The following is a 57,671-nucleotide window of genomic DNA, read 5'->3' on the forward strand; positions in this document are numbered from 1 at the left end:
AAATGTAGAAGGCGGCACATACGAATATACCTTCCTTGTGAAGAAGAAAGACGAAGTAACTGTTGAAATAACCGATCCCAAAAATACGACCAATGGCAAATCAGTCATTACGTATCGGAAGCCGGTCGTAACGATGACGACATCGGTTCATCCAGCTGCAATTTCGTATAATGAAAGCGCGGTGCTCAAATTACAGGCATCAGCATCAGAAGAAGTCACATTTTCTGAAGGGTATATGGATTTAACGGCAGTAGGTGGATTAGCTAAAGTGCCTTTCGACACCAAGCTGTTTGCACAAACGATTGCCGTGAAAGATACGGTTACAGCGGGAGTAAAAGAAATACCCGTTACACTCATTGATGAGTACGGCAACAAGCACACGCATACAGCCACAATAACGGTAAAAGCAAGAACCTTTGCTGGCAATCTCGACTTTGATTGGGATGAGGCACGTATCTATTTCGCGCTAACTGATCGGTTTGCGGATGGGGATTCGAGCAATAATGCAGATGTAGATAAAGATCACCTTGAAGCTTATCACGGCGGCGATTTCCAAGGCATGATCGACAAGCTGGATTATTTGCAGGAGCTGGGCATTAATACGCTGTGGATCACTCCGATTGTCGATAATATCGATTTCAACAAAGGCGTAGATTTTAACACCAAGCAGTACGGCTATCATGGCTACTGGGCAAAAGATTTCACGAAGCTAGATGAGCATCTTGGTGATATGGATACGTTTAAGGAACTAATTAACAAAGCTCACGACAAGGGCATCAAGATTATGGTCGACGTGGTGCTTAACCATACCGGCTACGGCTTAAAAGCTGAGGATAACCGTCCAGGCATTACGCCGGAGGACAAAGCTCGCTTTGAAGGGATGCTCAGAACAAATGGCGTTCAAGCCAGCACCAATCCAATTGAAGGAGAACTGGATGGTTTGCCGGACTTCAAGACAGAGGACCCTGCCGTCCGTGAGAAAATGATCGAATGGCAAGCAGGCTGGCTGGAGCGCGCTAGAACGGATCGCGGCGACACGATTGATTTCTTCCGCGTGGATACAGTGAAGCATGTAGAGAGTACAACGTGGAAAGCGTTCAAAAATGCTTTGACGACTATCGATCCAAGCTTCAAGCTGATCGGTGAAAATTTTGGCGCTTCAATCGACGGTGACGGCGGCATGCTGCGCAGCGGCCAAATGGACAGCTTGCTCGATTTTAGCTTTAATGACAGAGCCAAAGATTTTACAGATGGGAAGATTGATGCTGTCGATGCATATCTGGCAGACCGGGAAACGAAGCTGGACAACACAGCAATGATGGGGCAGTTCCTAAGCAGCCACGATGAGGATGGTTTCCTGTCTGAGTTTGTGAAAGGAGACAAAGGCAAGCTGAAAATCGCAGCAGCTCTTCAAATCACGGCGAAAGGCCAGCCCGTCATTTATTATGGAGAGGAGCTTGGCCGCTCAGGTCCTAATGCTCGCGACATGAGCGCAGGATTGTTTAGCGAAAATCGTTCAGATATGCCATGGGATCAGTTGACGGCAGAACAAGCGCTGCATGATCATTACGAGAAGCTGCTCAATATTCGGGCGAAGTTCTCGAAGGTTTATTCCAAAGGCTTGCGCACCAAGCTTGCTGGATCGGATACACTAGCCTATTTAGCATTTAATAAACAATTTAACGGCGTAAATATTGTAACGATCATTAACACAGCCGTGGAGAGCAAGCAGGTTACGCTGGAAGTTCCTTTCGCAGCTGGAGCTAAGGCAAAGGATGAGTACAGTGGAACACTTTACACGGTGAAGGATAATGGACAGGTGACGGTTGAAGTGCCGGGCAGAAACGAAGGCGGAACGGTTATTTTGAGTGAGGTTGTGAATAATGTTCCAACCCCTACGACGCCGAGTACACCTCAGCCAGCAGACGTCCAAGTGATTGATAATGACACCTTGCGCAGCGGCAAGGATGGTAAAGTATCGGTGCAAATAACCGATGGAAAACATTCGGTACAATTGCCGCTTGATGCAGCAGCAGTGCTGGCAGGCAATAGCTTGGAGCTGAAGGCAGCTGGCATTACAATGACGCTGTCAAATGAACTATTGGCTTCTATTAAAGGACTTGTGTCTGTGAGTGAAGCGGATGGGGCTCGTATCATATTTGAGGCAAAACCGTTGAAGACAGCAGATGCGGACGCTTTGGTTGGTCGAACCCCGGATGATCAAGCTAAGCTGAAAGCGGGATCTCTGGTTTATGATTTCAACTTAAGCATCGTAACGAAGGCTGGAAAAGTGATTCCGATTACGAAGTTTGCGAAGCCGATCCTACTCAGCTTCCAGCTCAACCCGAACGCAAACCAAGACATCATTGGTATCTATTATGTGAGTGATGCTGGCAAGCTGGAATACATCGGTGGCACGCTTAAGGGCGAGATGATTACGGCGGAGGTATTCCATTTCAGCAAATATGCGGTTCTTGAGTATGATAAATCATTTACGGATGTGCCAGCGAGTCACTGGGCTAACGCAGCGATTAAATCACTGGCTGCGAAGCACATTGTTTCGGGCATTAATGAGAAGCAATTTGCACCGCAAGCTAACGTAACGAGAGCAGAATTTGCAGCTATGCTTATCCGTGCTCTTGGAGTGAAAGTAGAAGGCACGGCAAGCTATAGCGATGTAGAAGCGGGCAAATGGTATTCCGCTTATGTGGCGACAGCGAGCAAGCTGGGCATTATAAAAGGCCGCAGTACTTCGGCGTTTGCGCCAAATGAAACGATAAGCCGCGAGGAAATGGCTGTCATGATCATGCGAGCGTATGAGGTTAGAAAGGGAGCGGCTGCAGCTTCGGCGGCAGAGGAAACAACATTCACAGACCGCAGCCAAATTAGCAAATGGGCGGAAGCATCGGTTGCGGCGGCTGCTAAGCTAGGGCTGATTCAAGGCAGAGCAAACGAAACATTTGTGCCTAAGGGGAAAATGACACGTGCAGAAAGTGCACAGGTCATCTATAAGCTTTTAGGGAAATGAGCATTTCTTCAATATAAGGGTTAGAAAGTTGGCAAATCATTATGTCTAACATGATGCAGTTGCTGAAACAGACAAAAGCCGGGTTTCTCCTTCTGGAGACCCGGCTTTTTTTGGCGTTGTTGTATTGCCGAGTTGAGCAATCAATATCTTTACATCACGACTTGTATTACAGTATACTGTAACTAATACAGCGAACTGTAAGTGGTTTGGTTGTCGATAATGAAAAAAGAGGTGAGACGATGGACACATTCACAGCGAAACAAGTTGCGGAAATTCTCCAGCAGGAAGATCCTGAGATGAATTTGAGAACCGTTAGGTATTATACCCAGATCGGGATCGTTCCCCCGTTAGAGCTTGTGGGGAACAAAAGAGTTTATACGAGCAACCATGTTAGTTACTTTCGTGCGATTCTCACGTTAATCCATAGCGGAGAAACGCTGGCTGCTATCCAAGAAAAGCTGAAGGAGCTATCTATAGATGAGATTACAAAAATAGGCGAGAATCTTCAGCTGTATCGCTCCAAAAAAATGCTAACCAACGATACCCATGTCATTAATGAAGACGTCATTCTTTCGATAAGTCCACGTATATCGGCGGAACTCCGAGTGAAAATGGTAGAGACGATCTCTCAAATGCTGAAGGGAGAAGTGAAGTGATGATCAAAACAAGATTCACAAAATCCGTTATGGAAAATGAAGAAGGCATGAACCATCTATGGCTTCAGCTTTCTCCAATTAGTAATACGGATGATGTTCGTGTGCAGCTTACGCTGCCAAGCGGCATTCATCGGCTGCACAATTTGAGTGGATATGAGGAGACGGATATTCAGGAGATCGTCGTATCCAATCCGATGATAATAAATAACATGTTCGTTGAACTATTTACGACAAGCCCAGTAACATGCGGAGAGAAGACTATCATTGTTGCTATCACCTATAGAGAAAAAGAAAAGCCTATTCGAATTGAACATGAAGTGCCATTAAGGATCGTATCTGAGGATGAAATGGACGGCTTGGTCGTTGATGAAGAAGCCGCAGCGTTTATGAAAGAACATCTGGCTCTGAAAAAATCTAATGAACAATCGGAATATGAATTTATTGATCATTCCCAAACAAAAATCATTAGGATCGAATCGAGTGAATATGCGGATTGGGAGAAAAAATACCGAATTGAAGGGCTTTCACCACGTTAAGCATCCAAAATAATTAATGAGATAAGCATTAATTGATCATACGTGTTCTGCCGAGCCAATACGGTTTCTTCAGCTCCGCCTTGTTCAGCTTCCCGACAGAGGTTCTTGGGAGAGAAGCAACGATTTCCAATCGCGTTGGAATTTTAAATGGAGCAATCTGCTCATGGCAAAATATTTTTAGATCAGTTAAAGTCAGCTCTGCATCGCCCTTAAGGGACACCACCGCAGTTACTTCTTCGCCATCCACTAATAAGGGCGTTCCAACTACAGCAACCTCACGAATTGACGGATGCTTGCTAAGTGCCTCCTCTACTTCTGAGCAGTAAACATTTGCACCGTCAATAATAATAATATCTTTCTTTCAATCCATGAGATACAAATAACCGTCCTCATCAAACCTGCCTAAGTCACCCGTATAGAGCCACCCGTCCTGCAGGGCATGGTTTGTTTCCACTGGATTATTCCAGTAGCCAAGCATGATTTGCTCTCCTTTGCATATAATTTCGCCAGTTTCTCCTTGTTTAACATCTTGGCCATGCTCGTTAATAATACGAATTTGAAATGCTTGTTGCCCCCAATATGGCATGTTGGCTGGATTGCCAACGGATACTAATCGATTTAGCTTTCCTTCATGGAAACATTGGTTTATGTTTAAAAAACTAATAAATTGTCCGCTTTCTGTTTGGGAATAGACTTCGGTAATTTGTGCATTCGGAAAAATAGTTAACGCTTGATGAAATACATTTTCGCTGATGGGAGCGCCGCCGCAAGAGATGCCTTCGACGGATTGCAGGCTGCGGGATTTGATATTTTCCATAAGGACAATATCTCGAAATAATAGCCCTACAGTACCCAAAAACCTAATTTGCTCTCGTTCTATGATATCTACGATTTCTTCAGCTCGAACGGGATACTCATTCGGATAAATAAGGCAGCCGCCTTCAAATAAGGTCGTCCACAAAACAAACTGGCCGGTTAAATGGGCTTGATTCATCACGATCGATTTTTTAGAGGTGTTATGCCCGCCGCCCCTCTCAAGGTTCATAAAGGACCAATTGCGAATATGGCGATGAGAATGCATGACGCCCTTGGATCGTCCTGTCGTACCGCCTGTATAAATAATAAGCGCCACGTCATCTGGTGCAGCTTCATGCCAATCCACGAGAGCGGGACAATGAACCATAAAAGATTGCAATGATAGGGGGGACTGATCTAAGGTGCATGAAATGAAATACGCAATTGGCAGTGAAGATAAGGATTCTAATAGCTGAGATTGTTCGGAGCTGTAGACGAGTGCAATGGGAGCGGCATCTTGTACAATGTTTTTGATTTCATTTGCGGCTAACCCGGGAAAAATCGTTAAAGGAATGGCGCCAATGGCAACCGCAGCAAGTTCGGCAATAGCGAGGTACGGTGATGGGGAACTAATTAGTGCAATTCGGTCACCTGGCTTGATTGCAAGATCATGAAATCCTTGAGCGACACGGTTAACCTTATTAAATAACTGATCATAAGTAAGGGTTCCATTCTTATCCCTCATTGCATTTTTTGTTGGGTGCATCTGAGCAGTCTTCGGCAATATTTTGGAAAGCAGCATATGATAACCTCCCTAATTAAAATAAGAGCAATAAAACCTATGAATTTACTGTACTATTCAACCGTAACAGGAAGAAGCTGGGGCAGCAAATTGATTTTCCTTATGGAAAAATAATGTTTTTTTTATAAAATGGCCAACCGATTGATTCGTGCAGCTACTTATATACCATACGACTGCCAAAGGAGGTGCCGCATGACAGCAAATAACCTGATCGATGAATCGCTTCTGCAAAGCTATTCGAGAAAGATATTCGGCTTTGCTCTCTCGAAAACGGGACATGAACAAAATGCAAAGGATTTGTCCCAAGAAATATGGTTAGGGCTCTATCGCTCGCTTCACACAGGCAAGCAGGTGGACAACATGGACGCATGGGTTCACACGATCTGCTGCTACACATGGAGCAATTATTTGGCGAAGGAAAAACGGCATTGGAACCATGCAAATATCGATTATATGTCTTTCCTAGAGAACGGAAACAGAGAGCTTTTTGCGGCGGATATGGAAGAGCTGCTGGAAAATATGCGGCTTGAAATCGCTTATTTGTCTCGTCTCCATCGTGACATTACGATTCAATATTATTATGAGAGGCAGAGTGTCGAGCAGATCGCGAAGCATTTGCAGATTGCGGCAGGGACGGTGAAGTGGCATCTCTTTGAAGTGCGTAAAAAGCTGAAGGAGGCAATAAAAATGGAGCAAGCTGCTGATCGATTAAGCTATAAACCGGTGAGGATGATGGTTGGCCACTGTGGAACACCAGGTCCAAATAATGAGCCCAATTGTTATTTCAACGCCATGCTAACATCGAATATCTGTGTTTCAATTTATGAAAAACCTTTGACCATTGAAGAGATCGCGCGCAAAGTTGGGGCTGCCAGTGCCTATGTCGAAGATGAGCTTCAGAAGCTGGAGAAATCGGATTTAGTGCGGCAAGTAGGCAAAGGGAAGTACCAGACGAACTTTATTATTGAGACGATGAGAAGCTTGTCTGCGGAAACAAGTTATTTTAAATCGAAAGCCGAAGAGCTGGCGGAAGAAATTTACGCATGTGTAGCGGGAAAACTGGAAGAAATACGCACTTTAAATTTTCATGGGACGCATTTGAACGAAACATTCCTTCTTTGGGCTTTAATCCCTTATGCTATTTGGACGCAGTATTATCAAGTGAAAGATGAAGCCTATTATGTGCAATATCAGCCGGATGAAAGAAAAGATGGCGGGAAATATATTGTGACTGCTTCTATTCATTATAGCGATGAGGAGTATCGGCGCAGTTTGCCTAACTATGAGATTATACGCAAATATGCAACGAACGGCATTAAAACGCGCAACAGCCATTACCATGGCGGGCTTCAGATGGAATCATGGTGGTCGGGTATGACGTGGAGAGACTTTAACGCGCCTGATCTGGATGACTTATCAAGGGTCGTAGAGCTTATAGAATGCGGAGCTTTACACTCGGAATATGATCGGATCTTAATTAGCAGACTCGTCGAAAAGGGTTTTGTATCCATGGAGAGCGGCAAGCTTGAATGTTTGGTTCCATACTTTAATGCCTCCCAGCATGAAGCGCTGAATCGTATATTGGATCAAGCATTTCATGAGAACAACTTCAAAAAGAAAGTAGATCAAATCTATGAGGATATGATATCCGTATGCAGAAAGGATGCGCCATCATTTATATCGGATAAAGAGATTGTGTACAAAGCAATGAATGATGGGATGACGCTTGTTTTTGCGGTAATGGAATATTTGGAGCGTAAACATATTTTGGCAGTGCCTGCCGATACCGAGAAAAAACGACTTACTACAATGATTTGGCAATTTCCTTCCAGCAACCAGTAGTTGAGTAAAACAAAAGAGGCTGTTCCAAAAGTAGAGTATTCTACTTTTGGAACAGCCTTTTGTTAAGACGGATAATAAATGACCATACTGATTCTCACAATACAATCACCTGAATTGTGATAGACATGGGGCGTATCTGCTGTAAAACGTATGGAATCGCCCGTTTTCACTGTATATTCTTCATTATTTACACGAACGGTAAGCTCGCCATTAAACACGGTTAAAAACTCCTGTGTACCTTCTCTATGTGATTCAGAACTCAAATAAGCGCCTATTTCCATATCAACGGAATACATTTCAAATCGTCTGCCTTCTTCAAAGGGAAAAAATGGATAAAGTAGAAATCTACCGTTATCTTCTGTTAGTGTTTGTATTTCATTTTTGCGAACGATGACTGTATCGGATTGCGGCTCGTTAATGAGGGAAGTGAATGAAACTTTTAAACCATTAGCTATTTTCCAAACGGTTCCAATAGTAGGGTTGGATTCGCCGCGTTCGATTTGTCCTAACATCGTTTTGCTGACCCCTGTCATTTCTGCTACCTTATCAAGACTAAGCTTTTGTAGCTCCCGCAGGTGTTTTAGGTTATTGGCAAGTACATAATTGATGTCTTCCAAAATAATTAGCCTCCTCGATTGTGCGATATAGCGTCCATAATGTATAATCATAACGTACATGCGTTAAAGAGTACATCTTGTTCAAGTATAGCACACGAGAGGCGGATTTAAATCATGGCTTTAGCTCCTTTTTTGATTTATGTTATTGTGAATACATTTACGCCAGGGCCAAATAACATCATGGCGATGTCTAATGCGAGCCGATATGGAATGAAGAAGTCTATTCGTTTTCTGTTTGGTGTAGCAACTGGTTTCTTACTATTAATGCTCTTATGTTGTTATTTCAATCTGCTATTATATAGCTTCGTTCCTAAAATGAAATTTGTCATGAATATCTTAGGAAGCCTGTATATGACTTATCTTGCATTTAAAATAATGAAGAGTAAACCACGCCGTAGTGATGGAGATAATCATGATCATGGGAAGCTGAATTCATTCTTATCGGGCATGCTGCTGCAGTTCGTTAATTTTAAGGTGATATTATACGGGATTACAGCGATTTCGACGTTCATCATGCCATTTTACAAATCAAATATAAGCTTATTATTGTTTTCGATGTTCCTTGCCTTTGTAGGACTGGTAGCCACATCCTGCTGGGCTGTTTTTGGTGCATTATTTCAAAAATTTCTCTCTACACATGAGAAAAAGTTCAATATATTCATGGGATTATTATTGATTTATAGTGCAATTACCATGCATTTATAGGGGATTGTTCAGAAAGAAGGGCAGGATAGTTGAGCTGAAAAAGGAGCTGTTTGGCTTTGGAAGCAAGCTTTCCTATGGTTAAGTTAACGGAGCACTACAGCTTAATAAAACAGCGGCAGTCAGGACTTATTTTCTCGTCCAGATCTGCCGCTGTTTGTATTATGAGGATCTGATCTATTTTTAAAATTCGATAATTGCTGCAGCTCTTAGTTTCTACTCCTTGCCATGACGTATGAATAGCCACACGCCGAACAAGATAAGTACGCCGGCTGCCATTTGATAAGCCGTCAATGCTTCCTTTAATAGAGCCCAAGCGAGCAAGGAGGCGATAACGGGTTCACCCAGTACAGCCATGGATACGGCTGCGGCGCTCATATGCTTCAGCAGCCAATTGAACAAGTAATGCCCGAACAGCGTCGGTACGATCGCGAGCAGCAAGAAAATGCCCCATTCCTGCGGACTGTAGCCTGTAAAGGAATTGCCGCGAACGAGATTGTAGACGGCGAGTGAAGTCGCAGCAAGCGCGAATACCCAGAAATTATAAGTAAATGCACTCATATCCTTACGCAATTCCTTGCCGATCATCATATGAACAGCAACAGCAGCTGCACCTAGAAAGGACAGAACGTCGCCGATCAACGCATCCCTTGAGAGGGAAAAGTCTCCCGATGCAATAACGATGGAGCCGATCAGCGCGATCCCCATCCCCCACATCATCATGCGATTTGCTTTAATATGGAACAGCCAGTAGGAGCCGAGCATAACCATAACAGGCTCCAATGTCAAAATAACGGTAGAGCTTGCGACCGTGGTCAGCCGCAGAGAAGCCATCCATAATAAGAAGTGCAGCCCAAGCATGACGCCGGAGAGGGTGAGCAGCCTCCACTGCTTGGCACTGAGCTGGAACATTTCCGTGCGGTATTTAAAGACGAGCGGCAGCATGATCAGGTTAGTTAGATAAAGCCTGTACATGGCGATGACGGCAACGTCAGCATTTGACCAACGAACGAAAATGGAAGAAAAGGATATAGCGATAATACCAATGATGTATAACAATTCATAAGTGGCTAAAGACTTGGTGCTGCGGTTCATCGTTGTAATTTCTCCCATACTTATAAACCCCCTGAGTCCAATTGCAGCATCTGCAATGGAAGGATCAGGGGGCTTTATTATATTTATGATCAAACGTAACAGCTCTTGCGGCTATCCGGCTTGTCCAGCTGAAGTTTTCCCAGCCTTCTCGAGTTCTGCGTCAAAATACTGCTGAAGCTCCGTCACTTTTCTTACATCCTCGAATGAGGCTTTGCCTGCTAAATAACGTTCCGCGAACACTTCCCACTGTGGAACGATTTTTTGCGCGTTCATAGAGCGAATCGCGTTTTTAACCATTCTGCGTTCCTTTGCATTCGTGTACATATCCTTGAACTGCTGCTTAAGCTCGAAATCCAGCTCGCCAAAAATTTTGCGGAATACCTCAGCCGTCATACGAGCATCGTCGAGTGCCCGGTGCGCTGAGCCTTCAGCTGTGATTTCAAGATCAATGAGCGCAGCTTCGACGCTGACATCGTTCGTTACGTTCTTATAGCGAATGTAACCCTTCAAGAGGTCGAAATAATCGGCAGCCATCCAGAAGCTGTCATCGAGCTTATGCATGCGCGTATCATAGACGATTCTCTTCAAATCCTCGCCGCCCCAAGTGAACAGCAGGAAGGAGTCGCTTTTTTTGAGCCATGCGGTGAAATCCCCGATTACTTTCGGGAAACGGCTTGCTACGTCGATGTCTTCCTGTGGAATGCCTGTTTTTTTCTTAATGAAACTGTTCAGCTTGGAGAAATAAATCGGTTTTATCAATGCGGAAAATTCATCTACCTGTTCAAGTGAACTATTGAGACGAACCGCGCCAATTTCAATAACCTCCATAGGTAATTCGCTTGCAAATTTTCGTCCGTTAAATTCAATATCCAATATAATGTAGTCCAAAATCTTAACCTCCGATAGATAGCCTGTGTTATTCATTCTATCAGAAAAAGTTATCCAGATGGAAACTACAATATGGTAGAACGCCGCAGCAGGTTTATTTTTTTGATTTCATTACATAAAAGACAATCGTACCAATAAGAATGACGAGGATCAAAGGAAGCAGCCATACGCCAAGCGAAGAGACGCCTCCGGATGCATATTGAATAACCGCCCATTGCACATAAGTGAATAATGCTACAATTTCAAGCTTGATCCAGCTTAGCAGAAGGATGGAGGTTTTGTATTGGTATGGAGCATTTTGCTCCGTAATCGTGGTCATGTAATTGAATTGATGAGGGATTTTGCGTAAAAGCGCAAGCCCAGCAAATAATAGGAATGAGATTATCGGTAAAATGACGAGTGCTGCTTTGCTTCCCCATCCGTCAGCCTCACCGCTCCCGTTAAAATGAATGGCAATCGTTTGTGGAAGATCAGGCCATTTTACAATTAAATAGATGACGGACGAGAGCAGGAGTAGAACCGATATTCCATCATGCCATCTTTCAAGATTTGATTTTGCAATCGTAAGCTTAGGTAAATTCGCCATAGTGGCAGCACCACCTTATCTCTTGTCATGTGCATACTCATTAATTATAGCGTATGGCTTTGCGGATAGTAACCTTTTTTACAGTAATTTTCCAAATGAGAAACTCCAGCCTAGGCCGGGGGAGGGCTAAGGCTGGAGTGGCTCGATCACTTATTTGTTTAAATATAAGAATTTATAAGTTTGATATTTATAGAAGGCTTATATTTCTGCGTCAAAGCTGCTTCAGCTTCCAAAGGACGCCGAAGGCGTTTTAGCTTGAGCCGCTTAGTTTTTAAGAGCGTTTCATACGGCGGGAATTCAGCCAAAGCGGGATACGGAACACTAAGTTGATCAGCAGGACAACGAATACGAGCACGGCTGCCGCTTTTTGAGCAATCTCCTGAGCGTCGCCAACGATGGCTTCGGATTGTACATACCACAGATGAACGGCAAGAGTAGCACCTGGCGAGAAGAGACTGAAATCCCACATTTCACCGGATGTCGTAACACCAGCAGTTAGGATGATTACGGCGCTTTCGCCGAATGCGCGACCAGCAACTAGGCAGATCCCTGTAATGATACCGTTAAGCGCAGCCGGAATAAGTGCGCGAGTAATAGTCTGCAAATGCGTACCGCCAAGTGCAAAGGAAGCGCTTTTCAGCTCTTTCGGTACAGCGCGAATGGACTCCTCTGTTACGCGGGTTAGTACAGGCAAGTTAAGAAAAGCTAGACTGACTGCACCGCCAAGGATGGTCAAGCCAATCTCGAAATATTCAACGAATAGAGCGATACCGAATAAGCCGAAAATGATAGAAGGCACGGAAGCGAGTCCTTCCACGCAAATGCGTACGAAGCCGATCAGCTTATTGTCAGGTGCAAATTCGGCCAAATAAATGCCAGCTGCCATTCCGAGCGGAATAGAGATGAGCAAAGAGATAAATAAGATGTAGAAGGAGTTAAGCAGAGTAGGGCCGATACCGCCGCCTTCTTCAATTTCGCTCGGCAAGCCGAATATGAAATCCCATGTTATTTTTGGAAGACCGTCCTGAAGAATTAGAAAAAGAAGGCCAAAAATAAAAGCGATGATTAAAATGCCTAACGACCAAACAACACCTGTAAACAGACGGTCTTTAAAACGGTTAAGTCCTTTTTTGCTGCTAAAGGGGTTTGCTAATGGGTTCATATCTAAAGCTTGTTTCATACTTGCGACCCCTTTCTTTGAAGCCAGCGAATGGCAACGATCATAAGCAGCGAAATAACGAGGAGCAAGAAGCCCATTAAGTAGAGCGCATAGTTCCAAGTTGAATCAAAAGGAACATTCGAAATTTGCATAACGATGTTGCTCGTAAGAACAGAGGTAGGCTTGAGCAAGCTATCTGCCAGTTGAGGCGTATTGCCAATAACCATAACGACAGCCATCGTCTCGCCGACTGCACGCGCCATACCGAGAATGACGGCGTACATGATACCGCTTTTGGCCGAAGGAAGCAGTACTCTCCATACGGTTTGAAAACGAGTAGCGCCTAACGCATAGGAAGCATCGCTGAATTTGGCTGGTACGGCGCTAATTGCGTCATCACTTATACGGCTTACGGTAGGCAGAACCATAATTGTAAGCACGAGTGCTGCCGCAAGCAGTCCATCGCCCATTCCGCTTCCGGTAACATTTCGAATCAGAGGAATAAGTACGGTCAAGCCCAAATAGCCATAAACGACGGACGGAATTCCGACGAGCAGGTCAAGAACCGGACGGAGCATGTTTTTAAGCCACGGCGGTACAAAGACAGACAGAAATACTGCAATGATTAAGGAAATAGGGACGCAGATCAACAGCGTCAAAGCGGTCAGGGCAAAGGTGCCGAATATGAAAATAAGTGCGCCGTATTGCTCATTTTCGGGATTCCATTCCGTGGAAAAGAAAAAATCTGCTAGTGAAATGTTGCCGAATGTCAAAACGCCGGTACGGAACATAAGCAGCAAAATGAGTAAGAGGATGAGGCAAACAAAACCGGCTGCTGCTATGCACAAGTAACGAAACATACGATTCGTGAAAAACAAGCGCGATCTCCGGTCAAACGGCTTGCTGCTGCCAGTCAAGATCGCGCTGCCGAGCTCAGAAGAGAGACGCGGCTGCCTTGCAGCATGAGTGGACTCCAACATAAATTATAGGCTCCTCTGTGCGAAACCCGCCCTAGCTGTTTCGCAATAAAATATAAATGGGGATAACGATTCATGCGGTTAAAGAAAAGAACGATCGACTTAAGCGCTCTTGTGCGCAAGCCGACCGCTCCTCTTGTTTTTAACTATTTAATAGCTGAGATCGGAATGAATTTAAGCTTTTTAAGCGAACCATTTTGGAATTTTGTGCTTTGTACGTATTTAATAAATTCCTTTGTAGCGCCAGTTGGCTCGCCTTTTGTCATATAGTAGCCATAGCCCCATACATTGTATTTCCCGTTAATAACGTTAGCTTCAGTTGGTTCGATGTTGTTGATTTTTACAGCAGTCATTTTGTCTGTTACATAAGCAAGGTCCATGTAACCAATAGCGTTTGGTGTTGTTTCAATTGCGGACTTCATGTCGCCGCTTGTTTTTACTTCTTTGTAGTTGTCGCCTTTGCTCATGAAATCTGTTCCATCAAGCGCTTTGTCTTGGAAGTTAACACGAGTACCGGAACCGAAAGTACGGTTTACAACGATGATATCAGCATCCTTGCCGCCAACTTCTTTCCAGTTTTTGATTTTACCGGAGAAGATGCCTTGCAAGTCTTTAGTCGTTAGGTTTGTTGCAGTTACGTTTTTGTTAACAACAGCTGCGAAAGGAATGATAGCTACTTTATGTGCAACTTGGCCTTCGAATTTTTTGAAGCCTGGAACATCTTTGGATGCATCCCAGTCAACTGCTCCGATGTCTGCGATGCCTTTGCGTACAGCTTGCGGTCCAGTAATCGATCCAGCTGCGGAAGCTGAGATTTTTACTTTTGGATTCAATTTTTTGAACTCGCTTGATGCTTGAAGTGTCAATGGCAGAAGGGCAGAGGAGCCGTTGATGACAATTTTGCCGCTAAGCTTGCTAGCTGCGGTAGCCGTAGGTGTTGATGCAGGAACGGAACTGAAGCCGATAACAGCGATAAGCGCTGCGATTGTTAATTGTTTAAACCATTTCATTAGGAATGACCTCCATTAATTAGTTTGTGATGTTTTTCCATTTGCCTTGAACGGATACTGCCAATTGACCATCAATAAGTGCTGCGAAATCGGAGCTGTCCGATACGACTAATTCTGTTGCGCTGTCCGATACGGTTTGCACAAGTTTGTTCGTACCTGTAGCACTGTCAATCTCGTAGATTGCGTTAGTGCTGTTTCCGTCAGCTGTAAGCAGATAGAGCTTGCTTCCGCCTTGAACTAATTGGTAAACGTCTTTGTCAGCGAAGAGAGGCGTGCTTGCTTTGCCTGTATTGTCCACCGTTACGAGCTGACCAACGCTTGCTTCGTCTGAACTTACGCTAACATAGCTTACTTTGGAGCCGTCTGCTGCCAGCTTAAGGAAAACTTTATCCGTAGCTTCTTTTGTAAGCTGTACAGGTTTATTATCACCAACTGTAGAATTATAGAAGTAGATTTGCGGCTCAGTGCCTGTTGCATCGATAGCAACATCATCAAGCTCAACGTCTTTGCTGCTGTCTGCCGTTACTTTCGGCTGCTTGAAGACGTAGAAAGCGAATTTAGTGCCGTCTGCAGATACTTCAAGGTTTGCCTTGTAATCTACTTTATCTTCCAATACTTTGGATACTTTGCCGTCAGCTATAGCAAGCTTAGCGATGACAGAGCTTTTGTCGCCTTGTAAGAAGAAGATGGAAGAACCGTCTTTCGACCATTGAAGCTCATTTTTGATCGAGTTGTCCGTACTTACTTGTTTCGCTTGTTTTGTGCTCAGATCGATGGTGAATACCGCACCGTTTGCATCGGAGTAAGCTACACTTTTGCCATCAGGAGACAAAATAAGATCGGAAGTGTCAGAGGATGCTAGAAGCAGCTCATATTTTCCAGTAACAGCATCAACTAAGAAATCTTCGCGGCCTTCGCCAGCCGTGTTCGATACGATAAGCTGTTTGGAGTTAACCCAGATTGCATGCTCAGCGCTATCAAGCAATTGAACCGTATGTATGTTGTTGTCTTCGTAAGTGCCGCCAAGTGCCTCAACGAATGCAGTAGGCTCGATGAAAGTGGAGTAAGCCACTTCAATAGCTGGATGCTGAAGTGCAGTTGCAACACCGTTTATGTTAATTGTTTTTGCAGCGATTTTTAGCTTCAGCGTTTTGTCGCCAAATTTTACAACTACCGTATGATCGCTGTTGATGTGAAGAGTCGCGCCGATCGCGATTGTCATGTCCCGAACAGAAGCGAGTGTAACGCCGCCGTCTACAACGGTACGAACGGTTACTGGATTAGCATTTACTAGAAAGCTTGCTGTGCTAATTTGTGCAGCTTGCTTTACTGAAGCGGTTTGTGCGAATACCGGAGTAACTGCTGAAGCGCTAATTGCTGCTGCGATCATCGAGATTGCCATTGCTTTTTTCATTTGCATGGAATTGGGTCACCTTTCTCAAATGGGTATTTTTTTTTATTAATACAATCCAAGGCATACTCGGTCAGTATATACGGTTGGCTTGATCCCTCCCAGGCAGCGCTAGATCAATACATTTTGTAACGAATCGTTTATTTCTACCTGATCATAACAATCAATTATCATCCCAATATTTAGAAATTGTATCGAATTTGTAAAGATAGGCAAATTACCACCTAAATCCAATTCTCCTTCTTTTAAGAAGGAAATAGTAGAAATTTACCCCACTATAAGAAGAAAGTGCACCATGGTCTTTTTTGAACGAGGTTTATAATGGGGGTATGCTCGCAAATCTATTCATTTATAGGAGGACCAATCAATGAACATTTCAATCGGAGGTTATTCATTCAACAACACGTATTTAGAAGGAAAAATGGATATTTTCGGATATTTGGAAACGGTAAAATTCCGGTATCGGATGGATGTGGTCGATTTGTGGAATGGCTTTTTTATAGATCGCAGCAGCAAGCCTATTATGAAGCTGGCCGAGGAAAGCTATATTCGCAAAATACGTGAGGCGCTCGATGAAAAAGAAATGCGGGTCGTTAATTTTGCAATCGACGGTGCTCATTTATGGGACCCAGACAAGGAAATGAGACAGCTTTTGTATGATAATGCTCTCCTTCATTTGAAAGCTTCCGTTATTTTAGGTGCGGAAACCGTCCGTATTGATACGGGAGGCAGCTATGAGGACTGGGAAGCAATGAGCGACGAGCAATTTGAATATACGGTAAAAAGATACCAGGAGTTTTCTGAGTATGCGGCTGACCATGGCTTTCTAATCGGACCAGAGAACCATATGGGTGCGTCATTAAATCCGAATGAGATGAAGCGTCTCGCAGAGGCGGTTGATCATCCTGCCTTTGGTTTTCTTGTTCATTTAGGCCGGTGGAAGGAGAATCAACCAGAAGGAGACAGCATCGTTGCGCCTTGGGCGTACCATACCCATTTTGACGAAGAAACTGCTGACGGTACTCATGCTTTGGAGACGATCCATATGCTGCAAGAATCAGGGTACAAGGGATATTGGGGAGTAGAATATAATGCGGCAAAAAATCAATACGTAGAGACAGAGCTGCTTATTACGAAGGTGAAGAAGCTTCTGATCGAGGCAGACCAACAATCAGGCAGAGGGGCTCAGCACTATGAATAAAATACGAATTGGCATTATAGGCGTAGGACAAATTGGAAAAATGCATATCGAAAAATATAAAAATATCGCTGGCGCTGAGCTTGTTGCTGTATGCGACTTAAATGAAGCGGAAGCTAAACGAGTTGCCGAGCATTATGATATACCTCATGCCTACTCTGATTTTAGAGAGCTGCTGAAGCGTGATGATTTGGACGCGGTCGACGTGTGCCTGCACAACAATTTCCATGCACCGGTAACGATCGCAGCGCTGCAGGCGGGCCTGCATGTCTATTGTGAGAAGCCGATTGCAGGAACCTATTCCGATGGCAAGGCTATGGTCGATGCTGCGAAGTTATGTGGAAAACAATTGCATGTGCAGCTCTACACGTTATATGGTAAAGATACGAAAGCTGCCAAAACATTAATTGATGGCGGCATGCTAGGCAAGCTTTACCATGCCCGCTCGTCAGGCTTTCGCCGAAGAAATCGACCGTTTGTTGATGGTTATGGCACGCCTTATTTTACACGCAAGGAAACAGCGGCAGGCGGCGCGCTTCTCGACATGGGCGTCTATCACATTGCACAGCTGCTCTATTTATTAGGCAACCCGCAGGTTGAAAGAATTTCAGGGAAAGTTTATCAAGAGACGGATATGCTGCAAGAGAGAAGGGAACAAAGCGGCTTTGATGTAGAGGAGCTGGCTACAGGCTTGATTCGGTTCAGCGGTGGTTTGACGCTTGATATCGTAGAGGCGTGGGCTGTTCATCTTGGCGGCTTCGAGGGCAGCAGTATCGCCGGTTCCAAGGGTGGCGTACGCTTGCCGAACGAGCAGACAGGACCAGGGGCTCAGTCCTTCAGCTTCCATAACACGGTTTGTGATATGGATATGGACAGTACGCTGGACCTTGATATGATGGACCTGCGCAGGAATCGCTTGTATGAGAATGAGGATGCCTACAGTTCATCTCAGCATCACTGGATCGCAGCTCTGCAAGGCAGAGTGCCACTACTGCCAACAGCGGAAATCGCGCTGAATACGATGCTCATTAGCGAAGGCATTTATATGTCAGAGGAGCTTGGACGTGAGGTTAGCGCGGACGAAGTTATTATACGCGCACGTACTTCTGCTGTAGAGCTTTAAAGAAGTGCTAAGCTAAAGAGCAAGACGAGGGACTTGGATATGAATCAGAATCAGAATCGTACTTTTCATTTAATTAAAGCGTTTAACTTTTTTGTATATGGCGCGATTGCCGTATACAGTACGTTTTTTGTTGTTTATTTGCAATCCATTGGAATGTCTACGCTTGAGATTGGTGCGTTAATGGCCGGCGGCCCGATTGTTTCGATCATCGCGAACCCGCTATGGGGTTATTTGAGCGATCGATTCCGCAATGTCAGGCTAATTCTGATCGTGATGCTTATTGGCAGCATGCTTGTCATGCAGCTCGTCTTTTTATATCAATCGTATACGATCATTTATGCCTGTATGCTGTTCTTTTTCTTTTTTCAAATGCCTTTATTTTCACAGAGCAACAGTCTCATTCTTAACAGCATTGAAGGAACGAACCATAAATTCGGCGCTTTTCGCTTGTTCGGCTCGCTCGGCTGGGCGTTTATCGCTTTGGTGGCTGGACCTGTGATCGGGCAAATTGGCATTGATCGTCTCTGGATTATTTATTCGGTCATGATGCTTATCTCGCTTGCTTTTGCGTTTACGCTGCCAAAGGGCGAGGCGAAGGGTGCAGCCCCTGCCGGCAAAGTGAATTACCGTTCGATGTTCGTAAACCGTTCCTTCTTGTTGTTCTTAATCATAGGTTTAGTGATCTCCATTCCTAACTCTATGAATACGACATTTATCCCGCTGTATATTAAGGAATTGGGCGGAGAGGCTTCCTTAATCGGTTGGTCTGCCTTCTGGTCATCCATATTTGAAATTCCAGTCTTTTTGCTGCTTGATCGGTATTTGAAAAAAAATACAAAAACGATGGTATTATGCCTCGTTGTCATCAGTATCCTATTCGCCTTGCGCTGGTTCCTGATGTCAAACGCAGACACTGCTCAGCAAATTATTTATATCCAAGTGCTGCACTGCTTAACATTTGGCGGCTACTATTATATTGGCACGCAGCTGGCCGTACAGCTTGTGCCTGCTGAATTCAGAGCATCGGGACAAGCGCTTTATGCCCTGACTTGGGGAGGCTTGTCAGGCATTGCGGCGGGTTTTCTCGGAGGCTGGGTGTTTGAGCAAATGGGTCCGCAGGCGATGTATCAATTATGCAGCGTCATGGCTGCGCTCGGGATTGTTGGCTTCTTCTTGTTGTTTGCGCGGCTGCGCAGAGAAGTGGGCACGAGCAGCAAAATAAGCTCTCATGCTGGATAACTGCAACCTTTCTTGTCTTATGGTCGTTCGAATAAGAGAATGGACATCATGTTATAGGAGAGGTGAACGACTATGAGGAAACGACGGAGTTTAGCCATAACAGCAGTCGCGGTCATGCTTTCTACATCTATTGCAGCACAAGCCTTCGCGGCGGCTCCATTTGGCGATATCGCAAACATAGGCAGCAAAGCAAAGATTGAAGCTTTGCAGCAGCAAGGAATTATTAAAGGAGTGAGCGATACGGCATTTCATCCAGAGGATCATTTGACGGCAGCACAAGGCATTTCTTTGATCGTGAGAACGACGCAAATTAGCCTAGCCGCCATTGATTTTTCTAGTGCGCCTACCGCTGGTGGTTTCTATACGAAGGTGAAAAACGATGCGTGGTACGCGGAGGATTTCATCATTGCACACTACAACGGCTTGGACATCCCGGCTGATATTGATCCGCAAGCGCCACTTACGAAAGAGCAGTTCACGCATTATCTTGTTCAAGCGTTAGAGCTTACCGGTCAATATCCGACGATCAAGATGTTTATTAATATCCAGGACGAAAAGGATATTACGACGGCGTATCAAGGAACCATTCAGCGTTCACTGCTATATAAGATTGCGTCTCTAGATGAGAAGGGCAACTTTGATCCAGCGCATGTTTTAACCCGTGCTGAAGCGGCAGGAATGCTGTATGATACACAAAGCTTTATTGAGGCGCATAAGGAAAAGGCGGAACCCGAGCAGGGAGCAGCTGAATAAAAAATGAAATAGGGAAAGGCAGTTAATTGAGGGTTATTTCAGCCTCGTTAACTGCCTTTTTATTTTAAAATTATTTTTCCTAGCAACACGATAATTCCAAGCGGAGTAATAAGATATAAAAGGGTAAACTTTATTTATATCACATTTTATTTTGAAAAATCAATAAAAAATGTAAAAAAACCTTGAAATTAATTCAAGGCTGTAGTATCTTCTGTATAGGAAACTTTTGGGAGGTGAACGGTAATGGAAAAGATGGCAATGCAAATGATGATGAACATGTGCATGGATGAAATGATGTGCAAGATGAAATCCATGAAGATGATGATGGAAATGAAAATGATGGACAGCATGGATATGAACATGATGATGATGAAGATGCAGGAATGTGACGAAATGTCCACGATGATGATGCAAATGATGCGTGACATGGAGCAAGTATCGATGTAATCATCTATGAATCTGACCATTCATAGAGGTTAGTATAATCGGCAGAGCTGTTCGCGGCATGCCGTCGTATATCGTTTTTTCCTACATAGCTAAGCAGAGCAGCCAACTGCATGCAGGCTTTTTTTTATTTCTAGACCTTCACAATTGCGCCTCGAACCTTCGCCTTATAACGCATAGTGGGCTTTCAGCTTGCTGGCAATCATAACCCGTTGAAGCTTAAACTCCCAAACCTTTTCTCTTAGCTGAATCTGCTGCTCCGAATTATGTGCATTCCGAAGCTGCTCGTAAATATCAAGCATTTTACGATTGATTTGATCGAAGCGAAGCCATAGATCGACACGAATGCCATGCTCGATTTCAAGGCGGATATGGTTATCTTTGGCGCGTAGGTTTTGAAGGATTTGTTGCTGCCACTCTGCATCTCCGATCATTACAGCGAAGTTATAAAGATCCAAATAATCATCAACCCATTTTGCTGCAATTTGTTTCTCGGAATAAGTCATGCTGGTCAGCTCCAATCTCCGTTTTGTTTATATACCTAGTATTATACTAGGAATTAAAGGGATTGCAAGCAATTTGTAATTATTGTGTTTTTGTCCCATTCAGTTCGAAATTGGATTTACGTTTAAATGCTGCAAAAACAGCGAAGCCATTATTTTTATATACGCAGTCGGAATGATTAAAACCAGCCTCGCTCAGCCATCTAAGCTGATCCTCTACAGTGGCATTAATGTCGACGCTTCGGCGCTGGATGGCCGCTTCGATTGCGCCTGTGGTTAAGCCGCTTTGCTGGATGGCTGTTATCCATTGCGACATATAATATTGATCCCAATAAGCGGTTGTACCCGCTGCTTGATCAGCATTAACGAAGCTGCCGCCTTCTTTTAGAAGCTGATGAACGGTATGAAATAAGTCGCGTTTTGCTGGATGCGATAAGTGATGGATGGACAAGGAGGAGATGATGGCATCGTAATTTTCTGTGTAAGGATAGCTTGAGTAATCAGCAGCTATATAGCTGACTGATGGGTCATCTCCGAAGCGAGAATGCGCCTCCTTTAGCATTTCTTCGCTCAAATCGATAAGAGTAAGATTGGCATTTGGGTATTTGTTGCGAATCATAGATGAGAAAAGTCCTGTTCCGGCACCTAAGTCGAGTATACGCGGGGCATCGCTATCACAGTGAACCAAGTCGGTTGCTATGCTGTAAAAATCATCAAAGCAGGGGATCAGTTGGCGGCGCTGACGATCATATTCAGGCGCGACAGCATCAAACTGTTTTTTCACATTTTCATTCACAATAATGCCTCCTCGAATATTGGGCTGCGTGCTGATTTGTCATTTTCACTTGAGTTAAACAGTATATTATAGATGATTGTTTCATAATGGAAATATATAATATAAATATACTTTATAGTTTTAAACTATGAATAAATCGATTTTAATCCGTTAAAAAATGGGTATTGCGTATCCGAGTTTTTGATGGTACGATTGGTAAAATTTTAAGATCACTGATGAACACATATGGCAAGTTAAATAGCTTTTACATTCGATGACGAGAAAGAGTACGTTATGGGCCTGATCGAACAGAGAGTTGGGGCAGCTGAAAACCAACGTTCGGGTACTAGCGGAAAGCCATCTCCGAGAAGCAGGCTGAACGAGAGTAAGCTCTGCCGCATTTCCAGCGTTAACGGGAACATGTATTGCTAGATACATGAGCAGAGTGTCGCGCTTTTGGCGTGAAACTAGGGTGGTAACACGGGTAGAGACTCGTCCCTTTATTGGGATGGGTCTCTTTTTTTGTTTTTTATCCATATTTTAGGAGGAAAAGTAATGGAGACATGGTCAATGAGCAAAATGATATCACCAATGGTGCAGCAAATTCCGCCTTCGGGCATTCGTAAATTTTTTAGCTTGGCTGAAGGCAATAAGGATATTATTTCGCTTGGCGTCGGAGAGCCTGACTTCGTTACGCCTGAGCATGTAAGAGCGGCTTGCGTCCGTGCGCTAGAGCAGGGCAAAACCTCCTACACCTCAAATGCAGGGCTTATTGAGCTTAGAGAAGAGATTGCCAACTATTTATACAATGGGTTCCAAGTGAAATACGAACCATCGAATGAAGTGCTTGTTACCGTTGGAGGCAGTGAAGCCATTGATCTTGCACTGCGGGCGTTAATATCGCCAGAGGATGAAATTATTGTTCCTGTTCCTAGCTATATTGCCTACGCGCCGATCGCCCAGTTAAATGGCGGCAAGGTCATTGAGGTTGAAACGTTCGCTGAGGATCATTTCAAACTAACGGCAGAAGCCTTGAAATCCGTCATTACTCCGCACTCGAAGGTGCTTATTTTAAATTATCCGAACAACCCGACAGGGGCTATCATGACCTATGAAGAGTGGCTTCCTGTTGCTAAGGTCGTGGAAGAAAATAATCTAATCGTTATATCTGATGAAATTTATGCGGAGCTGACCTACGATGCGAAACATGTGAGCTTCGCTTCGCTGCCAGGCATGCGGGACAGAACGCTGCTTATAAGCGGCTTCTCCAAAGCTTTTGCAATGACAGGGTGGAGAATCGGTTATGCTTGCGGTCATCCGGAGCTGATCGCAGCGATGCTCAAAATTCATCAGTATACCGTCATGTGCGCACCAATTATTGGGCAGGTTGCGGCGATAGAATCACTTCGCAATGGATTAGATGAAAAGGATAGGATGATTGAGGCTTATGCGCAGCGCAGACGGATGTTTGTTAAGGGCCTAAGGGAAATTGGTCTGCCCTGCCATGAGCCGCTGGGCGCGTTTTATGCTTTCCCTTCTATTGCGCATACGGGACTTACTTCCGATGCATTTGCGCAAAAGCTATTGTTTGATGCCAGTGTTGCTACTGTGCCTGGGCATGTGTTCGGCCTTGGAGGAGAGGGCTTCATTCGCTGCTCCTACGCATCCTCTGTATCAAGGCTTAACGAAGCGCTTGAGCGTATGGATCGCTGCTTGAGGACACCCGGTATGTCCGAGAAATAAAGAAGGGAGCCAGCATAGGCTCCCTCATGGCTCGAACGAGTGGATCAATCGCTTGGAAAATAAATACTAATCGAGGTGCCTTCATCAATCGCAGAGCGCACCTCGATTCGTCCTTGATGTGCTTCTACGATCATTTTGGCGATGCTCATGCCAAGGCCAGTACCGCTGCTTGATTCTTCCGTATTCGTTCCGCGGTAATATCTTTCGAACAGCTTGTTGACAGTGGCCTCGTCCATGCCTCTCCCGTTGTCGGAGACACGGATGTAGGCATCATCATTCAGCATGCCGCAGGTTACCGTAACGGTTATACCCGTAGGATTATGTTTCACGGCGTTCGAAAGCAGATTCTCCATTAGCCGCTGCATCCACTTTGGATTGCCATATAGGCTGACAGGCAGCTCGTCTCCTTCATAAAGGAAGTCTACCTCGGCAAGCGTAGCATCGTTCACATATTTGAGTACTGAGCGTCTAACCAGCTCGCCGAGCTCAAATTCATGTCGATCCATATGGACGGTTCCATGCTTTATTTGATAAATATGCGAGAAGTCATTCATAAGCTCCAGCATATAGCTGCTTTTTTCACGAATCATTTTGCCCATGTCCTGAAGCTCTTCATCACTCCACTGCGCAGGGGAGCTTTCCAATAAATAGCCGTAGCCTTGAATGGTAGAGAGCGGCGTGCGCAAATCATGCGAAATGCCACTCATCCATTCCTCTCTCGTTTTCTCAAGCTGGCGCCGATCCTTCTCCGTTTGTGCGAGCCGCTCGGCCATTTGGTAGAAAGCCGCAATCACTTCCCGGTAAAGGCGGTAGCGAATACGCAGCTTACCGCTGCGGCGGAATACTTTTTTGCGATCCTTTGGTGTAAGCACCTCATCATACCGTCCATTGCCCATCCGCTCGAACCAACCGGCGAATAGGATGAGCGGCTGACCATATCGATAGCCATGCCAAATGGAGATAGCAAGGGAGAGTAAGAGCAGCGAGCCGCCTATCCAAATGAAGATACGTATGGCTTCCGATAAGATGGGCTGCTTCGTATACGTTATTTGTTCATTTGGCGTGTGCAAAATCCAAGTCAAATCACTATTTTCAGGCTGATACACAAAGATGTTCGTATCATAATCACCAGGCTTTTGCTGCATAGTCAGCACTTCCAGCGGCTCATATACATCGATAGCTGAAGTCTGATCTCCAATCGTTTGAACACTTTTGCCTTCTTTGTCTACGATTAGCAAATAGCTGTTCGTTTTCCTTAGCTCAGAGAGCAGGTCATTCTTATATGCCTCATTTACTAGACCATTCTGCTGGTATGCCATATACCATGCAGTCAGTTTCTCTTGCTGCGGATTTTTGTAGCCAAGAAGAAAGAGCAGCGGAGTAGAATACGTCAGATCAAGCTCGTTATCGACGGTATAGATACCTGATTTTTCGGATTGCTGGATGGCTAAAAGCTGCGTAATCGAATAAGAAGTCGGCTGCTCTTTCGGCGAATGAACGGAATAAATAACTTGCCCTTTGGAGTTCACGACTTGCAGCCACATATCACGCTCTTCAATGAGCTCCTTCCAGTGCGTCGACATCTTAATCTCTTTTTTCGAATAGTCGGTTTCCGCGACAATGGAACTAAGCGCGCCGGCGGGAAAGTTCCGTTTGAGATCCTCGTTCGTAATTTTATTAATAAGGACAAGAAACAGCACGATCATCGCAACGAATATGAGAATCGAATAAACGACGAGCTGATATGTAAAATGAAAGGCCATTCGGCGTTGAACCTTCATAGGCTTACAGGCTCCTTAACTAATTTGTAGCCGAGACCACGAACGGTAAGCAGATGCGTCGGCATACTGGGATCATATTCAATCCTCTCGCGAATTCGCCTGATGTGAACCATAACCGTGTTGTCGTCGCCTAATCCGTCAATGCCCCATACCGCTTCATAAAGCTGACCTTTCGAGAAGACGATACCGGGGTTTTTGCAGAAATACAGCAGCAGCTGAAAAACCTGTGCAGGGCATGATACCGGCTGATTATCTACTAATAATTCCCCAGCTGCTTCATTTAACTGAAAACGGCCATAACGGTAGGTTGGATGAGGGGCAGAGGCAGCGGATATTGACGTAGAAAATGTGGAATACGGTGGAGGTGACTCCGCCTCTTCCATGCGGCGCAGCCTTGCTTTAATGCGAGCTGCAATCTCCAATGGATTAAATGGTTTTGTAATATAGTCATCGCCGCCCATCGCAAATCCGGTCAGTACATCGAGATCGGATGCTTTGGCGGTTAGAAATAAGATATGCGGATTGCCCAGCTGTCTAATTTTTGAGCAAAGCTCAAATCCGCTGCCGTCGGGCAGCATCACATCCAGCAGCACGATATCGGCACCGTAGCGAGCGATCGTATCGAGAGCCTCTTGGCAGGTTCCTGCCGTATAGATATGCTGGAAGCCTTCCTTTTGGAGCACCAGCTGCAGCATTTTTACAATAGAAGGTTCATCTTCCACTATGACAATTTTGTTCATATTCATCACCCCGTTTTATGCTAGCACACAAACCTTAACATCTGTTGAACAAAATTGAAAAAAATTAAGCTGCTGTTATGATTCCGTTTGTTCGCTGTTCAATTGGAATCCTTATGATTGGGTAAGAGGTGATAGGAATGATAAATCAAAATGAAACGGGACAGCGAATTCGCGTTATTGATGCGATTAGAGGGTTCTGCTTGCTTGGCATACTGCTGGCGAACATGCTTATTTTTCAATATGGCATTTATGGGAAAGAGGAAATGCAGCTATTTCATCCTACTCCTACAGATGAAGTAACGCATCAAGTTCTCAAGGTAGCGGTGGAAGGCAGCTTTATGCCTATCTTTATGTTTTTGTTCGGCTACAGCCTCTTTAAGCTGCGCGAAGGACTAGTCGCCAAGGGGCTTAAGCCAGCGAGGTATATGGTACGGCGCTTTTTTATGCTAATAGGGCTTGGGCTTATGCATAGCATGCTCCTTTGGGAGGGCGATATTCTACTTGCATATGGGATCGCCGGTTTTTGCTTATTGTTGTTTATCAAACGGAAGCCAAAGACGCTTATGATATGGGGAGTAATTTTGAGTGTCTTAATGGCTGGCATAAGCTTCGGAATGGAGAAGGATAAACCAGAAGAGAAAGCTCGCATGCAGGAATATGTGGTAGAATCCAAAATGGTGTACGGGGAAGGAACCTATCAAGAAATTATGAACTTCCGCCAAGATGAGGATCCATTAGAAATACCTGCGGCAGTCATGGCGGTGCTGGTAGTTATGATGCCATTTATGCTGTTGCCAATGTTTTTGTTTGGAATTGCAGCTGCGAATAAGCAATGGTTCCATAATCCGAAGCGAGAGAGACGCAGATATGCGTGGATCGGCGGTATTTTGCTGCCGCTGGGTCTATTATCGAAAGGCGTGGCAGTGCTTCAACCAGAGTGGGCTTGGAGCGGCGTGTTATTGAGTTTGGGCGGACAATTGCTGGCCTTTGGGTATATTTTTGGTCTTGCGTTCGTCATGTCGTTTTTATCTAAACGATCCTATATCATTATGGCATTTGAATCGGTAGGACGAATGTCTATGACCAACTATTTAATGCAGACGGTGATTTGTACCACTATATTTTATGGATATGCGTTGGGATGGTTTGGAGAAATCGGTGTGCTTAACGGCGTACTGCTTGGCATAGCCATTTATGCCGTTCAAGCCGTTGTGTCCAGCTTCATCCTGTTCTGGTTCAAAAATGGTCCATTTGAGCGTCTGCTTCGCATTGCAACATATTGGTCGTTTAGCGGAAAAGCTCGGGTTTCGAAAATAGCAGCAGATGCACAGGCTTCGGATCATACTTATTTTAGCGCTATGAAATGAATATCATGCGAGAGGGAGCTGCCTGCAGCGAATGTGAGCAGCTTTTGGCCTTCTTCCACTAAAGCATCATGATCTGCTGCGCTTAACTTCTCAAATGATTGAATGAGGAGTGCAGCGGTTTCCTTGTTTTGTTCTATTTTCCAAGTGCCGCGTACGAATCCGTCTATTAAAAACGTAGAGCGAATAATGCCGTTAATCGTGAACACGAGCGGTTTATACTTTTCATCCAAAATGCGGCTGCGGTCAGAGTAGGAGAGCAGCATATTATCGAACTCGGATAGAAAGCGCGGCGGTGCTGTCGTGTCGCCGGGCGGCAAGGGAGCATCCGGCAAATCAAACAGCTCATTGCCCTTCTCATCGGAGAAGGTACGCAGGCTTGGGCGCAGCTGTTCGATAGTCTCGCGGAGCGTGCTTAGCCCAGACCATACTTGCATATCCTTAATGGTTGCGGGGCCAAAGGCGCCAAGGTAACGCAGCAGCATCGTCTCGAGGGAAGGAGAGTTCGCAAGCGATTGTCCAAGCCAAGCTTCCGCAGATGTATGTGTTGCTTGACCACTAAGTCCCCATACACCGCGAGGCGGGATTTGGACGAGCGGGACGAGAGTACGAATGGCAGCGCTAAGGGCAGAGGGGTCAACATTAGGCCACTCTAACGAGAGTAGATTGCCTAGTTCGTTGAACGTGCGCGGCTGCTCCTCCACTAAAGCGCGACCTGCTTCACGAATAGCCTCGAGGTTTACGTTTTGCAGCATTTTTCCGTATGTACTAAACAAGCCTTTTTCTAAAGCAGATTGAAGCAAGGGCCGCAATTCCAAGCAGTCACGCGCACTGACCAGATGAATCGTAGAGCGCATGAGAGCAATGCGCACGACTTGACGCTCCGTGATGAGCCTAGAGAGCTGCTCCTGTCGGAAGTTCTCAAGCCGTGTCCATAACGCAAAATAGGGCGGGTTAGGCGCTTGTGACTGAATGGCAACCAAATGCTGAATGGCTTCCAACACGGATATATCTGATCTTCGCAGCAGCATTTGCCGCTCAAGCAAAGCTCTATTTAATTGGCGTGTTCCTAAAATAGGTGCTGCTGCATTCTTTGTTCGCTTAGATGAAGCCATGCAATGAATCCCCTCCCTATTTACGATTCGGTTATTTTTCATTGTTCACTCTTTATTATACAAAAAATCCCCCTCGACCGGTGCGAATGAAGCCTCGGCAAGGGGGATTTTCTTTTAGATTAGTTCACTTTAGTAAAGCGGCCTTCAATTTTTGCCGAGATAGTACCGGCTGTGGATTTCGCATTAATATATGTGATCGTAGCGTCAAGATCTACAGGACCAGCCTCACGGTTTGTTCCTTTCAAGAGCACCGTGTAGCCGTCGCCGCCTGTTGCCATAAAATCGTTCACGACAATCGTATAGGCTGCTGCGTCATCTAGAACAGTGCCATCGGCTTTCTTAATTTCAACAATCTTTTGGCCGTCTGGCTTGCTATCGTCATACTTATATGTGAAACCGGAAATTTGGCCAATCTTCGGGCTTGTTCCTGCCCATTGCTGATTCATCAGCTCTTTCATTTGCGCGCCAGTCAGCGTCATCTTAATGAGTACGTTGCCGAAGGGCTGTACGGAGAACATGTTTCCATAAGTGACATTTCCTTGTGGAAGATCATTACGGATTCCGCCCGAATTCATGAATGCAAAGTCCGCTTTCATTACTTCGCGCATGCCATCGGCAATTAGGTTTCCTAGCGCTGATTCGCCGGAAGCGTTAGTTGTACGTGTAATGGCAGCATCCGTTTTAGTAACCGGTGCGTTCATAACTGGAGCGTTCTGCTCTTGGTACGATTTGATCATTTGTGCAATTTCTGCATCCGGCGTAATGCCTTCGCGTTTCACTTCAACGACTTCGCCTTTAGCGGAAATAACGTTATGCGTTGCACGATCGATAACTAGATCCACATCAGAGAAAGCCGTTCCATAAGAGAAGGCTTCAATGACTAGCTTGCCGTCGATCATTTTGTTCAGACCGCCATGGTTGTGGCCTGCGAAGATAACGTCTACATCATCATCAACGTTGTTAGCCAGATCGACAACTTCGCCAGTTGGAGCGTCGGCTTTGCCATCAAATGGATCATGCGCCAAAATAACGATGGTGTGCACGCCTTTCGCTTGCAGCTCCTTCACTGCTTTGTTAACCGCTGGAGCTTGCTCGATAAAGTTAAGACCTTTAATGCTTTCAGCTTTTACGACAGAAGGCGTAATATTCGTTACGACCCCGATAAAACCGACTTTAACTCCGCCAACCTCAAGTACTTTGTAGGCGTCAAGCAGCGGTTTGCCGTTTGCATCCACTACGTTTGCAGCGACATACGGGAAGTTTGCACCTGCGAAATCCTTGCCCGTTTTCGGGTTTTTGCCTCCGTTGATTAAGCGGAGTGCTTCAGCAGCGCCAGCGTCAAACTCATGGTTGCCGAGTGTGCCGATATCGAAGCCGAGGCGGTTCAAGAAATCGATCGTCGGCTCATCCTGCAGCATCGCGGATACCGGTGCGCTGGCACCAACCGCATCGCCAGCATGCACAAGCAGCGTGTTCGAATTCGAAGCTTCGCGTTGTTTCAAATATGTGGCCAAATAATCCGCGCCTCCGAGTGTCGAAACGACTTTGCCCGCTGCATCTTTTACATCTTTTTTGTAATCCAATTGTCCGTGGAAATCGTTAATGCCCAGCAATTGTACCGAAATATCGCTGATCAGCGTATGAACGACTTTCGCCGCTTCCGCACGAGTCGATGACGCTTTAGGGACAAACTTGCCTTCGCCGCGTCCGTTCATAACCCCGCGGTCAACTACGATATTCACGCCAGCTTTTGCCCAAGCACTAATTTGAGCATCGTCGGCCATTTTTTTGCTATCTGCTACGATCGTCTCTTTGCCTGCTTTGAGTTTCAATGCGTTGCTTGCCATTACCGCCATTTGCTCACGCGTAATTTTGTCGTTCGGAGCAAATTTGCCTTTGGAAACTCCGTTAACCAAGCCGTTCTCGCTTGCCGCTGCAACGGATTCTGCATACCATGCAGTCGCTGGAACATCGGTGAACGAGCTTTTGCTTTTCGCAGTCAATTTCAAAGCTTTCACGAGCAGTGTAGCGAATTCCGCGCGAGTAACGTTCGTGTTTGGCTCAAAAGTGGTATCGGTTTTGCCTGTAACGATTTGTTTTGCAACCAACTCATTAATGGCAGGGGAAGCCCAGTGAGAAGCTGGTACATCAGTAAATAGCTTGTTTAGGTCGAGGGAGAAGATGCCGAAGCCTTTTTCATCGACTTTATCCAAGTAACGGATGTTGTTCGTCGTTTTTGCATACTCCGCCGCTTTTGGAGATGAAGTGAATGTAACCTTTACATCGCCCATAACTGGAGCAATCGACCAGTTGTTATCGATCGATGGGTTAATTTGCTTATTCGTGCTAATGTAATCCATTAAGATTTGGCGATTTTCGTCCGGTGCGTCAATAATATATTTGCTTCCTTTAACGCCTGGGAAGTTGCCGCCGCCGCCAGCACGGTAATTGTTAGTAATAACGATGAAATCTTGATTTGGATCTACCGGCTTGCCTTTGTAGTTTAACTTAATGATTCGGCTGGAAGCTGCATCATTAATCGTACCATCAACTTTATATTTAGCTGGTTTGGTAACGTCTACCTGGTAAGTTACGCCATCGATCACGTCAAAGTTATACACTTGGAAGGAAGGATTGAGCAGTTCTTGCTCTTCCGATTTGCTTGGATCGATTTGATTGAATTTGCCAGCAGACATTTCCAGCCATTCTTTCACAACAGAACCCTTAACCATGATCGCTTTAAGCGTGTTGTCGTAGAGATAAAGATCGCCTGCACTCTTAATCGCGAGCGGGCCGGCTTTAATTTCTGTGAATTCCTCAACCCCATTGCGTCCGGCCTTGAATGGAGCGCCTACGGACAAGATTGGCGTGTCCTTGTATTCTGGCAGGTTTTTCTTAATATAGTTTTCAACATACCATTTCTGTGCGTTCGTTACGATCTGAACAGAAGGGTCGTCTTGTACGAGCGCAAAATAGCTGTGAATCGGCGCTGTTGTTGTTCCAATCGGATTGTTTGCGTATTTAATCGTTGCTTCGTGATCACCGTTCACGGCGTCGATGATCGCTTGATCGATTTCAACAAGCGGTTTCTTCGCTGCGCTATCGTAAATCGCTTTCGTGGAAGACTGGGAGCCAGCAACTTTCCATTTGCCGTCCTGTTTCTCTAGCGACAAATCGATAATTCCTAGATTGCTTCCGCCGTATCCAGCTTGCACGGCAGGCACTCCATTAATCGTGCCCTTCGCATTGTCTACGCTTGCATATACTTTGCCAGAAGCATCCTTAAATAAAGCGTCGAGCGATTTCTCGTCAACTGCAGGGAATACTTTATGAGTATGAGAGAAAGTAATTGCATCAATACCAGACACTTTGCTTAGAAGCAGTACAGCATCCTCCGCGTTAGTATTTGCTTGAGAGTTGCCATTAAAGCCCGTGTGCGCCATAGCAATAATAATGTCCGCGCCTTCTGCTCTCATTTTAGGTACAAATTTCTCAGCAGTTGCGGCAATATCCTTCGTAATGACTTTGCCTTCAAGCCAAGTTTTGTCCCACTGTGTAATTTGCGGAGGTACAAAGCCGATAACACCGATTTTCAGCGTCTGCTCCTGACCGGATTCATCAACGACTTTTTTCGTAATAATTTTGTAGGGCTCAAAGCGGTTCACATCGTTATCCGGATTCGAGTCCTTATCATCGATATATACGTTTGCGCTCACATAAGGGAAATTGGCGCCTTTAAGAGCGTTGTCCAAATAGTCTAATCCATAGTTGAACTCGTGGTTGCCTAGGGTAGCAACGTCGTAGTCAAGTTGATTCATGGCCTTATAGACGGGATGAATCTCTTTGTCTTTAATTGGAGCTACGACTGCCTTGTAAGTGCCAAGCGGCGTGCCTTGAATAAGGTCACCGTTGTCAACAAGGAATGTGTTCTTTGATTCTGCTCTAGCCGCTTTAATCAGATTTGAAGTTCTAGCAAATCCGACCGTATTGGAAACGGCATCCTTGTAATAATCGTACGGCACAAGATTGGTGTGAATGTCTGTTGTTTCCATAATTCTGAGTTTCACGCTGGACCCGGCATCCGCTGCTGCTGCGAACATACCGTTAAACGGCATCGACAGCACGAATAAAGTCAATGATGAGACAGCGAGCTTTCGTAAACCCTTTTTCCCCTTAAGCTGACCTTCTTGCATTCTACCAATCTTCCTCTCATGTCATAAATGTTAACATAAACATATTAGAGCAAAAGCTACTAAATTCCAATACTATATTTTCGAAATTTAATAGAACCAAGCTAATAATAATGTATATTTTGAAAAAAGAACAAGAACAAAAAATGGAAGGATTTATAACGAAAAGCGTTCCACTTAGCAGCTTGTTTATGTTATTTTTATAGGAACAAAACCATTTCATAGAGAAGAAGGAGTGAAACGTATGACAACGCAAACAAAAGACTGGATTTTGCACTCCGTCATTTTTAACTTAAAGCATGAACAGGGCTCTGCGGAGGAACAGCAGTTTTTGGAGGATGGCGAGCGGATTCTTACTTCGATTCCGTCTGTTAAGAACTTTCAAGTGTATAAGCAAGTAAGCGGGAAAAACGATTATCGCCATGGCTTCGCAATGGAATTTGCAAATCAGGCTGATTACGATGCTTATAACGAGCATCCGCTGCATGTGCAGTTTGTAAATGAACGTTGGGTGACAGAAGTAGAAAAGTTTCTTGAAATCGATTACGCGAAGTAGGGCATTCCATTGAAGATTTAGCTGAAACGACATATAATGAGCGGTATAGATTACACATTTTCGAACAAATACGAACATAATGGGAAGAGGGACTAACGGATGAAAAAGCTTAGAGTGCTTCAGCAGTTGACGGATGCCGGCGTCGTGGCGGTATTGCGTGCGGACTCGCCTGAGGAAGTTGTGGAAATGTCACGCCGTGCAATTAAGGGCGGTATCAAAGCGATTGAAATTACGATGACAGTGCCATTTGCGCTGCGTGCCATCGAGCAATTATCCAAAGAGTATTCAAGCTCCGTATCACCTGATGCTGACAACTTTGCTATTATCGGCGTCGGCACAGTACTAGATCCAGAAACGGCACGCGCTGCTATATTGGCAGGGGCGGAATATGTCGTTTCTCCAGCACTTAATCCGGATACGATCAAGCTTTGCAATCGCTATGCGGTTCCTATTTTGCCGGGAACAATGACCATTCACGAAATTCAAACGGCATTGGAGCTGGGCGTTGATATCGTGAAGCTGTTCCCAGGAAATCTATATTCACCAAGTGTGATTCCTTCTATTAAAGGGCCGTTGCCGCAGGCTAACGTTATGCCAACCGGCGGCGTATCGCTCGACAACCTTAAGGACTGGATCAAAGCGGGCGCGGTAGCGGTCGGTATCGGATCCGATCTTACGAAGGACGCTGTAAAAACGGGCGACTTCTCGCTCATTGAGAAGAAAGCCGCAGCTTATATCGCAGCATACCGCGAAGCAAAAGGACTTTAATCAAATACCTGACGGAGGCTGCCTCTGTCAGGTTCTTTTTTTTGAAATGTAAAAAAGGATATCATTTTCTCATAGTTACGTTACTAGTTAAGAGGGGGAAATCCAGCCAATGCTGAAACGTGAGCAAATTCGAATTCGTGATCCTTACATACTCGTAAATGAGCAAGAGAAATGTTATTACCTATACGGGACAACGGATGAGAATGTATGGTCAGCTCCAGGGACGGGGTTCGATACGTACAAAAGCACTGATCTTGAGAATTGGGATGGGCCTTATCCAGCCTTCAGGCCAGCGCCGGGTTTTTGGTCGGATCATCATTTTTGGGCGCCTGAAGTGTATGTGTACGAGAACAGCTACTATATGTTTGCTTCATTTAAGTCAGAGGATAAGCGGCGCGCAACACAGGTTTTAATAGCGGAAAGCCCTCTTGGGCCTTTTGTCCCGCTTACAGATAAGCCCGTAACTCCATCGGAGTGGGAATGTCTTGACGGTACGCTGCATATCGAAGCGGATGGAACGCCATGGATGGTATTTTGCCAAGAATGGGTGCAGGTGAGTGATGGTAAAATGTGCGCCATTCCATTAACAGCAGATTTAAAGGAAGCGGCTGGAGAACCGATCACGCTTTTCTCCGCATCGGAAGCAGCTTGGGCAACTCCTTTTGGCGATGATCATAACAACTATATAACAGACGGCCCATATCTATATCGTAATCAAGCAGGCGAGCTGCTCATGCTTTGGTCAAGCGGTTCGAAAAATGGCTACGCTATTGGAATCGCACGTTCAGCCAGCGGAATGATTGAAGGGCCATGGACGCAGGATGCGGAGACGCTTTTCCCGCAGGATGGCGGACACGGGATGTTATTCCGCTCATTGGAAGGAGAGCTTATGCTTGCCATGCACTCACCCAATAATGAGCCGGATGAAAGAGCAGTATTTATTGAAATCGAAGAGAAGAACGGTACGCTGCAGCGAAAAGAATAATGAAGAAAAATAGTCAGCTAGAGACAAGCCGGGGCGATGTTTGCTTTAATCACAGGCGTTGCTAGGTCGAAAGGCTTAGACTTCTTACCTAGAGAAGTATATGATCAATACATATGGAATTTTAGTGCAACGGTCATATTCATAATCATGATGGGATGGGTAGTATGAGATCTACTATTATTGAGGACATGCTAACGATAGTCTCAGCAAACATTTATCATTCGGCTACACAAGTAATGAGCACGGCCTATACGATGATACCGGCAAACACGTTCTGCATCGCTATAAATGACAGAATGACAACAACAGTCTTGAGGTCGTACAATCGCGACTACATGATTTTGGATGAAGGCTTAGTCGTTGACAATGAAGAGTCCTATTGTCATTTGGTCATTGAAAAGTCAGAAGGGCCATTAATTATTAATAATAATCTGACACATCCGCTTACGCGGGATATGGATGCAACGAAGCTGGTCGGCGGTTGTTCTTTCATGGGAGTTCAGATTGTCAAGAAAAGTGGCGAAGTATACGGCTCCCTTTGTGCCTTTGACCATAACTTTTATGCTTACGACGAGAAGGAAGTAGCATTCATGTCATCGTTAGCTGCTTTTTTTGCCAATGTTCTAGAATTGGAAGACGCAGCCATGGCACTGCAGGAAGCCCATCATAAGATTTGTGATTTGGCTGAGGAGAAATCCAACCTGCTGGCCGTGATGAGTCATGAGATCCGTACTCCTCTAAACGGTATCATCGGGATGATCGATCTGCTTCAGTCCACTGAGCTGACAGAGGAGCAGCGTCAATATATTAAAATTACACAGTCCAGCGGTGATTCATTGCTCGCTGTGCTCAATGATATTTTATCGTATGCCAAAATCAAATCGGATCAATCAGAGCTCGTTCATCTCCCGCTTGACCTGCGCTCATGCGTTAAACAAGTTCAAGAGCTGCTCGGTCCGGATGCTGCCAAAAAAGGCATTAAGCTTCATGCGGAAGTCTGTCCTACTATACCGGATATGGTTAGGACCGATGCTACGAAAATTCAGCAAATCATGATTAATCTAATTAGCAATGCAATCAAATTCACAAATACTGGCGGTGTAACCCTTTCTGTGGAGCAGCTTTCTTCAGAATCAAGTTATCCTTTAATGCTCTTAAAGGTTAGAGATACAGGAATCGGCATTTGTGCGGAGAAGCTGGACATGCTTTTTAAACCATTCTCTCAATTGCATATACCTGAGCGCAGCTTCGAATACAGCGGTACGGGGCTCGGGCTATCTATCTGTAAGAAACTTGCTGAGCAAATGGCTGGGCGGATATGGCTGATGGAATCCAATGAGAACGGCTCATGCTTTGCATTAGAGCTCCCACTTATGACTGAAGAAGCGTATGTTTAGCGTGAGCAGAATGCTCAGCGAAAGCACAGTCCTTATAACCAATTTGGGAGCTTTGCTTGATTCTGAGCAGGAATAGCGTTATAACAGAAACAGGGTCAAAAAAGAGAAAACACAATTGATTAAAGGAGTCGTTCAATTAATGGATTATCGTATTGAGAAGGACACAATGGGCGAGATTCAGGTTCCTGCAGATAAGCTATGGGGCGCACAAACGCAACGCAGCTTGCAAAACTTCAAAATTAGCGGTGAGCGCATGCCGATCGAAGTGGTGTATGCGATGGCTTATATTAAAAAAGCAGCCGCGCAAGCCAACGAGAAGCTTGGCGTTTTGGATGCAGCAAAATCAGCGATTATTGGTGAAGCGGTAGACGAAATCGTCTCAGGCAAATGGGATGAGCATTTTCCATTAGTCGTATGGCAAACAGGCAGCGGCACGCAAACGAACATGAACGTGAATGAGGTTATTGCTAACCGTGCGAATAACTTGCTTGCAGAACGCGGAAGCGAAGTGCGCATCCACCCGAATGATGATGTTAACCGCTCACAAAGCTCGAATGATACATTCCCTGCAGCGATGCATATTGCTGGCGTAATTGCGCTCGAGGATCGCTTGCTTCCATCTCTTGATCTACTGAATGGCACGCTTCGCGCGAAAGCGGAGAAGTTTAACGATATTGTAAAAATCGGACGTACTCATCTTCAAGATGCTACACCAATTACGCTGGGCCAAGAAATCAGCGGCTGGTATTCCATGCTGGACAGAACGCGCGCTATGCTAGTTCAAAGCGTAGAAACGATGCGCGATCTAGCGCTTGGCGGTACGGCAGTTGGTACGGGCCTTAACGCTCACCCTGACTTTGCAGTTGCAGTGGCGCAAGAAGTAACGGCGCTTACGGGCAAAACATTTGTAACGGCAGAAAACAAATTCCACTCGCTTACAAGCCACGACCAAATCGTATACACGCATGGTGCCGTAAAAGCGCTGGCGGCTGATTTGATGAAAATCGCAAACGATGTAAGATGGCTGGCAAGCGGTCCTCGCTGCGGCATCGGTGAAATTTCGATTCCAGAGAACGAGCCGGGCAGCTCGATTATGCCAGGTAAAGTTAATCCAACGCAAAGCGAAGCTTTGACGATGGCAGTATGCCAAGTGATTGGCAATGATACGGCTATTTCGATGGCAGCAAGCCAAGGAAACTTCGAGCTAAACGTATTCAAACCAGTTATCATCTATAACTTCCTGCAATCAGTAGCCCTTCTTGCTGATGGCATGGTTTCATTCAACGACAACTGCGCGGTTGGCATCGAGCCAAACGAAGCGGTTATCAAACGTAATCTGGATCAGTCGCTTATGCTGGTCACAGCGCTTAATCCGCATATCGGCTACGAGAATGCGGCTGCCATTGCCAAAAACGCACACAAAAAAGGACTAACATTGAAGGAGTCGGCTATCGCGAGCGGCTTGCTTACTTCAGAGCAATTCGATGAATTTGTTCGTCCCGAGAACATGATCGGAAAGCGTTAATAAACAGCGAAATAAGAAAGGATCAGCTCTTGTCTCATGGGACAAGGTGCTGATTCTTTTTGCTGTACAGAGGTTCATGTTATGATATGGGCTTTTTATGGTATGATACGAGGGGCTGCAATCGCAGCAATACTATTCCAAAAAAGTAGGTTTGTCTCATGCATTTATTGTCTGTAGAACATATAACGAAGAGCTATGGCGAGAAGCTATTGTTCGAAAATGTAACATTTGGCGTAGAGGATGGCGACAAAGTCGGCATCATTGGTGTGAACGGCACGGGGAAATCCACCTTTCTTAAGGTGATTGCGGGCCTAGAACAAGCTGACTCAGGCACAGTGTCGATCGGCAACCGGGTAACGGTCAGAATGCTGGCGCAGGACCCGGTATTTGCTCCGAACGAAACGACGCTGGAGCATGTGCTTGGCGGAGATTCTCCACAGCTAAGAGCTGTGCAGGCTTATGCTGCGGCAATGGAAGCGATTGAGCTTAATCCAAGCGATGTAGCGCTGCAAGACAAGCTGATTAAGGCAAATCAGCTTATGGATGAATTTGATGCATGGCAGCTGGAGAGCGATGCGAAGATGGCGCTGTCAAAGCTTGGCATTAATGATTTTGAAGCGAAGGTAGAGACGTTGTCCGGCGGCCAGCGCAAGCGTGTCGCTATGGCTGCTGCTTTATTGCTTCCTTCCGATGTGCTCATTCTGGATGAGCCTACGAACCATATCGATAATGATTCCGTGGCTTGGCTCGAAGGCATGCTGCAAAAACGCAGAGGCGCATTGCTCATGATTACGCATGATCGGTATTTCCTTGATCGTGTCAGTAACCGCGTCATCGAGCTCGATAAAGGCCAAGCCCATTTCTATCAAGCAAACTACAGTCGTTTCCTTGAGCTGAAGCTGGACCGCGAGGAGCGGGAAGCTTCGACGGAATCGAAGCGTCAAAATTTGCTGCGTAATGAACTCGCGTGGATCAGGCGAGGAGCTAAAGCAAGATCGACGAAGCAAAAGGCGCGTATTGATCGCTTTGAGGCGCTTAAAGCAGATGCACCGAAGCAAGCGGGCGGGAAGATGGACGTATCGGTAGCTTCGACTAGACTTGGCCGGAAAATCCTTGAAATGGAAAATGTGAAAAAAAGCTTTGGTGATCGGACGCTTATTCGCGATTTCAGCTATATTGCCGTTCCAGAGGATCGAGTAGGCATTGTCGGACGCAACGGAAGCGGGAAATCAACGCTAATGAAGCTGATTACAGGGCAATTAACGCCAGACGAAGGAACCGTGGACCTTGGTACAACAGTCAAGCTGGGCTGGTTCTCGCAAGAGCATGAAGAGATGGATCAATCTTTGCGGGTGATCGAATATATCCGCGAGGGCGCTGAGCAAGTAAAGACGGCTGATGGCTCGACCATATCGGCGGGACAAATGCTGGAGCGTTTCCTATTCTCCCCTACGATGCAGTGGACACCGATTTCGAAGCTGTCCGGCGGTGAGAAGCGCCGCTTGCAGCTATTGCGCGTGTTAATGAATGCGCCGAATGTGCTGCTGCTCGATGAGCCGACGAATGACTTGGATATTTCCACACTTACAGTGCTGGAGGATTATCTCGACGATTTCCCGGGCGTTGTGTTCGTTGTCTCTCATGATCGTTATTTCCTTGATCGGACAGTAGACAAAATTATCGCGTTCGAGGGCAATGGCGTTATTGCACATCACACCGGCAACTATTCGGATTACCAAGCGTTTGTTGAGAAGTACGGCGCTGGAACTACGCCATCAGCGGTTGCAGCCGATACAGCCGATGCAAAAGCGGCTTCGAGCACAGAGGTGAAAAGTACAGAAGCAGCTGCGAAACCTGCGGTTAAGGGACGTACACTCAAAATGTCCTACAAGGATCAAAAGGACTTTGAGCAAATTGATGGCTGGATTGAGGCTGCGGAAACCGAGATCAGCGAAGTCGCCTCACGCATGGAAGCTGCAAGCAGCGATTCTGCTCGTCTCCTAGAGCTGGCAGCAGAGCAGCAGCAGCTGGAAGAAAAGCTGGAGAAGCTAATGGATCGCTGGGCAGAACTGAATGAATTGGCTGAGCAAATCGCTGCCCAGAAGTAAACGAAACCGATTTAACCTAGTTGAAATAGAAAGGCGGCATTGTTCATGAGCAGCAATGAGATTCGTAATATTTATTGTATCGGTCGAAATTATAAACTTCACGCTTTGGAGCTTGGCAATGAGGTGCCTGATAAGCCGCTCGTGTTTACAAAGCCGTCGCATGCCATTGTTCCAATGGCAGGCAACACCGTAGATCTTCCCGGTAATGTAGGCGAGGTACACTTTGAGCTTGAAATCGTACTGCGGATTGGCCGTGCTTATGAGCCGGGCATCGATCCAGAACAATGCATTGACGGCATGGCGCTTGGCTTGGACTTAACGCTTCGTGACGTTCAGTCCAAGCTGAAGGCAAAGGGACAACCATGGCTTGCGGCCAAAGGGTTTAAAAACTCAGCTCCGCTTGGTGAATGGCTTCCTTACCCTGGTGCAGCCGCTCTTGCCGAAAACGAGTTTGTGCTCTTGCGAAATGGCGAAGAGGCGCAGCGCGGCAAAGCCAGCGATATGTTATTCAGCGTATCGGAGCTGATTCAATTTGTAGGGGAGCATTACGGGCTTGGCCCCGGCGATCTTCTATTCACAGGAACTCCAGCTGGGGTGGCTGCTTTGCATGAAGGTGACCAGCTGCAAGCATTATGGGCAGGTACAGCTGTAGGCAGCTGCGGCGTAAAGCTTGTATAAGATCATTTGATTATCATTTCGCGGCAGCGAGTTTGTTTAGCAAACATCCATAGATTTGTATGAAAAGACAGTTCTTCCCTACTTGGAAGAACTGTTTTTTTATGCAACAATTTATTTAGGGGAGTGTGAGCGAAGGATGAAAGTCGTATGGATTGAGGATGAACAGCAGCTGCTTCAGGAATGCGCTGATTATTTGCGGAAAGAATCGGTGGAGGTTTATGGCGCTTCCTCATTGACCGAAGCGGAGCCGCTCATTAAGCAGATAAATCCGGATTTGCTGCTAGTCGATTGGATGCTGCCCGGTGGAGCAAGCGGAATAGACATTTGCAAGCGTAATGAAAAAGAGTGGAACCTGCCCTTCATTATGGTTACCGCCAAGGGTGATGAATTCGATAAGGTGCTGGCACTGGAGCTTGGCGCGGACGATTATTTGACGAAGCCGTTTGGGCTTCGTGAACTAAGTGCGAGAATAAAAGCGGTTATGCGCAGAGCAAGCAAGCATGGCGAGCCATCCCTTCCTGCGCCTGATGAATCGATTATTTATAGAGGATCGCTCATGCTCGATCAGCAGCGCTTCACAGCTGTGCTCAACGAGCACAGGCTTGACTTGACCCGTACTGAATTTTTGCTGCTGTGGAAGCTAGCGGCAAATCCAGGCAGAGTATTTACACGAACACATTTGATGGATGAGGCGCTTGGCGACGGTTTTCTCGGTTATGAGCGAACGCTCGATTCACATATTCGTAATTTGAGGCGTAAGCTGGAAGGCGGCGATGAGAAGCGTGAGCTCATTCAAACCGTGTATGGAGTTGGCTATCGCTTTACGGAGGAAGTACTGTGAAGAGCTATAGCAGTACAAGCATGCAGCGTGAGAAGCTTAGATTAGTTTACATATGTATGATTGCTGTCGTTGTTGCATTTATTTGTACCTTATGGATGATGAACAGCATTGATCGGACTGAGCTTAAGAAGACGCAGCTGTTTTGGAATGGATACGCCAAGCTTTTTTATGAGTCGACGGGAAGCTGGATCGGTCTTGAGGATCGGCTTCAGCATGATCGTTACATGATTTCCGGACACAAGTCGCTGTCTATTATCGTTTATGACAAAGATGCAATAACCGAGACGGCCACGCTGGTCATTAAGCAAAATACGGATAAAGACGTGCGGAAAATAGCCGTACTCTCAAATGGCTCGATTGTCGGGTATACGCAGGTATCGACTACAGCTCAGAAACTAATAAGTATGAGAATGGTACTGCCGCCGCTGTTGCTCGCTATGTTGCTATACATCATTGGATTATGGGTTATTCAACGCTCGCACAATGTTTCAAAACAAACGGAGCGGCGAATAGCGGCGTTAATTTGGGAGCGAGCCTCTTTATCAGCAAATAATCATATAGACGGGGACAAGCAGCTCACGGATGCGCTCGATCAAATAGATGAGCTTGTGCAGCGCGTAGAACGCTTAGAAACGGTTAGGCGAACGATGGTAGCTGACATTGCTCATGAGCTTCGAACGCCGATTGCAGTCATGCGGACGCAGCTGGACCATGCCATTCAGGAGGGATTGCCGCTGCCACTAGCGCGTACTGTATCGCTTCATGATGAGACGCTGCGTCTCACTAAGCTGGTTAGAGATTTACAAGAGCTGTCGCTAGCGGAATCTGGCCATTTGTCCTTAAGCAAAAGCTGGTTTTCACTTACCGCGCTAGCTGCGGCGGTTGCTGAGACGCTTGTCGTTCAATCGGATGAACATACGATACAGGCAACGGTACAGATGGAGCATGATATTCGTATTTATGCGGATGAAGCAAGGATCAGGCAAATTATGATTAATTTGATTGGGAATGCGCTGCAGCATGCACGCCATGAGCTGCGAATCGAGCTCCGCTTAGAAGCTGGATATGCCGAATTGACGATTATCGATGATGGTTTGGGAATTGAAGAGGAGGAGCTTGCTTTTGTTTTTGACCGTTTTTACAGAGGAGCTGGGCAAGCTAGAGCAAGCAAACGCGGCTCAGGGCTGGGACTTGGGCTAGCTATAGCGAAGCAATTCGCGCATGCCCACAGCGGAACGCTTGATGTGTCGAGCAGCTATGGCAAAGGAGCTGCTTTTACATTAAGCCTCCCCATTATAAAAGACTAGCCATCTGCACAAGTTCTGCATATTTGCTCCATTAAGAATGCATATCGATTTGATAAAGTGATAGCATTCAATGGAACAAGGGGTGAGATTTGAAGAAATGATAAAGATAAAAGAATTATGCAAGACGTATGGCAAGGGAGAAGCAGCGGTCAGAGCGCTGAGGGACGTATCTTTTACAATTACTAAAGGAGAAATGGTATCCATTACGGGTGCCTCCGGTTGCGGCAAATCAACGCTGCTGCATATTATGGCTGGCATCGAGTCCAGCGATAAAGGTGAAGTATGGATTGGAGATGCGCCCATCCATTCATGGGAAGACGAAAAGATCGCTAAGCTGCGGCTTGCGAAGATGGGGTTCGTGTTTCAATCCTATCATCTCATACCGGTGCTGAATGCTTGGGAGAATACGGCGCTGCCGCTTATTGCCGCTGGCAGTGATGCCAATAAGGCCAAAGAGAGAGCGTTTGAAGCGCTCAAAGAGGTTGGGCTGTCTGATAAAGCTAATCAATATCCTAATCAACTATCGGGCGGTCAGAATCAACGAGTTGCTATCGCTAGAGCTATTGTGGGGAGACCCGATATCATTTGGGCAGATGAGCCTACAGGCGCGCTTGATACGGAAACGGCGGATCAAATCATTGGCATGCTGGAGATGCTCAATCGCCATTACAACACAACGATCGTTATTGTGACGCATGATCAACAAGTAGCTAACCGAACATCACGCACCATTCGCTTGCAAAACGGACGTGTTATCCATGATGGGGGCGTTTCGTCATGCTAACGTCTCGTCTTGTATGGCGAATGGCGCTGAGTCATTTGAGAAAACAATGGAAGCAGACGTTGATCACGATAATGGCTGGCGCCATCGGGGCCATGCTGATCGCCATTAGTGCCGTAAACTATGAATCGGTCGAGCGAAGCGGGGCAGCTTGGATTGAGAAGCATCTAGGCCCGATCAACTGGAAGCTTACGCCGGAGAAGCTTAATTCTGAAGGCTTCTCAGCGCAAGAGGCTGCATTTTTAATAGACTTCTCTCGAAAAAGCGATTATACAATTCTTCCCTATGTAAAAGCGGAAGCGGCTGTTTTTGCCGAGGATACTGATATGGGTGAACAATCCATTCTAAAAAACATGTTGTTTATGGGCTTCTCCATGGAGGAAGCTGCTAGGTTTGATCCTGCCTATGAAAACTTATGGACAAACGGCTTGGCTGACGATGAGCTTATTATTAACCGTGACATAGCCAAGCTTCTGCATGTTGATGTCGGTGACGCGCTTAAGGTTTCTGTCTCAGGTAAAGATAAGTTATTTCGCATTCGTGCGGTAGTAGAGCAGAGAGGACTCACTGGCTACCAAGAATATGGTGCATTTGCCGGTACAATAATTGGTACGGAGCAAGCAGTGCGTCAAATGTCTGGCCAAGCTGGAGATGGCTATGAGGCTATACTTGCGGGAAGCACTGATCCATCTGTAAACTTGGGCGGGATGTTTTTTGTTTCAGGCCACACCTACAATGTAGAAAATTTAAAGAGCAAATATAAAAATGAAGTCGATGATATGAACTATTCGATCATTATTGGCATGATCAGTATTGTAGCCGTTATATCGAGCATGCTGTTTATGCGGCAGGTGCTGGTCATGATTGGCGATTCCAGGCGGGAAATGTACGGTATTCTACGAGCAATCGGATTCTCGCGAGACAATATATCTGCGATGTTCATGGTTGAAGCGCTCTTGCTGTCAGTAGCTAGTGCGCTGCTTGGTACGCTGATTGGGTTGTCTGGCGGTTATGGTTTGATTCAATTTTTTTATAGCTTCTATGCTGCGGATTTGTCTCAAATGGCCGGTCTCGTTGTGCCGATTACAGCTCATGTTTCAATCCTAACAGCAGCAGCTGTATTCGCAGCAACCTTGCTGTTTCTTCTTTTCATTTCTGGATTAACAGCTCGTAAAGCAAGCAGGTTCAATATTGTTGAAGCGCTGCGAGGGCCTTCAGCGGACGGCGGGACCTTGCGAGCGAAAGGGTGGAAACGAACGCGTAACCGCTGGGTAATCGCTGCGGGTTTATCCGCTACTTGTGTTCATTTTATATTTGCATTTATCGATCCGCCAGAATTAACGAATGACAACATGCTTACCATTGTGCTTACTTGGATAGCATCCGTGTTTACAGTGTTATTTATCGCGCTTAATGGAGTGGGGAAAATGACTGTCCCGCTGCAAAAGCTGCTGCGGTTTATTGGTGTTCCGCCGATATCCATGCTCCTCGCTGTTAAATACCCGAATCAACATAAAGGACGAACGTACACAGCATCGCTTTTATTTGCACTTGTTATGATGTTGATTACATTTTTGGTTGGCATTACGCAGCTTTTACAAGCTAGCGGGAATGTTGATCGCATAAATCAAACCGTCTTAGGTTTTGGTGGTTATGCTGTATACCAATCTGAGCTGGAGAAGGATAAAATTGAAGCGGTTGCCGCTGCTGACCCGTTGATACAGGAGCATATGAAGGGGAAAGTTGTCGTGGAGCCTTATATGCTTAGTATGCAGGAGAACGGCATAGCTCAAGCTATTATACCCGTTACGAAGGAGCTCCTGCTTAATAACAACTTTGCATTAAATGCACGATCGCCAGCGTTCTCAAGCGATGCTGAAGCATGGCACGCTGTACTGAATGATCCTGCATATGTGATCCTGCCTGACTCTTATAAAGAGAAGTTTCCTGAGCCATTATTGAATCTCAAGGCAGGCGATAAGATTACGCTTCCTGTATATAAGAGCAAGCTCCGATCGAGAGAAGAAGCTTGGGTTCCCGAACAGAAACGAGATTTCATTATCGCTGGTTTTTTAAATAACGACGCAGCTTCCGGATTAATAGATTTCTATGGCACAACCTTGATGAACAAAAAAGTTGTAGATGAGCTGCGTCCGCTGGGTCACAAATGGCCCAACCAAACCGATCTTGGTTTCGTTTTATTCCAATTTGATTATAAAGACATTAAGCTGGCTAAGGAGCTGGAGGAAAGATTTGCACTTGAAGGCGTGTTGGCCTTTCATGTTCCTTATATACAAAATACAGCGGAGCAATTGATTAATAAACAAATTGGCTATGGATTCATAGGTTTTACGGTTATATCCGCTCTTATTGGTTTGCTAGGGCTGGCGATTATTTTGTTTAGAGCCGTGCGCGAGCGGAGCAAACAGATCGGAATGATGCGCTGCATCGGCGTTCCCGGAAAGTCCATATTTTGGATGCTGTTTATTGAAGGTTTTGTTATAAGCTTGATGGGTTTGTTGTCAGGCTTAGCGATAGGCCTTAGCGGGGTTCATATGTTTGTCGAGAGTGTGAAAGCGGATTTGAAAGGCGATAAGTCGGCACTCCTATATGAGTATCCATTCGATATTGTTTTTCCCATTATAGCTGGCTTGCTGCTGGCCTCTCTTCTCATTAATATTACGCCAGCTAGAGCAGCACTCAAGCTCAAAGCGGTTGATGTTCTCAAAATGAGCAGCGATTAATAATGGATGTAACAGGCTAGAACACTAAGCAAATAAAGGAGCTTCGACAGTGAGTATACTGCCGAAGCTCCTTTTTGCATAGGACGTGCAACAATTATTTGCCATTAAAAGCGGTAAGCATCCATACATGCTTCTCAAGTGTCGTATGAATAGCAAGGAGCATGTCGGCTGTTGTTTCGTCGTCAGCCTTTTGTGCGGCCTCCATGCCGTCTTTCAGTTCACCGATTACGGTTGTAAAATCTTTAATCAATTGCTCAACCATCTGCGTCGCATCTTCTTTATTGGATGCTTCTTCAATGCTTGAAGTTTTCAAATAATCTTTCATGGTTGCGATAGGCGTACCCTTCACGGCAAGCAAGCGTTCAGCGATTTCATCGACATGAAGCGCAGCTTCTTCATAAAGCTCTTGGAATTTTGCATGCAAAGTGAAAAACTGAGAGCCCTTTACGTACCAGTGATAATTGTGCAGCTTGATGTAAAGTACGCTCCAGTTGGCGATTTGGCGATTCAAATGTTGTTGTACAGTTGTAGGTGTTGTCATAATGATCATCCTTTCTGATGGTAGTTTGCGCTATTTGCAGTCAGTGAATACAAAAATGGAAAGGTTGATTGCAAATTCTGAATCAAATTAGACTAACTCCTTATTTATAATTATTACAAACTAGAAGATGTCTGTCAATATGTATACACCATTTTGTTAGAGTTGAAACATCTTATTGGCATTGAAGCTCATTTTTCTTTTTATTACAGAGTAGAAGAAGCCATCTGACCGGATAAAGTAGAGCGCTTACAAAATAATGATTGACAGAAATATACAGGATAAAATATAGTATGAATTATTAAATGAAACGTTTAATCAATTATTTATTAATTTCATATATATCCTAATATAAACTCTTTGTTCATAAGTCTTTTAAGTAGATGAAACGTTTAATTATTGCAAAGGTGGTTCGTCATGAGTCAGGAACGAATAACGATTAAAGACGTTGCTAAACGCGCAAAAGTATCGATTGCTACAGTATCCAACGTGCTGAATGGAACAGGCAGAGTAGCGCCTAATACGGTTCAGTCGGTTCAAGCAGCTATCGCTGAGATGAACTTCACGCCAAGCATGTCCGCTCGCAATTTAAAGGATAAGAAATCATCGCTAATAGCGGTCATTGTCCCTTTTTTGGAGAAAGGCCGACTGCATGACAATCCGTTTTATTGGCAGCTTGTTACGGGCATTGAAGAAGGAGCACGGAACGAGAAGCTGCATGTGCTTCTCGTCGGGGTGGAGCCGGATGAAACCTTTTCATTCGTTCGTGAACGCCATTTGGATGGTTTGATCATTATTGGCGTATTTGAGGGTTCACCGATATACGAGCGAATTTTAGATTTGAATGTGCCTTGTGTATTTATGGATAGTTATTTAAAAAACGATGAGCTGTACCAAGTTGGGTTGGATGATGAGCTTGGCGGTTATATCGGAACAAAACATCTGTTATCGCTTGGACACCAGAACATCGCATTATTGACCGGGACACTGCTGGAAGAAGGCGTTAATCACAGACGGTGGCTCGGCTATATGAGAGCGCTGAAAGAAGCGGGAATGACCTACCAAAGCGACCATGTTTTCGAGGTTCCTACCTCCTCCATTGGAGGTTATCGCACGGCATCTCAAATCGCTTCAAGAGGACAGGAGCTAACGGCTGTATTCGCTTTATCGGATGTTCTCGCTATTGGACTAATTAAAGGCTTGCATGATCTCGGTATCGTTGTGCCGCGTGATGTGTCCGTAATGGGTTTTGACGATAATCAAAACAGCCATTATATGGTGCCCGGCTTAACGACCGTTCATCAGGATATTGTGCTCAAAGGACAGACGGCTGTGAAATTGCTGACTGCACAAATGGATAAGGATGCTGCTGTCGATCGCAAGGTCGTAATTGGAGTCGAGCTGACCATTAGGCAAAGCACAGCAGTAAAGAAATGAACAGAAGCAGCGCGATGACTTGCAGTCTATGAAGGGGGTGATGCCAAACTTCTAGGAACCTAGGTGAAATCATGCGTCTAAACGGAGGGTATTTTTTGAACTAGGCAATAAATCTGCATTTCAAAATAGTGGGGAGTGTTGAATGGATGAAGGTTATAGGGAAAAGGTTAGCTTTGTTCGTATTAGCAGCAGCACTTGTATTGCCGGCAATTAGTGTTAATCCAAGAGAAGCAGAGGCATTAACCGCATCGTCCGCGCTTAGTCCAGTTACGCCAAAGGATACGGTGTATCAAATTATTACGGATCGATTTTATGATGGCAACACAAGCAATAATATCCCTGCTGGCTCCTCCGCTGCTTTATTTGATGATGCGAATGGCGATGGCAAAGGGGATGGCAATGATTTAAAGCTTTATCAAGGCGGAGATTGGCAAGGGATTATCGACAAAATTCCTTATTTGAAAAATATGGGTGTAACAGCTGTTTGGATATCCGCACCTTACGACAATAGAGATACTGTAATTGAGGATTACCAGCCTGGCGGCAGCATGAATAAATGGACGAGCTTCCATGGGTATCATGTCCGCAATTATTTTGCAACGAATCAGCATTTTGGGCTGATGAAGGACTTTGAGAATCTTCGTGATGCTCTCCATAATCAAGGAATGAAGCTGGTCATTGATTTTGTAACGAATCATACGAGCCGCTGGCAAAACCCGACTAACGGCAATTCTCCAGAAGACGGCAAGCTCTATGAGCCGGATAAAGACGCAAGCGGCAATTATGCCTTCAATGCTGCTGGCAACCCTTACGATTACAACAATGATGGCAAAATAGAAAATTTAATCGCCGACCCGAATAATGATGTAAACGGCTGGTTTCACGGATTAGGCGATCGCGCAGGCGACAATTCTCGTTATGGCTTCCGTCATAAGGAGCTCGGCTCGCTTGCGGATTTCTCGCAAGAGAATGCCAATGTAGTTGCGCATTTGGAGAAGGCAGCGACGTTCTGGAAATCGAAGGGCGTTGATGGCTTCCGCCATGATGCAACGCTGCATATGAATCCTGCATTCACGAAAGGTTTAAAAGATGCCATTGACTCCGCTGCAGGCGGACCGCTCACTCATTTTGGTGAATTTTTCATCAGCAGACCTGACCCGAAATATGATGAATTCCGTACCTTCCCTGACCGTACGGGCGTTAATAATCTTGATTTTGAATTTTATCGTTCTGCAACAAATGCTTTCGGCAACTTCTCCGAGACGATGTCTACTTTCGGTAATATGCTGACACAAACGAGCGCCGATTATTCCTATGAGAATCAAGCGGTAACATTCCTCGACAACCACGACGTTACGCGGTTTCGCTATATTCAATCGAACAATAAGCCTTATCACGCTGCGCTCGCAACGCTTATGACATCACGTGGAACACCAAATATTTATTACGGTACGGAGCAGTATATGTCCTCCGCGGACAGCAGCGATATTGCTGGCCGTTCCTTTATGCAGAAGGCGGCTGCTTTCGATGAGACGACAACGGCTTTCAAAGTGATCAAGAATCTATCGGCATTGCGCCAGTCCAACGAAGCGATCGCATATGGTACAACTTCCATCCTGTACAGCACAGACAATGTTCTCGTTTATCAGCGTCAGTTCTACGACAAGCAAGTGATTGTCGCTGTAAATAGACAGCCAGATATTTCGTATACGGTTCCTGCAATCAATACAACGTTGCCGGTAGGAACATACACAGATGGATTGTCCGGCCTGCTTATGGGCGCGTCGAATACGGTTACGAGCGTATCAGGTCAAAATAAAATTTCTAGCTTCACGCTCTCAGGCGGCGAGGTTAACATTTTGGCATACAACCCATCGCTTGGCACTACCTTTCCAAGAATCGGTGATGTTGTTTCTACCTCAGGACGCCCAGGCAATACCGTTTATATTTACGGAACGGGCTTAGGCGGTACGGCTACCGTGAAATTCGGTACAGTTGCTGCAACGATTGTTTCTAACAATGATACGTTTATCGAAGCTGTCGTTCCAGCTGTAGCTGCCGGTTCAAGCAGCATTACGGTTACGAAAGGGACAAATGTCAGCAATAGCTTTACTTACGAGGTACTGTCGGGTGATCAGGTGCAGGTCATCTTTAAGGTCAATGCCACAACGACAGTTGGACAAAATATTCATATCGTCGGCAGCATTCCTGAGCTTGGCAGCTGGGATGCAGCTAAATCGACGGAAGCGATGATGAATCCGAACTATCCAGTATGGTTCCTGCCAGTAAGTGTGCCGAAAGGGACGACCTTCGAATTCAAGTTCATTAAGAAGGACAGTCTCGGTAATGTTATCTGGGAGAGTGGAACGAACCGCTCGTTTACTTCTCCTGCGAGTTCGACAGGCACGTCTGACACTGCCGTCTACAATTGGTCTTGATGTAAATCAGCAGCGCGGAATTCAAGCATAAAAAACCCCGACGGTTCAAGCAGCCGTCGGGGTTTGATGTATTTGAGATTCTTTAAAATCGGATAGAGCAGGTTTTACTTTGCTTCTGCATCCGCAAGCATGAAAATCGTCAATATAAACATGGCATGCGACCAAGTAAGCGGGACAACCCAAGCGGTTTCGCCGGTGTTTTTGTCTACTTGCTCTGGCAGGAGGCCGGTCTCTGTGCGATGGTCCATCGCCCACTTCAGCAATTGCTTCGCTTCATCTATGCTGCCGGTTTGAATGCGATAGTGAGCAAGCCATAAAGTAGTGAGAATCCATGGGTTACCGCCAATATAGATATCGTCCTCATAACGCTTAATGCCGCCGACGCCTGGTACAGTCAATGCAGCTTCAACTGTATCTGCAGTGCGGCGCATGGATTCATCATCTGCCGCTACCGCTCCAAACGGTACAGCGATGCCAAGCAGGCTGATATCGATTACAGCATCATGATCGAGAACATGCTTCTTGTAGCCTTTATTGCCCTCAGTCACATAACCAGTTGAGCCAGCTGCCAAGGCTTGCTCGTATTTGCCTGCGTTTACTGTTAGGTCAACTCCGCGGTAGAATCGGCCGCCTTCCTCGTTCCAGCATAGCTCTTTGATCGCTGCTGAAATCCGCTCCGCAGCAGCAGTCCATTCAGCTGCAAGCTCAGGTCTGCCTGCTAGCTCGGCAAAGCTCGCTGCTGCCGTCAACCCGCCGTATACAGCGGCAGAGGAGTACGTATGCGATGCTTCACGCTCTTCCCACAGGTCGATGCTAGGCTTCGGCAAGCCGCTCTCTGCATCGAGGAAGCTCATCAAGAAGGATGCGCCTTTCTCTACAGCAGGCCATACCTGCTTAGCGAAATCAGAGTCCTTTTTCTCCAAATAATGCTGCCACATTCCCCAAAGAATCGACGAGCCTTCATCAATTTGCAAACCCCATGACGGCGCTAAGCTGCCATCATGATAATGCCGCTGCTGCCATGAACCATCTGGTGATTGCGCAGAAAGCGTCCATGCATAGAAGCTGTCGGACAGAGCGCCAAGACCTGCTTTATCAAGCGCAGTTGTAATGAATGCGGCATCTCGGCCCCAGCAGTAGGAATAACCCCCGCAGCGCGTGAAATTTTCATCGAATTCCGGAGCAGCGATAATGCTGCCCGTTTGCTCATCGGACATGAGCTTGAACATAAGCAGGGATCGGTCATATAGATCTGAGATTTCGTTGTCGTCAATCGGACAAGGGGCAGCGGCAGCCAAAAATTCATGCCAGTAGGTAGTCGTTTCTTGGACCCATTCTGCGCTTGTTTTGCTTTTTGCAGTACGCATTTGTTGCAGTACGCTTTCTTCATCATGGCCAGCTGTTATATAGACGGGAATCGTTACAGATGCGCCTGCTACAAGCTCATCGATACGCCAGTTCAACGCACCATCCGGCTTCATATCAATGTTGTTGCCGTTTAGCTCACCATGCTGAACGTTGTCCCAGTTGATTCCTGATTGATAACCTGTGCATACGTTTGCGCTTGAAAGCGCAAAATAATACTTATGGCGGAAATGAACCAAGGAATCTTCAGCGGCATTAAACATAGTTGTATTATATAGGTTATTCTCGCTTACGAGAAAAGAAGAGTGAACGATAAACGAGAAGGAAGCAGGTTGATCGCTGACGTTTGTGAACGTGTATTCACGAACGATAATATCTTCGCCTGGAACAGCAAAATGAAAGCTGTCCACTTGAACGGGCTGTTGTTCAGTACGAGCATTCACTTGCAAAATGTTTGTTTTTGCAACATATGCCGTCTCATGAGTGAAGCCGTTCGTTTCTTCATCAAACCAGGAAACAGGGGATTGCGCCCACTGAATTCCTGTGCGGATAGCGTCTACATGCTGCGGCAAATCAATGTTCGGCCACCACAGGCGATACATTTTGCCTGTGCGGCCAAGCGATGCGAGAAACTTGGAATTGCCGATAATGGCATCCACTAAAAATGGTTTTTTATTTGACATGCTGTCAACTCCTCTTGGATACGGTTTGAATCGATGATTCGCGAACGATCAGCCTATGCGGAATAATCATTCTGTTCTGGTGTATGCTTTCTTCTTGGATAAGACGAATCAACATTTGTGATGCGGTATAGCCGAGCTGATAGGTTCCGATATCTATCGAGCTGATTGGCGGTGTTGCAAGTTCGGACAATGCAATGTTATTGAAACTTACGATGCTAAGATCATCAGGCACCTTGTACCCAAGCTCTGTCAGGCCGCGCAATACGCCGAATCCGACTACATCATCGATGACAACAAGGCCGCTAGGTCTTTCGGGCAGGCTCATCATAAATGACATGGCACGATAGCCGCTTTGCTGAAGAAACTCGCCTTCAACGATCCATTCGGATCGAACAGGCAAACCGGCTTCGGACATGGCTCTGCGGTAGCCTTCCATCCGGTCATGTGCAACGGTTAATGATGGCGGACCGCTAACAAAACCGATTCTTTCATGGCCTTGGACAATGAGATGCTGCGTCGCATCATAAGCTGCTTGCTCATTGTTATTATCGACTGATAATATATTAGGCCGATTTTCTGTGCGGCCTATTAATACAGTAGGAAACTTATGTTTGTCCAATAGGTCGATTAAAGGGTCATTTACCCGAGAGGATAACAAGATAACGCCGTCAACTCGTCTACCGAATACAAGACGTGATACGGTTTCCGTCTCGTCGCTTGGCGACGTCGCTGCGGTAAGCAGCATATCGTATCCCGCTCTTGTCGATTGCGTCAGTATTCCGCGAAGCAATTCACCGAAGAAAAAGTCCTGAAACAGCTCTTCAGCTGGTCGAGGCAGCATAATGGCTAAGGTTTGTGTTGTTTTTGATACCAGACTCTTCGCCATCACGTTAGGATGGTAGCCCATTTCTTCCATATACCGTTTGACCTTCTGAGAGGTTGCCTTGCTAATTCTAGGATGATTAGAGACGACTCTTGATACAGTGGAAGGAGATACCCCTGCAGCTTTTGCAATATCTTTAATGGTTACCATATTAAGTTGAACCCCCACCCGCGCAAACGTGCTTGCTTTATATGCTTCATCCTAATGCAACTGTTGCCTAAAAGTAAATATATATCTAAAGTAAGCGTTTCACAAATATTGAAAAACTGAATGAGAAGGAGAATATTGAAGAAAATTGAAGATAACTCCGTATTTAACCGGAATATTGAACTGTGCAAACGTTTTAACAAACCGTGCACCTTGTTGTATGATGAATCCACGAATAGAACGCTTTCAAAACAATTCTACTATGTTTTCAGCTGTGAAACGGCATAAAAACCGCTCACAAATTATTTTCTAGTATGTTTTGTACAAACGTTTGCGCATTGTTGAGCTTACCAATTTATGATGGAAGTAAGCTTTTCAGAACGATGAATAAAACGTTTGTGCGAATGCAGCCTATTAGAAAAGAGCTTGAGGAATTGTTGGAACGCCGCTAATTCAAAAAAAAGGCATGAAACACATTATGGAGGGGGATCACCTAGCATGAAAAAGTGGTTTGTAATGTCATTAATCACAGCCTTGTTTATCGTTTCCGCTTGTGGTGGAACAAATAAGGCAGAAAACACAGAGAAAACTGGAAATGCAACAAATGCTCCAACGAATAATACACCTGCTAACGAAGGTACTGCATCGGAAGAGATCGTTCCTGAAGAAGGCGCATCGCTGCTTGTATGGGAAAGTAAAGAAGAACGTCCTTTCGTTGAAGCCATCGCGAAGGAATTCACTGCAAAATACGGCATTGAAATTAAATTCGAGGAAATCGGCGCAGGCGATCAAGTAAACAAGCTGGTTACAGACGGCCCTGCAGGTCTTGGCGCTGACGTTGTTCTTTTCCCGCATGATAACCTTGGTAAAGCAGTGACGGCTGGATTGGTTCTGCCAAATGATTACTATGAAGAGCAATCAAGAAGCGCAAACTCGGAAATTGCAGTAAATGCAGTATCTTATGACGGCGTGCTTTATGGATACCCGCGCTCGGTAGAAACATACGCACTATTTTATAACAAAGCACTAATCAAAGAAGCTCCAAAAACGTTTGAAGAGGTAGTAGCATTCTCGAAAACATTCAACGATACGAAAAACAACAAATACGGTCTTATGTGGGATGTAGGAAACTTCTACTTCAGCTATCCGTTCATCTCAACAGGCGGTTATGTATACGGCGATAACGGTCAAAACAAAGACGATATCGGCCTTAACACAGAAGGAGCAATCGCTGGCTTGAAATACTACGGTTCATTGAAAGACAGCATCTTGCCGCTTAACTCCGGCGATATCAACTACGATATTAAAAAAGGTTTGTTCATCGGCGGTACACTTGCAATGGATATTAACGGACCTTGGACAATTGGCGATTACAGAAACGCTGGCATCGATTTCGGCGTAGCTCCATTGCCTAGCATCAACGGCCAACCGGCTTCTTCCTTCTCAGGCATTAAAGCTTGGTATGTTAACTCATTCTCGAAATACCCGAATGCAGCACGTCTATTCTCTTATTATGCATCTACAAAAGAAGCTCAGTTGAAAAACTTTGAACTGACAGGCGCTATTCCTGCGAACACAGAAGCAGCAGCAGATCCTGCTGTACAAGGCAATGAAGTGGTAAAAGGTTTCTTGGAGCAATTCAACCAATCGACGCCAATGCCTTCCATCCCTGAGATGGGCAATGTATGGACTCCTATCGGAGCAGCATTCTCTGACGTATGGAACTCCGGCAAAGATGCAAAAGCAGCTTTGGACAATGCCGTGCAACAAATCAAAGACGCTAACAATGGCGCTGCGGCAACGAAATAATATAACATAGTCGGAATCACCCGCCGAATTGCTTCGGCGGGTGAACCGATGTTTTATAAGCGATACTTTCCATATCAGCAAGTTGCAACAAGTTTTTTTATATGAAAGGAAGGGAGCCAGGCGGGATGAATCGTCATCGCAGCACCGCGGCTATATTGTCGTTACTCGTAATGGGTCTTGGCCAATTGTATAACCGCCAATTTATAAAAGGCTTAATTATGCTTGCTGTTGAAGCAGCGGCGCTCATGTATTTTGTTCCAAATCTAGGAAGAGCGATTTGGGGAGTTGTCACGCTCGGAGAGAAAACGCAAGGGCTTGAGAAAATAGGTAAAATCAGTGTTCGTGTAGAGGGAGACCATTCGATCTTTCTTCTAATCAGTGGATTAATAACGTTAATTTTATTCCTGCTATTTGTCTTTATCTATGTTATGAATATCCGCGATGCCTATCTGAACGGCAAGCAAAGAGACGCAGGAGTGGCGCCAGCAAGCTTTCGGAAGACGTGGGCTTATGTAACGGATCGTAATTTTCCGCACTTACTGCTTACGCTTCCGGCGCTCGGTGTATTGTTTCTAACGATCATGCCGATTATCTTCATGATTATGCTTGCTTTCACCAACTACGCATCGCCTGATCATATTCCGCCAGCTAAGCTGGTTGACTGGGTAGGCTTCCAAACGTTTGCTAATCTATTGACTTTGAAAACGTGGAGCCATACATTTGTTGGCGTATTTACTTGGACGATTGTATGGGCTGTTATTGCAACGGTAACGACGTATTTCGGCGGTTTGTTAGTTGCGCTGCTAATTGAGCAAAAAGGCATTCGTTTTAAAAAGCTATGGCGGACATTGTTCATTATTCCTTATGCCATTCCGCAATTGATCTCCTTGCTTGTCATGAGAAATTTGTTTAATGGACAATTTGGTCCGATCAATCAATACTTAAAGTTTTTTGGTATGGGCAAGCTGCCTTGGCTGACAGATCCATTTTGGGCAAAGGTAACTGTTATTATCGTTAATATGTGGATTGGTATCCCGGTTTCAATGGTACTTATTCTAGGCGTATTGACTGCAATTCCGAAAGACCTGTACGAAGCTGCCGATGTTGACGGCGCAACAGGCATACAGAAATTCCGTATTATTACGTTGCCATTTATTTTGTTCTCGACGGCACCGATTCTGATTACACAGTTCGCTGGCAACATGAATAACTTTAACGTTATTTTCTTGCTCACGAACGGTGACCCGGTTAAAGGTGATTACCAGTACGCCGGCAGCACCGACTTGCTTGTAACCTGGTTGTATAAGCTAACGCTGAACAACAGTCAGTTCAATATGGCATCCGCGATCGGTATCATCATTTTCTTGATCGTAGCGTCGTTCTCTATTTATAACTATCGCCGCTCACGGTCATTTAAAGAGGAGGATATGATTCAATGAAAATGGGCCGGAAAACCGCCAATATTGTGCGCTTGACGCTTAGCTATGTCGTTCTGATATTTATAGCTGTGTGCGCTATCTATCCTGCTCTTTGGGTGCTGCTATCCTCGCTTCGCCCGGGCACGGCTCTGTTTAGCGACAGTCTTATTCCTGATACATTTACGATTGTT

Annotated in this window: 47 protein-coding genes and 1 other annotated feature (2 of these 48 running past the window's edge); of the genes, 28 read left to right on the plus strand and 19 right to left on the minus strand. The window is 45.5% G+C overall.

Annotation, left to right across the window (positions count from 1 at the left end):
- From AC0VYE_RS03885 to AC0VYE_RS03895, 3 genes are all read left to right on the plus strand, one after another.
- Nucleotides 1-3,028, plus strand: partial view of a pullulanase gene (locus tag AC0VYE_RS03885; protein ID WP_475446170.1) — the 3' end only. It extends 4,538 nt beyond the left edge of the window; only the last 3,028 of its 7,566 coding nucleotides appear in the window; its start codon lies off the left edge, out of view; it ends in the stop codon at nt 3,026-3,028.
- Between the two features lie 239 nt (nt 3,029-3,267).
- Complete coding sequence (locus AC0VYE_RS03890) at nt 3,268-3,684, plus strand: MerR family transcriptional regulator (RefSeq protein WP_475446172.1); 417 nt, start codon at nt 3,268-3,270, stop codon at nt 3,682-3,684.
- Nucleotides 3,684-4,220, plus strand: a complete 537-nt coding sequence (locus AC0VYE_RS03895) for a hypothetical protein (RefSeq protein WP_076268792.1) — start codon at nt 3,684-3,686, stop codon at nt 4,218-4,220. Before AC0VYE_RS03890 ends, AC0VYE_RS03895 begins: the two co-directional genes overlap by 1 nt.
- Before the next feature lie 28 nt (nt 4,221-4,248).
- Here the strand turns inward: AC0VYE_RS03895 and AC0VYE_RS03900 are convergent, their stop codons facing one another.
- Both AC0VYE_RS03900 and AC0VYE_RS03905 read right to left on the minus strand, forming a co-directional pair.
- On the minus strand, nt 4,249-4,572 hold the full coding sequence (locus tag AC0VYE_RS03900; protein ID WP_475449427.1) for an AMP-binding enzyme: 324 nt from the start codon (nt 4,570-4,572) through the stop codon (nt 4,249-4,251).
- A 9-nt stretch (nt 4,573-4,581) separates the two neighbouring features.
- Nucleotides 4,582-5,817, minus strand: a complete 1,236-nt coding sequence (locus AC0VYE_RS03905) for a class I adenylate-forming enzyme family protein (RefSeq protein ID WP_475446174.1) — start codon at nt 5,815-5,817, stop codon at nt 4,582-4,584.
- Between the two features lie 192 nt (nt 5,818-6,009).
- Here AC0VYE_RS03905 and AC0VYE_RS03910 point away from each other — a divergent pair, with 192 nt between their 5' ends.
- Nucleotides 6,010-7,659 carry an RNA polymerase sigma factor gene (locus tag AC0VYE_RS03910; RefSeq protein WP_475446176.1) on the plus strand — a complete coding sequence of 550 codons (1,650 nt, stop codon included), beginning with the start codon at nt 6,010-6,012 and terminating at the stop codon, nt 7,657-7,659.
- A gap of 62 nt (nt 7,660-7,721) precedes the next feature.
- Here AC0VYE_RS03910 and AC0VYE_RS03915 read toward each other — a convergent pair whose 3' ends face one another.
- Complete coding sequence (locus AC0VYE_RS03915) at nt 7,722-8,327, minus strand: helix-turn-helix domain-containing protein (RefSeq protein ID WP_475446178.1); 606 nt, start codon at nt 8,325-8,327, stop codon at nt 7,722-7,724.
- 63 nt (nt 8,328-8,390) lie between these two features.
- Here AC0VYE_RS03915 and AC0VYE_RS03920 point away from each other — a divergent pair, with 63 nt between their 5' ends.
- Entirely contained in the window at nt 8,391-8,981 is a 591-nt protein-coding gene (locus AC0VYE_RS03920) for a LysE family transporter (RefSeq protein ID WP_475446180.1), read from the plus strand.
- 213 nt (nt 8,982-9,194) lie between these two features.
- Here AC0VYE_RS03920 and AC0VYE_RS03925 read toward each other — a convergent pair whose 3' ends face one another.
- From AC0VYE_RS03925 to AC0VYE_RS03955, 7 genes are all read right to left on the minus strand, one after another.
- Nucleotides 9,195-10,073 carry a DMT family transporter gene (locus AC0VYE_RS03925; protein WP_475449429.1) on the minus strand — a complete coding sequence of 293 codons (879 nt, stop codon included), beginning with the start codon at nt 10,071-10,073 and terminating at the stop codon, nt 9,195-9,197.
- Between the two features lie 111 nt (nt 10,074-10,184).
- The gene (locus AC0VYE_RS03930; protein WP_076268796.1) at nt 10,185-10,961 is read right to left on the minus strand and encodes a 3'-5' exonuclease; all 777 of its coding nucleotides are present in this window, start codon (nt 10,959-10,961) and stop codon (nt 10,185-10,187) included.
- A gap of 94 nt (nt 10,962-11,055) precedes the next feature.
- Nucleotides 11,056-11,547 carry a DUF1648 domain-containing protein gene (locus tag AC0VYE_RS03935; RefSeq protein ID WP_475446182.1) on the minus strand — a complete coding sequence of 164 codons (492 nt, stop codon included), beginning with the start codon at nt 11,545-11,547 and terminating at the stop codon, nt 11,056-11,058.
- 271 nt (nt 11,548-11,818) lie between these two features.
- Nucleotides 11,819-12,709 (minus strand): phosphate ABC transporter permease PstA, encoded by an 891-nt coding sequence (pstA, locus tag AC0VYE_RS03940; protein ID WP_441878872.1) that lies wholly within the window; start codon nt 12,707-12,709, stop codon nt 11,819-11,821.
- Between the two features lie 14 nt (nt 12,710-12,723).
- Nucleotides 12,724-13,686, minus strand: a complete 963-nt coding sequence (gene pstC / locus AC0VYE_RS03945; protein ID WP_076268798.1) for a phosphate ABC transporter permease subunit PstC — start codon at nt 13,684-13,686, stop codon at nt 12,724-12,726.
- A 143-nt stretch (nt 13,687-13,829) separates the two neighbouring features.
- Complete coding sequence (locus AC0VYE_RS03950) at nt 13,830-14,693, minus strand: phosphate ABC transporter substrate-binding protein (RefSeq protein ID WP_076268799.1); 864 nt, start codon at nt 14,691-14,693, stop codon at nt 13,830-13,832.
- Between the two features lie 19 nt (nt 14,694-14,712).
- A complete protein-coding gene (locus AC0VYE_RS03955) occupies nt 14,713-16,113 on the minus strand; it encodes a stalk domain-containing protein (protein ID WP_475446185.1) in 1,401 nt (466 codons plus the stop codon).
- Between the two features lie 358 nt (nt 16,114-16,471).
- Here AC0VYE_RS03955 and AC0VYE_RS03960 point away from each other — a divergent pair, with 358 nt between their 5' ends.
- From AC0VYE_RS03960 to AC0VYE_RS03980, 5 genes are all read left to right on the plus strand, one after another.
- On the plus strand, nt 16,472-17,305 hold the full coding sequence (locus AC0VYE_RS03960) for a sugar phosphate isomerase/epimerase family protein (RefSeq protein ID WP_475446186.1): 834 nt from the start codon (nt 16,472-16,474) through the stop codon (nt 17,303-17,305).
- Nucleotides 17,298-18,425: a Gfo/Idh/MocA family protein gene (locus AC0VYE_RS03965; RefSeq protein ID WP_475446188.1), complete on the plus strand. Its 1,128-nt coding sequence runs from the start codon at nt 17,298-17,300 to the stop codon at nt 18,423-18,425. Before AC0VYE_RS03960 ends, AC0VYE_RS03965 begins: the two co-directional genes overlap by 8 nt.
- A gap of 39 nt (nt 18,426-18,464) precedes the next feature.
- Nucleotides 18,465-19,664 (plus strand): MFS transporter, encoded by a 1,200-nt coding sequence (locus AC0VYE_RS03970; protein ID WP_076268803.1) that lies wholly within the window; start codon nt 18,465-18,467, stop codon nt 19,662-19,664.
- 72 nt (nt 19,665-19,736) lie between these two features.
- Nucleotides 19,737-20,417 (plus strand): S-layer homology domain-containing protein, encoded by a 681-nt coding sequence (locus AC0VYE_RS03975; RefSeq protein ID WP_475446191.1) that lies wholly within the window; start codon nt 19,737-19,739, stop codon nt 20,415-20,417.
- 243 nt (nt 20,418-20,660) lie between these two features.
- Nucleotides 20,661-20,864, plus strand: coding sequence for a hypothetical protein (locus tag AC0VYE_RS03980; protein WP_475446193.1), 204 nt, complete (start codon nt 20,661-20,663; stop codon nt 20,862-20,864).
- A 164-nt stretch (nt 20,865-21,028) separates the two neighbouring features.
- Here AC0VYE_RS03980 and AC0VYE_RS03985 read toward each other — a convergent pair whose 3' ends face one another.
- Both AC0VYE_RS03985 and AC0VYE_RS03990 read right to left on the minus strand, forming a co-directional pair.
- Nucleotides 21,029-21,367: a hypothetical protein gene (locus AC0VYE_RS03985; RefSeq protein ID WP_076268806.1), complete on the minus strand. Its 339-nt coding sequence runs from the start codon at nt 21,365-21,367 to the stop codon at nt 21,029-21,031.
- A gap of 79 nt (nt 21,368-21,446) precedes the next feature.
- Entirely contained in the window at nt 21,447-22,160 is a 714-nt protein-coding gene (locus AC0VYE_RS03990) for a class I SAM-dependent methyltransferase (protein ID WP_475446194.1), read from the minus strand.
- Between the two features lie 244 nt (nt 22,161-22,404).
- Nucleotides 22,405-22,642 (plus strand) — a binding site (T-box leader).
- 52 nt (nt 22,643-22,694) lie between these two features.
- Here AC0VYE_RS03990 and AC0VYE_RS03995 point away from each other — a divergent pair.
- On the plus strand, nt 22,695-23,882 hold the full coding sequence (locus AC0VYE_RS03995; RefSeq protein ID WP_475446196.1) for an aminotransferase class I/II-fold pyridoxal phosphate-dependent enzyme: 1,188 nt from the start codon (nt 22,695-22,697) through the stop codon (nt 23,880-23,882).
- A gap of 44 nt (nt 23,883-23,926) precedes the next feature.
- On the opposite strand, the gene AC0VYE_RS04000 is transcribed toward AC0VYE_RS03995, so the two are convergent.
- Together AC0VYE_RS04000 and AC0VYE_RS04005 are read right to left on the minus strand one after the other, a co-directional pair.
- Nucleotides 23,927-25,663, minus strand: a complete 1,737-nt coding sequence (locus tag AC0VYE_RS04000; RefSeq protein ID WP_475446198.1) for a sensor histidine kinase — start codon at nt 25,661-25,663, stop codon at nt 23,927-23,929.
- On the minus strand, nt 25,660-26,409 hold the full coding sequence (locus tag AC0VYE_RS04005; protein WP_475446200.1) for a response regulator transcription factor: 750 nt from the start codon (nt 26,407-26,409) through the stop codon (nt 25,660-25,662). The genes AC0VYE_RS04000 and AC0VYE_RS04005 overlap by 4 nt, the downstream gene beginning before the upstream one ends.
- Before the next feature lie 131 nt (nt 26,410-26,540).
- Between AC0VYE_RS04005 and AC0VYE_RS04010 the strand changes: the two genes are divergently transcribed.
- Nucleotides 26,541-27,770, plus strand: a complete 1,230-nt coding sequence (locus AC0VYE_RS04010) for a DUF418 domain-containing protein (RefSeq protein WP_475446202.1) — start codon at nt 26,541-26,543, stop codon at nt 27,768-27,770.
- Here AC0VYE_RS04010 and AC0VYE_RS04015 read toward each other — a convergent pair.
- Entirely contained in the window at nt 27,749-28,882 is a 1,134-nt protein-coding gene (locus AC0VYE_RS04015) for a winged helix DNA-binding domain-containing protein (protein WP_475446204.1), read from the minus strand. The genes AC0VYE_RS04010 and AC0VYE_RS04015 overlap by 22 nt on opposite strands.
- A gap of 119 nt (nt 28,883-29,001) precedes the next feature.
- Nucleotides 29,002-33,075, minus strand: a complete 4,074-nt coding sequence (locus tag AC0VYE_RS04020) for a bifunctional 2',3'-cyclic-nucleotide 2'-phosphodiesterase/3'-nucleotidase (RefSeq protein WP_475446206.1) — start codon at nt 33,073-33,075, stop codon at nt 29,002-29,004.
- A 241-nt stretch (nt 33,076-33,316) separates the two neighbouring features.
- On the opposite strand from AC0VYE_RS04020, the gene AC0VYE_RS04025 reads away from it, so the two are divergent.
- The 11 genes from AC0VYE_RS04025 to AC0VYE_RS04075 all read left to right on the plus strand — a co-directional run bounded on the left by AC0VYE_RS04025 (nt 33,317) and on the right by AC0VYE_RS04075 (nt 46,762).
- The gene (locus AC0VYE_RS04025) at nt 33,317-33,628 is read left to right on the plus strand and encodes a Dabb family protein (RefSeq protein ID WP_076268814.1); all 312 of its coding nucleotides are present in this window, start codon (nt 33,317-33,319) and stop codon (nt 33,626-33,628) included.
- A gap of 99 nt (nt 33,629-33,727) precedes the next feature.
- Complete coding sequence (locus AC0VYE_RS04030; RefSeq protein ID WP_076268815.1) at nt 33,728-34,396, plus strand: bifunctional 2-keto-4-hydroxyglutarate aldolase/2-keto-3-deoxy-6-phosphogluconate aldolase; 669 nt, start codon at nt 33,728-33,730, stop codon at nt 34,394-34,396.
- A 109-nt stretch (nt 34,397-34,505) separates the two neighbouring features.
- A complete protein-coding gene (locus AC0VYE_RS04035; RefSeq protein ID WP_475446208.1) occupies nt 34,506-35,381 on the plus strand; it encodes a glycoside hydrolase family 43 protein in 876 nt (291 codons plus the stop codon).
- 164 nt (nt 35,382-35,545) lie between these two features.
- Nucleotides 35,546-36,778 (plus strand): GAF domain-containing sensor histidine kinase, encoded by a 1,233-nt coding sequence (locus AC0VYE_RS04040; RefSeq protein ID WP_475446210.1) that lies wholly within the window; start codon nt 35,546-35,548, stop codon nt 36,776-36,778.
- 139 nt (nt 36,779-36,917) lie between these two features.
- The gene (gene fumC, locus AC0VYE_RS04045) at nt 36,918-38,303 is read left to right on the plus strand and encodes a class II fumarate hydratase (protein ID WP_076268818.1); all 1,386 of its coding nucleotides are present in this window, start codon (nt 36,918-36,920) and stop codon (nt 38,301-38,303) included.
- Between the two features lie 158 nt (nt 38,304-38,461).
- Complete coding sequence (locus AC0VYE_RS04050) at nt 38,462-40,411, plus strand: ABC-F family ATP-binding cassette domain-containing protein (protein ID WP_475446212.1); 1,950 nt, start codon at nt 38,462-38,464, stop codon at nt 40,409-40,411.
- Between the two features lie 45 nt (nt 40,412-40,456).
- Nucleotides 40,457-41,089 (plus strand): fumarylacetoacetate hydrolase family protein, encoded by a 633-nt coding sequence (locus AC0VYE_RS04055; protein WP_475446214.1) that lies wholly within the window; start codon nt 40,457-40,459, stop codon nt 41,087-41,089.
- A gap of 136 nt (nt 41,090-41,225) precedes the next feature.
- The gene (locus tag AC0VYE_RS04060) at nt 41,226-41,930 is read left to right on the plus strand and encodes a winged helix-turn-helix domain-containing protein (RefSeq protein ID WP_475446216.1); all 705 of its coding nucleotides are present in this window, start codon (nt 41,226-41,228) and stop codon (nt 41,928-41,930) included.
- Entirely contained in the window at nt 41,927-43,237 is a 1,311-nt protein-coding gene (locus AC0VYE_RS04065) for a sensor histidine kinase (protein WP_475446218.1), read from the plus strand. The genes AC0VYE_RS04060 and AC0VYE_RS04065 overlap by 4 nt, the downstream gene beginning before the upstream one ends.
- A gap of 97 nt (nt 43,238-43,334) precedes the next feature.
- Nucleotides 43,335-44,021, plus strand: a complete 687-nt coding sequence (locus AC0VYE_RS04070) for an ABC transporter ATP-binding protein (protein ID WP_475446220.1) — start codon at nt 43,335-43,337, stop codon at nt 44,019-44,021.
- Nucleotides 44,015-46,762, plus strand: coding sequence for an ABC transporter permease (locus AC0VYE_RS04075; RefSeq protein ID WP_475446222.1), 2,748 nt, complete (start codon nt 44,015-44,017; stop codon nt 46,760-46,762). The genes AC0VYE_RS04070 and AC0VYE_RS04075 overlap by 7 nt, the downstream gene beginning before the upstream one ends.
- Nucleotides 46,763-46,856: 94 nt before the next feature.
- Here the strand turns inward: AC0VYE_RS04075 and AC0VYE_RS04080 are convergent, their stop codons facing one another.
- The gene (locus AC0VYE_RS04080; protein ID WP_430055183.1) at nt 46,857-47,303 is read right to left on the minus strand and encodes a Dps family protein; all 447 of its coding nucleotides are present in this window, start codon (nt 47,301-47,303) and stop codon (nt 46,857-46,859) included.
- Nucleotides 47,304-47,717: 414 nt separating this feature from the next.
- Between AC0VYE_RS04080 and AC0VYE_RS04085 the strand changes: the two genes are divergently transcribed.
- Nucleotides 47,718-48,737 (plus strand): LacI family DNA-binding transcriptional regulator, encoded by a 1,020-nt coding sequence (locus AC0VYE_RS04085; protein WP_475446224.1) that lies wholly within the window; start codon nt 47,718-47,720, stop codon nt 48,735-48,737.
- A gap of 146 nt (nt 48,738-48,883) precedes the next feature.
- On the plus strand, nt 48,884-51,175 hold the full coding sequence (locus AC0VYE_RS04090) for an alpha-amylase family glycosyl hydrolase (protein WP_475446226.1): 2,292 nt from the start codon (nt 48,884-48,886) through the stop codon (nt 51,173-51,175).
- Between the two features lie 104 nt (nt 51,176-51,279).
- Here AC0VYE_RS04090 and AC0VYE_RS04095 read toward each other — a convergent pair whose 3' ends face one another.
- Both AC0VYE_RS04095 and AC0VYE_RS04100 read right to left on the minus strand, forming a co-directional pair.
- On the minus strand, nt 51,280-53,223 hold the full coding sequence (locus tag AC0VYE_RS04095) for a glycoside hydrolase family 15 protein (protein WP_475446228.1): 1,944 nt from the start codon (nt 53,221-53,223) through the stop codon (nt 51,280-51,282).
- A 4-nt stretch (nt 53,224-53,227) separates the two neighbouring features.
- Entirely contained in the window at nt 53,228-54,256 is a 1,029-nt protein-coding gene (locus AC0VYE_RS04100) for a LacI family DNA-binding transcriptional regulator (RefSeq protein ID WP_076268828.1), read from the minus strand.
- 495 nt (nt 54,257-54,751) lie between these two features.
- Here AC0VYE_RS04100 and AC0VYE_RS04105 point away from each other — a divergent pair, with 495 nt between their 5' ends.
- From AC0VYE_RS04105 to AC0VYE_RS04115, 3 genes are all read left to right on the plus strand, one after another.
- Nucleotides 54,752-56,062 carry a sugar ABC transporter substrate-binding protein gene (locus AC0VYE_RS04105; protein ID WP_475446230.1) on the plus strand — a complete coding sequence of 437 codons (1,311 nt, stop codon included), beginning with the start codon at nt 54,752-54,754 and terminating at the stop codon, nt 56,060-56,062.
- A 125-nt stretch (nt 56,063-56,187) separates the two neighbouring features.
- Nucleotides 56,188-57,501, plus strand: a complete 1,314-nt coding sequence (locus AC0VYE_RS04110; RefSeq protein ID WP_475446232.1) for a carbohydrate ABC transporter permease — start codon at nt 56,188-56,190, stop codon at nt 57,499-57,501.
- A gap of 2 nt (nt 57,502-57,503) precedes the next feature.
- Nucleotides 57,504-57,671: the 5' portion of a sugar ABC transporter permease gene (locus tag AC0VYE_RS04115; protein WP_475449431.1), read on the plus strand. It continues 672 nt past the right edge of the window; 168 of the gene's 840 nt are visible here — the first part of the coding sequence; its start codon is at nt 57,504-57,506; its stop codon lies beyond the right edge, outside the window.

The sequence above is a fragment of the Pristimantibacillus sp. Z349TD_6 genome (assembly GCF_056173205.1).

Bases quoted from the DNA above. Each gene is read 5' to 3' on its own strand.
- AC0VYE_RS03890 (WP_475446172.1), top strand. From the start codon at position 3,268: ATGGACACATTCACAGCGAAACAAGTTGCGGAAATTCTCCAGCAGGAA.
- AC0VYE_RS03895 (WP_076268792.1), top strand. From the start codon at position 3,684: ATGATCAAAACAAGATTCACAAAATCCGTTATGGAAAATGAAGAAGGC.
- AC0VYE_RS03905 (WP_475446174.1), bottom strand. From the start codon at position 5,817: ATGCTGCTTTCCAAAATATTGCCGAAGACTGCTCAGATGCACCCAACA.
- AC0VYE_RS03910 (WP_475446176.1), top strand. From the start codon at position 6,010: ATGACAGCAAATAACCTGATCGATGAATCGCTTCTGCAAAGCTATTCG.
- AC0VYE_RS03915 (WP_475446178.1), bottom strand. From the start codon at position 8,327: ATGATTATACATTATGGACGCTATATCGCACAATCGAGGAGGCTAATT.
- AC0VYE_RS03920 (WP_475446180.1), top strand. From the start codon at position 8,391: ATGGCTTTAGCTCCTTTTTTGATTTATGTTATTGTGAATACATTTACG.
- AC0VYE_RS03925 (WP_475449429.1), bottom strand. From the start codon at position 10,073: ATGAACCGCAGCACCAAGTCTTTAGCCACTTATGAATTGTTATACATC.
- AC0VYE_RS03935 (WP_475446182.1), bottom strand. From the start codon at position 11,547: ATGGCGAATTTACCTAAGCTTACGATTGCAAAATCAAATCTTGAAAGA.
- pstA (WP_441878872.1), bottom strand. From the start codon at position 12,709: ATGAACCCATTAGCAAACCCCTTTAGCAGCAAAAAAGGACTTAACCGT.
- pstC (WP_076268798.1), bottom strand. From the start codon at position 13,686: ATGTTGGAGTCCACTCATGCTGCAAGGCAGCCGCGTCTCTCTTCTGAG.
- AC0VYE_RS03950 (WP_076268799.1), bottom strand. From the start codon at position 14,693: ATGAAATGGTTTAAACAATTAACAATCGCAGCGCTTATCGCTGTTATC.
- AC0VYE_RS03955 (WP_475446185.1), bottom strand. From the start codon at position 16,113: ATGCAAATGAAAAAAGCAATGGCAATCTCGATGATCGCAGCAGCAATT.
- AC0VYE_RS03960 (WP_475446186.1), top strand. From the start codon at position 16,472: ATGAACATTTCAATCGGAGGTTATTCATTCAACAACACGTATTTAGAA.
- AC0VYE_RS03965 (WP_475446188.1), top strand. From the start codon at position 17,298: ATGAATAAAATACGAATTGGCATTATAGGCGTAGGACAAATTGGAAAA.
- AC0VYE_RS03970 (WP_076268803.1), top strand. From the start codon at position 18,465: ATGAATCAGAATCAGAATCGTACTTTTCATTTAATTAAAGCGTTTAAC.
- AC0VYE_RS03975 (WP_475446191.1), top strand. From the start codon at position 19,737: ATGAGGAAACGACGGAGTTTAGCCATAACAGCAGTCGCGGTCATGCTT.
- AC0VYE_RS03980 (WP_475446193.1), top strand. From the start codon at position 20,661: ATGGAAAAGATGGCAATGCAAATGATGATGAACATGTGCATGGATGAA.
- AC0VYE_RS03985 (WP_076268806.1), bottom strand. From the start codon at position 21,367: ATGACTTATTCCGAGAAACAAATTGCAGCAAAATGGGTTGATGATTAT.
- AC0VYE_RS03995 (WP_475446196.1), top strand. From the start codon at position 22,695: ATGGAGACATGGTCAATGAGCAAAATGATATCACCAATGGTGCAGCAA.
- AC0VYE_RS04000 (WP_475446198.1), bottom strand. From the start codon at position 25,663: ATGAAGGTTCAACGCCGAATGGCCTTTCATTTTACATATCAGCTCGTC.
- AC0VYE_RS04005 (WP_475446200.1), bottom strand. From the start codon at position 26,409: ATGAATATGAACAAAATTGTCATAGTGGAAGATGAACCTTCTATTGTA.
- AC0VYE_RS04010 (WP_475446202.1), top strand. From the start codon at position 26,541: ATGATAAATCAAAATGAAACGGGACAGCGAATTCGCGTTATTGATGCG.
- AC0VYE_RS04015 (WP_475446204.1), bottom strand. From the start codon at position 28,882: ATGGCTTCATCTAAGCGAACAAAGAATGCAGCAGCACCTATTTTAGGA.
- AC0VYE_RS04020 (WP_475446206.1), bottom strand. From the start codon at position 33,075: ATGCAAGAAGGTCAGCTTAAGGGGAAAAAGGGTTTACGAAAGCTCGCT.
- AC0VYE_RS04025 (WP_076268814.1), top strand. From the start codon at position 33,317: ATGACAACGCAAACAAAAGACTGGATTTTGCACTCCGTCATTTTTAAC.
- AC0VYE_RS04030 (WP_076268815.1), top strand. From the start codon at position 33,728: ATGAAAAAGCTTAGAGTGCTTCAGCAGTTGACGGATGCCGGCGTCGTG.
- AC0VYE_RS04035 (WP_475446208.1), top strand. From the start codon at position 34,506: ATGCTGAAACGTGAGCAAATTCGAATTCGTGATCCTTACATACTCGTA.
- AC0VYE_RS04040 (WP_475446210.1), top strand. From the start codon at position 35,546: ATGAGATCTACTATTATTGAGGACATGCTAACGATAGTCTCAGCAAAC.
- fumC (WP_076268818.1), top strand. From the start codon at position 36,918: ATGGATTATCGTATTGAGAAGGACACAATGGGCGAGATTCAGGTTCCT.
- AC0VYE_RS04050 (WP_475446212.1), top strand. From the start codon at position 38,462: ATGCATTTATTGTCTGTAGAACATATAACGAAGAGCTATGGCGAGAAG.
- AC0VYE_RS04055 (WP_475446214.1), top strand. From the start codon at position 40,457: ATGAGCAGCAATGAGATTCGTAATATTTATTGTATCGGTCGAAATTAT.
- AC0VYE_RS04060 (WP_475446216.1), top strand. From the start codon at position 41,226: ATGAAAGTCGTATGGATTGAGGATGAACAGCAGCTGCTTCAGGAATGC.
- AC0VYE_RS04070 (WP_475446220.1), top strand. From the start codon at position 43,335: ATGATAAAGATAAAAGAATTATGCAAGACGTATGGCAAGGGAGAAGCA.
- AC0VYE_RS04075 (WP_475446222.1), top strand. From the start codon at position 44,015: ATGCTAACGTCTCGTCTTGTATGGCGAATGGCGCTGAGTCATTTGAGA.
- AC0VYE_RS04080 (WP_430055183.1), bottom strand. From the start codon at position 47,303: ATGACAACACCTACAACTGTACAACAACATTTGAATCGCCAAATCGCC.
- AC0VYE_RS04085 (WP_475446224.1), top strand. From the start codon at position 47,718: ATGAGTCAGGAACGAATAACGATTAAAGACGTTGCTAAACGCGCAAAA.
- AC0VYE_RS04090 (WP_475446226.1), top strand. From the start codon at position 48,884: ATGAAGGTTATAGGGAAAAGGTTAGCTTTGTTCGTATTAGCAGCAGCA.
- AC0VYE_RS04095 (WP_475446228.1), bottom strand. From the start codon at position 53,223: ATGTCAAATAAAAAACCATTTTTAGTGGATGCCATTATCGGCAATTCC.
- AC0VYE_RS04100 (WP_076268828.1), bottom strand. From the start codon at position 54,256: ATGGTAACCATTAAAGATATTGCAAAAGCTGCAGGGGTATCTCCTTCC.
- AC0VYE_RS04105 (WP_475446230.1), top strand. From the start codon at position 54,752: ATGAAAAAGTGGTTTGTAATGTCATTAATCACAGCCTTGTTTATCGTT.
- AC0VYE_RS04110 (WP_475446232.1), top strand. From the start codon at position 56,188: ATGAATCGTCATCGCAGCACCGCGGCTATATTGTCGTTACTCGTAATG.